The sequence below is a fragment of the Sporolactobacillus kofuensis genome (genome assembly GCF_024125425.1).
Taxonomy (GTDB): domain Bacteria; phylum Bacillota; class Bacilli; order Bacillales; family Sporolactobacillaceae; genus Sporolactobacillus; species Sporolactobacillus kofuensis.
Genome location: NZ_JAMXWN010000006.1, coordinates 115,343 through 163,630, shown reverse-complemented (window position 1 = coordinate 163,630; position 48,288 = coordinate 115,343). Strand labels below are relative to the sequence as shown.

General features: G+C 45.3%; 47 protein-coding genes (1 of these 47 running past the window's edge). 9 read left to right on the top strand and 38 right to left on the bottom strand.

What is annotated here, in order from left to right:
- The 26 genes from NIE32_RS06995 to NIE32_RS06870 form a co-directional block, all read right to left on the bottom strand.
- Positions 1 to 2,320 (bottom strand): YhgE/Pip family protein (locus tag NIE32_RS06995; RefSeq protein ID WP_253054257.1); only part of this gene is annotated, 2,320 nt, incomplete at its 3' end.
- 24 nt (positions 2,321 to 2,344) lie between these two features.
- A complete protein-coding gene (locus NIE32_RS06990; protein WP_253054255.1) occupies positions 2,345 to 2,821 on the bottom strand; it encodes an RrF2 family transcriptional regulator in 477 nt (158 codons plus the stop codon).
- 188 nt (positions 2,822 to 3,009) lie between these two features.
- The gene (allB, locus tag NIE32_RS06985) at positions 3,010 to 4,407 is read right to left on the bottom strand and encodes an allantoinase AllB (RefSeq protein WP_253054253.1); all 1,398 of its coding nucleotides are present in this window, start codon (positions 4,405 to 4,407) and stop codon (positions 3,010 to 3,012) included.
- A 137-nt stretch (positions 4,408 to 4,544) separates the two neighbouring features.
- Positions 4,545 to 5,078, bottom strand: a complete 534-nt coding sequence (locus NIE32_RS06980) for a chromate transporter (protein ID WP_253054251.1) — start codon at positions 5,076 to 5,078, stop codon at positions 4,545 to 4,547.
- Positions 5,075 to 5,659 (bottom strand): chromate transporter, encoded by a 585-nt coding sequence (locus NIE32_RS06975; protein WP_253054249.1) that lies wholly within the window; start codon positions 5,657 to 5,659, stop codon positions 5,075 to 5,077. Before NIE32_RS06975 ends, NIE32_RS06980 begins: the two co-directional genes overlap by 4 nt.
- An 87-nt stretch (positions 5,660 to 5,746) precedes the next feature.
- Positions 5,747 to 7,006 carry an MFS transporter gene (locus NIE32_RS06970; RefSeq protein ID WP_253054247.1) on the bottom strand — a complete coding sequence of 420 codons (1,260 nt, stop codon included), beginning with the start codon at positions 7,004 to 7,006 and terminating at the stop codon, positions 5,747 to 5,749.
- Between the two features lie 29 nt (positions 7,007 to 7,035).
- Positions 7,036 to 8,637, bottom strand: coding sequence for a gamma-glutamyltransferase family protein (locus tag NIE32_RS06965; protein WP_253054274.1), 1,602 nt, complete (start codon positions 8,635 to 8,637; stop codon positions 7,036 to 7,038).
- Between the two features lie 230 nt (positions 8,638 to 8,867).
- A complete protein-coding gene (locus NIE32_RS06960; RefSeq protein ID WP_253054245.1) occupies positions 8,868 to 9,560 on the bottom strand; it encodes a FadR/GntR family transcriptional regulator in 693 nt (230 codons plus the stop codon).
- 466 nt (positions 9,561 to 10,026) lie between these two features.
- Entirely contained in the window at positions 10,027 to 10,551 is a 525-nt protein-coding gene (locus NIE32_RS06955) for a thioredoxin domain-containing protein (RefSeq protein WP_253054243.1), read from the bottom strand.
- A gap of 206 nt (positions 10,552 to 10,757) precedes the next feature.
- Positions 10,758 to 11,999 (bottom strand): MFS transporter, encoded by a 1,242-nt coding sequence (locus NIE32_RS06950; RefSeq protein ID WP_253054241.1) that lies wholly within the window; start codon positions 11,997 to 11,999, stop codon positions 10,758 to 10,760.
- A 266-nt stretch (positions 12,000 to 12,265) separates the two neighbouring features.
- On the bottom strand, positions 12,266 to 12,697 hold the full coding sequence (gene fabZ, locus NIE32_RS06945; RefSeq protein WP_253054239.1) for a 3-hydroxyacyl-ACP dehydratase FabZ: 432 nt from the start codon (positions 12,695 to 12,697) through the stop codon (positions 12,266 to 12,268).
- A 37-nt stretch (positions 12,698 to 12,734) separates the two neighbouring features.
- Entirely contained in the window at positions 12,735 to 13,088 is a 354-nt protein-coding gene (locus NIE32_RS06940; RefSeq protein ID WP_253054237.1) for a DNA-directed RNA polymerase subunit beta, read from the bottom strand.
- A gap of 15 nt (positions 13,089 to 13,103) precedes the next feature.
- Positions 13,104 to 13,958: a flagellar hook-basal body protein gene (locus NIE32_RS06935; RefSeq protein ID WP_253054235.1), complete on the bottom strand. Its 855-nt coding sequence runs from the start codon at positions 13,956 to 13,958 to the stop codon at positions 13,104 to 13,106.
- A 36-nt stretch (positions 13,959 to 13,994) separates the two neighbouring features.
- The gene (locus NIE32_RS06930) at positions 13,995 to 14,810 is read right to left on the bottom strand and encodes a flagellar hook-basal body protein (RefSeq protein ID WP_253054233.1); all 816 of its coding nucleotides are present in this window, start codon (positions 14,808 to 14,810) and stop codon (positions 13,995 to 13,997) included.
- 79 nt (positions 14,811 to 14,889) lie between these two features.
- Positions 14,890 to 15,891, bottom strand: coding sequence for a rod shape-determining protein (locus tag NIE32_RS06925; protein ID WP_253054231.1), 1,002 nt, complete (start codon positions 15,889 to 15,891; stop codon positions 14,890 to 14,892).
- Positions 15,892 to 16,080: 189 nt separating this feature from the next.
- Positions 16,081 to 16,350 carry a sporulation transcriptional regulator SpoIIID gene (spoIIID, locus tag NIE32_RS06920; protein ID WP_253054229.1) on the bottom strand — a complete coding sequence of 90 codons (270 nt, stop codon included), beginning with the start codon at positions 16,348 to 16,350 and terminating at the stop codon, positions 16,081 to 16,083.
- A 1,575-nt stretch (positions 16,351 to 17,925) separates the two neighbouring features.
- Positions 17,926 to 18,921 carry a nuclease-related domain-containing protein gene (locus NIE32_RS06915; RefSeq protein ID WP_253054227.1) on the bottom strand — a complete coding sequence of 332 codons (996 nt, stop codon included), beginning with the start codon at positions 18,919 to 18,921 and terminating at the stop codon, positions 17,926 to 17,928.
- 51 nt (positions 18,922 to 18,972) lie between these two features.
- Positions 18,973 to 19,680 (bottom strand): YwaF family protein, encoded by a 708-nt coding sequence (locus NIE32_RS06910; protein ID WP_253054225.1) that lies wholly within the window; start codon positions 19,678 to 19,680, stop codon positions 18,973 to 18,975.
- 64 nt (positions 19,681 to 19,744) lie between these two features.
- Complete coding sequence (locus tag NIE32_RS06905; RefSeq protein WP_253054223.1) at positions 19,745 to 21,181, bottom strand: MDR family MFS transporter; 1,437 nt, start codon at positions 21,179 to 21,181, stop codon at positions 19,745 to 19,747.
- A 207-nt stretch (positions 21,182 to 21,388) separates the two neighbouring features.
- Positions 21,389 to 22,219: an aldo/keto reductase gene (locus NIE32_RS06900; protein ID WP_253054221.1), complete on the bottom strand. Its 831-nt coding sequence runs from the start codon at positions 22,217 to 22,219 to the stop codon at positions 21,389 to 21,391.
- Between the two features lie 230 nt (positions 22,220 to 22,449).
- The gene (locus NIE32_RS06895; protein ID WP_253054219.1) at positions 22,450 to 22,698 is read right to left on the bottom strand and encodes a hypothetical protein; all 249 of its coding nucleotides are present in this window, start codon (positions 22,696 to 22,698) and stop codon (positions 22,450 to 22,452) included.
- A gap of 106 nt (positions 22,699 to 22,804) precedes the next feature.
- Positions 22,805 to 23,173, bottom strand: a complete 369-nt coding sequence (locus NIE32_RS06890; protein WP_253054217.1) for a hypothetical protein — start codon at positions 23,171 to 23,173, stop codon at positions 22,805 to 22,807.
- Positions 23,170 to 23,688: an Rrf2 family transcriptional regulator gene (locus NIE32_RS06885; RefSeq protein ID WP_253054215.1), complete on the bottom strand. Its 519-nt coding sequence runs from the start codon at positions 23,686 to 23,688 to the stop codon at positions 23,170 to 23,172. The genes NIE32_RS06890 and NIE32_RS06885 overlap by 4 nt, the downstream gene beginning before the upstream one ends.
- A 366-nt stretch (positions 23,689 to 24,054) precedes the next feature.
- Positions 24,055 to 25,464: an MDR family MFS transporter gene (locus NIE32_RS06880; RefSeq protein ID WP_253054213.1), complete on the bottom strand. Its 1,410-nt coding sequence runs from the start codon at positions 25,462 to 25,464 to the stop codon at positions 24,055 to 24,057.
- A gap of 180 nt (positions 25,465 to 25,644) precedes the next feature.
- Positions 25,645 to 26,493 carry a DUF4097 family beta strand repeat-containing protein gene (locus tag NIE32_RS06875; RefSeq protein ID WP_253054211.1) on the bottom strand — a complete coding sequence of 283 codons (849 nt, stop codon included), beginning with the start codon at positions 26,491 to 26,493 and terminating at the stop codon, positions 25,645 to 25,647.
- Positions 26,494 to 26,660: 167 nt separating this feature from the next.
- Complete coding sequence (locus NIE32_RS06870; RefSeq protein WP_253054209.1) at positions 26,661 to 27,152, bottom strand: YbaK/EbsC family protein; 492 nt, start codon at positions 27,150 to 27,152, stop codon at positions 26,661 to 26,663.
- Between the two features lie 179 nt (positions 27,153 to 27,331).
- On the opposite strand from NIE32_RS06870, the gene NIE32_RS06865 reads away from it, so the two are divergent.
- The gene (locus NIE32_RS06865; RefSeq protein ID WP_253054207.1) at positions 27,332 to 27,706 is read left to right on the top strand and encodes a ParB/RepB/Spo0J family partition protein; all 375 of its coding nucleotides are present in this window, start codon (positions 27,332 to 27,334) and stop codon (positions 27,704 to 27,706) included.
- Between the two features lie 110 nt (positions 27,707 to 27,816).
- On the opposite strand, the gene NIE32_RS06860 is transcribed toward NIE32_RS06865, so the two are convergent.
- The gene (locus NIE32_RS06860) at positions 27,817 to 28,158 is read right to left on the bottom strand and encodes a hypothetical protein (protein ID WP_253054205.1); all 342 of its coding nucleotides are present in this window, start codon (positions 28,156 to 28,158) and stop codon (positions 27,817 to 27,819) included.
- 89 nt (positions 28,159 to 28,247) lie between these two features.
- Complete coding sequence (locus NIE32_RS06855) at positions 28,248 to 28,688, bottom strand: hypothetical protein (protein WP_253054203.1); 441 nt, start codon at positions 28,686 to 28,688, stop codon at positions 28,248 to 28,250.
- Between the two features lie 245 nt (positions 28,689 to 28,933).
- Between NIE32_RS06855 and NIE32_RS06850 the strand changes: the two genes are divergently transcribed.
- A complete protein-coding gene (locus NIE32_RS06850) occupies positions 28,934 to 29,911 on the top strand; it encodes an NERD domain-containing protein (RefSeq protein ID WP_253054201.1) in 978 nt (325 codons plus the stop codon).
- A 340-nt stretch (positions 29,912 to 30,251) separates the two neighbouring features.
- Complete coding sequence (locus NIE32_RS06845) at positions 30,252 to 30,974, top strand: EcsC family protein (protein ID WP_253054199.1); 723 nt, start codon at positions 30,252 to 30,254, stop codon at positions 30,972 to 30,974.
- A 61-nt stretch (positions 30,975 to 31,035) separates the two neighbouring features.
- Here NIE32_RS06845 and NIE32_RS06840 read toward each other — a convergent pair whose 3' ends face one another.
- The 8 genes from NIE32_RS06840 to NIE32_RS06805 form a co-directional block, all read right to left on the bottom strand.
- A complete protein-coding gene (locus NIE32_RS06840; protein WP_253054272.1) occupies positions 31,036 to 31,758 on the bottom strand; it encodes an amino acid ABC transporter ATP-binding protein in 723 nt (240 codons plus the stop codon).
- Positions 31,758 to 32,417 (bottom strand): amino acid ABC transporter permease, encoded by a 660-nt coding sequence (locus NIE32_RS06835; RefSeq protein WP_253054197.1) that lies wholly within the window; start codon positions 32,415 to 32,417, stop codon positions 31,758 to 31,760. The genes NIE32_RS06840 and NIE32_RS06835 overlap by 1 nt, the downstream gene beginning before the upstream one ends.
- A 71-nt stretch (positions 32,418 to 32,488) precedes the next feature.
- Positions 32,489 to 33,307, bottom strand: a complete 819-nt coding sequence (locus NIE32_RS06830) for a basic amino acid ABC transporter substrate-binding protein (RefSeq protein ID WP_253054195.1) — start codon at positions 33,305 to 33,307, stop codon at positions 32,489 to 32,491.
- 212 nt (positions 33,308 to 33,519) lie between these two features.
- Positions 33,520 to 34,131 carry a nitroreductase family protein gene (locus tag NIE32_RS06825; protein ID WP_253054193.1) on the bottom strand — a complete coding sequence of 204 codons (612 nt, stop codon included), beginning with the start codon at positions 34,129 to 34,131 and terminating at the stop codon, positions 33,520 to 33,522.
- A 72-nt stretch (positions 34,132 to 34,203) separates the two neighbouring features.
- Positions 34,204 to 34,551, bottom strand: coding sequence for a winged helix-turn-helix transcriptional regulator (locus NIE32_RS06820; RefSeq protein ID WP_253054191.1), 348 nt, complete (start codon positions 34,549 to 34,551; stop codon positions 34,204 to 34,206).
- 205 nt (positions 34,552 to 34,756) lie between these two features.
- Complete coding sequence (locus NIE32_RS06815; protein WP_253054189.1) at positions 34,757 to 36,013, bottom strand: MFS transporter; 1,257 nt, start codon at positions 36,011 to 36,013, stop codon at positions 34,757 to 34,759.
- A gap of 58 nt (positions 36,014 to 36,071) precedes the next feature.
- Positions 36,072 to 36,494 (bottom strand): MarR family winged helix-turn-helix transcriptional regulator, encoded by a 423-nt coding sequence (locus NIE32_RS06810; RefSeq protein ID WP_253054187.1) that lies wholly within the window; start codon positions 36,492 to 36,494, stop codon positions 36,072 to 36,074.
- Between the two features lie 466 nt (positions 36,495 to 36,960).
- Positions 36,961 to 38,145 (bottom strand): MFS transporter, encoded by a 1,185-nt coding sequence (locus tag NIE32_RS06805; protein ID WP_253054185.1) that lies wholly within the window; start codon positions 38,143 to 38,145, stop codon positions 36,961 to 36,963.
- Positions 38,146 to 38,455: 310 nt separating this feature from the next.
- On the opposite strand from NIE32_RS06805, the gene NIE32_RS06800 reads away from it, so the two are divergent.
- Entirely contained in the window at positions 38,456 to 39,271 is an 816-nt protein-coding gene (locus NIE32_RS06800; protein ID WP_253054183.1) for an alpha/beta fold hydrolase, read from the top strand.
- A 393-nt stretch (positions 39,272 to 39,664) separates the two neighbouring features.
- Here the strand turns inward: NIE32_RS06800 and NIE32_RS06795 are convergent, their stop codons facing one another.
- On the bottom strand, positions 39,665 to 40,459 hold the full coding sequence (locus tag NIE32_RS06795) for an aldo/keto reductase (protein WP_253054270.1): 795 nt from the start codon (positions 40,457 to 40,459) through the stop codon (positions 39,665 to 39,667).
- 185 nt (positions 40,460 to 40,644) lie between these two features.
- Entirely contained in the window at positions 40,645 to 41,067 is a 423-nt protein-coding gene (locus NIE32_RS06790) for a DUF1801 domain-containing protein (RefSeq protein WP_253054181.1), read from the bottom strand.
- Between the two features lie 393 nt (positions 41,068 to 41,460).
- Here NIE32_RS06790 and NIE32_RS06785 point away from each other — a divergent pair, with 393 nt between their 5' ends.
- From NIE32_RS06785 to NIE32_RS06765, 5 genes are all read left to right on the top strand, one after another.
- Positions 41,461 to 44,394 carry an insulinase family protein gene (locus NIE32_RS06785; protein ID WP_253054179.1) on the top strand — a complete coding sequence of 978 codons (2,934 nt, stop codon included), beginning with the start codon at positions 41,461 to 41,463 and terminating at the stop codon, positions 44,392 to 44,394.
- A 564-nt stretch (positions 44,395 to 44,958) separates the two neighbouring features.
- Positions 44,959 to 46,161 carry an amidohydrolase family protein gene (locus tag NIE32_RS06780; RefSeq protein WP_253054177.1) on the top strand — a complete coding sequence of 401 codons (1,203 nt, stop codon included), beginning with the start codon at positions 44,959 to 44,961 and terminating at the stop codon, positions 46,159 to 46,161.
- Positions 46,162 to 46,190: 29 nt separating this feature from the next.
- Entirely contained in the window at positions 46,191 to 46,937 is a 747-nt protein-coding gene (locus NIE32_RS06775; RefSeq protein WP_253054175.1) for an SDR family NAD(P)-dependent oxidoreductase, read from the top strand.
- Between the two features lie 59 nt (positions 46,938 to 46,996).
- Positions 46,997 to 48,187: an amidase gene (locus tag NIE32_RS06770; protein ID WP_253054173.1), complete on the top strand. Its 1,191-nt coding sequence runs from the start codon at positions 46,997 to 46,999 to the stop codon at positions 48,185 to 48,187.
- 38 nt (positions 48,188 to 48,225) lie between these two features.
- Positions 48,226 to 48,288, top strand: the beginning of a protein-coding gene (locus NIE32_RS06765; RefSeq protein WP_253054171.1) for a FadR/GntR family transcriptional regulator. Its footprint extends 645 nt past the window's final position; 63 of the gene's 708 nt are visible here — the first part of the coding sequence; its start codon is at positions 48,226 to 48,228; its stop codon lies beyond the right edge, outside the window.

Genomic DNA, 48,288 nt, shown 5'->3' with positions numbered 1-48,288 from the left:
TCGCTCTTTTCTTGATTTCGAAGTAGCCGATGATCAGTGCATTGAAGAGGACGATCATGGCTACAAGCAGGGTTACTTCAAATGAGATGCTATTCCCAAGCGAGATCGTTGATCGTAATGCATCAATGACGTAGGTCATCGGCAAGTACGGATGAATCGTCTCGAAGAATGCATTGGATAATTGGATCGGGTACGTACCTGCTGAACCGCCAAGCTGTAAGACGAGCAGGATCAGCATGAGGAACGTTCCGACTCGGTCAAGGAGCAAGGTGAACAAGGTGATCATGGCCATGAACGCGAGTGCGGTCAGAATTAGGACCATGAGTGTCTTGATTGGTGCGAGCGGCGTGAGCTTATTGACCGCGAGAATCAGAATGTACATGATGATCGATTGCAGGACGGCGATTGAGCTCATCACCGACATTTTACTTGCCCACCAAGATAGGCTGTTCTTCGGATATTTGCTTGGTTTGTAGCTCTCATAGAGCAAGTTCAGGACAAGCGCGCCGATGAACAGGCCGATCGCCATCATGTAAGGCGACATGCCGGTACCATTATTGGCAACCTTAGCCGTCTCAATTTGCTTGCCGTTTACCGGAGTGGCCATCATCCGATACGTGTTGGTATTCGGATGGATGCTCGTAATCTTGTTTCCACCATCTGCGAGTTTTGTTGCGAGTGTCTGGTTGCCGTCTGATAATTTCTTTAATCCGTCGGCGAGTTTTCCGGAACCGTCGGTCAGTTTCTGTGATCCTTGATGGATTTGGTTCGCACCGCTCTCAAGCTGATTTGAACCGTTAATTAGAGAAGAACCGTTTGTCGCTAATTGATGTGTTCCTGTCGTTAACTGCTCGCTACCGCTGGCGAGTTGCGCGACTCCGGAGCCTAGAGAAGGCAATTGACCATTTAATTGGTTTAAGCCTGAATTCAGTGCATTAGCGCCGCTATTCAACTTGTTATTCGATGCGGTTAATTGGTTTGCGCCTGATGATAGTTGCTGACTGGCACTCGCCAATTTCGAGACACCGTTTTCGAGTTGAGGAAGCTGTTGGTTTGCTGCTTGAACTTGTGTGCTCGTTTGGTGCAAGCCGTCATTCAATTGCTGAGAGCCTGCCTGCATTTTCGAAACGGCGGTTGCGACTTGGCCGTTCTGCTGCTGGAGTGTCTGCAGGTTAGCGCCCAACTTTGTGGCTGCTGATGCTAGGGCTGCCTTGGCCGCCGGATCACTGACTTGACCAATTGCCGTCTGAAGTGCCATCATATTGCTTTGCAGCTCTTGGACTTGTTGCGCACTCTCTTTACTATTCATTTGATTGTTTAATTGCGTTAGGCCGGTATTCAACTGATCGCTGCCATTCGTCAGCTGTTGAATTCCGTTACCCAATTTTTGAGAATTAGAGACAACACTAGGTATCTGTCCATTCAATTGTTGCAAGCCATTGTTCAATGCGGTTGCGCCGCTGCCTAGCTGTGCAACACCGCCAGTATAAGTCGATAAGCCGGAGCTTAGTTGTTTGGAGCCGTCACTCAGTTTGCCTACACCGGATTGAAGCGGTGCAACATTCTTTGCGAGCGACTGGATGCCGCTGTTCAGCTTCGTCGCACCTTGATCGACTTGGTGTGCGCCGCTGACATATTTACGGATTCCTTGGCTCATCGTATGCACACCGTTCGAGAAGGTCAACGAACTGTCCGTCAATTTTTTCAGGTTATCGGTAATCGTTTTATTGCCTTTTGCGACTTGATTTGTGCCTGTAACGAGCTTGTGATTGCCCTTTGCTGCTTGATTCATGCCCTTGCCCGCATCGCCTAGTTTGTCGAACACGGTCTTCGCATAGATCCGCGTTACGTCAGCGGATACCGTATCTTTCAGCTTGGACGCTGCTGTTGCTGAGAATTTCTCACCAATGAAGCTGTGCCCGGCGCTTGTTCTATAGACGAGCTGCATTTTCTTGGGTTGTTTATCAAGCAGTGTCGTTGCATTCTTTGAGAAATTCCTCGGAATCGTCACGATCATGTAGTAATCACCGTTCGTTAAGCCTTTTTCCGCTGTGGCTTGACTCACAAAGTGAAAATCGAGTGCATCGGATTTCTTCATGCCCTTGACCATTTCATTGCCAATTGCCAATGTCTTTCCCGAGTACTTTACACGCTGATCTTGATTCACCACGGCAACGGGCAATTTATCCATTTTGCCATAGGCGTCCCAAAGAGACGATAGGAAGATCAGACCGTACAGTGTCGGAATCACCATAATCCCACAAAGGATCACAAGGAGCTTCTTATTTTTAAAAATATTTTTCCATTCATTTCTAATCATGTTTCTGCCTTTTCCTTTCTAGAGTTATTGCCCGAGCTCACTCATGATGTTTTTCCAGTCGAACATTTTCTTCTCATAATCATGACTGGTCAGCACATCGGTTAACGAGAACTGGTTCAGTTTATCCTTAAAGAGCCGCTCTGCTTCATAAAAGATATTCAACACTTCATTTTCTTTCGTGATCACTGAATCATTCGCGAAAAAAACATGTTCTGCCAAATGGAGCGGTTGGATCGCGCTTTGCTTTCCCTCAATTGCCTCGAAAATATCCAGCATCGTTATTTCTGATGGTGACTTTGCCAGTGAAAATCCGCCTTCCTTACTTGCCGAGGACTCTACTAATCCCGCAACAACCAGTCTGCGGACAATTTTCTTCAGAAAAGAATCAGAGACTTTTAGACGTTCGCTTAATACGAAGCTTTTGATCGGATCTTGATTCACCTGCGTTGCGAGCATCGCCAAGATACAAATCGCCTGTTCGACCCCACTTTTCATTTTCATTGCTGTCGCCTCCTGTCCGTGGATTAAACTGTCTATAGATATAATAAATCCATGGATATAATTTGTCCATAGATATATTTTATCTGCGGGTAAAAATTTTATCTTTATTTTTAGATTGTGAAAAAAAGAGCAACAGCTTCGCGTGGTGGACACGAGAACTGGTGCTCTTTTTGTGTGATTCAATGCATTTAGCGGCTAGCCGGTTTGACGAGTTGTCCGGATGGCCCGTGGACGATCTCGCCGTTCTTCATCACGGTTTCCCCGCGTACGATCGTTTCCACCGGCACACCTTTAATTTTCCAGCCATCATAGGCTGTGACTTTACTTTTACTGTGAAGATCGGCCGCTTTGATCACTGTTTCTTTGTCCATATCGACAATCGTGATGTCGGCGTCGGTGCCAACGTCGAGCGAGCCTTTTTGCGGAAAGATGCCAAACCGTTTGGCAGGATTCTCGGCCATCAGTGCGGTCAGCTTTTGCAGAGTCAGCTTGCCTTCATTGACTGCATTCAGCATCAGTGGTGCTATGGTTTCCGTACCCGGCATGCCGGCGGGAATTTTCCAGAGGCTGCCCGACTTTTCTTCCGGCGTGTGCGGGGCATGATCAGACGATACAATCGTGATCGTGCCGTCGTTAATCGCCTGCCACAGCGCTTGTTTGTCTTTTTCATATTTCACCGGTGGATAGATCTTCATCACTGGGCCAACCTTCGGATAATCCTCGTTGCTGAGGAACAAGTAATGCGGACAGGTCTCGGCGCTGACCGGTGCACCCTGGGCTTGAGCATGGCGAATCGCCTCGGCGCCTTCTGCGGTCGTCACGTGAAGCACATGCAGACGCGCGCCCGACGCCCTGGAAAATGAGGTCCCCATTTGGACGGTCACTTCTTCGGCAAGGTTCGGCCGGCCTTCAAGCAGTGCCTCGTAATCGGTGCGGCCCGACTTTTTCACCTGTTCGGTCAATGTCTGAATCAGGCTGCTGTCCTCACCGTGGATGGCAAGCACATTGCCGGTCTTCGCGACGTTTTGGAAAATCTCGTAGACTTCGCCATCCGACAGCGGCGGCAGCACATCATCCATGCCAGGCTCATAATTGTAGGTCAGCTGAAATGTATTCTTGTTCACGGCATAGCCCCAGAAATACTTGAAGCCGATCACACCCGCCTCATGCAGTTCCGCAAGATTGGCGTTGTTCATCGGTCCGAGCGCAATCCCCCAGAGGCCGAAATCGACATGTGCTTTCGGCGTCAAGTTCTTGACCTGCGCATGAAAGCTGGCTGCGTCACGCGTCGGCGGTGTTGTGTTCGGCATATCGAAAATTGTCGTAATCCCGCCGGCAGCCGCCGCCTGAGTTGAGGTGAAAAAGTCTTCCTTGTATGTAGGCCCTGGATCACGTGAATGCACATGCACATCAATCAGTCCCGGCAATACGTATTGACCGGTGGCATCGGTTTCTTTCTTTGCGGTGCCTTCAAGCGGTTGATCCGAGATCGCCGCGATTTTTCCATTTTTGATGTAAATAGTGGCTTTATAAAATTCGTTTGGTGTGACGATCGTTCCATTTTTGATGACGTAATCCCAATTCATGTGTCCGCCTCCATCCGATTCACTTGCTAACTAAATTATACGGGATTTCAGAGCCGATGCCAAAAGCTCGGACCAAGATGTACTTTGATTCGGAAAATCTCTTGAAACGGCAAAATGGAGTGAGACTCCATTCAGTCTCACCCCATGAATGCGGCGCCGATGATTAGCGCACCGGCAACGACAAAGGCCGGATGAACTTTCAGGCGCTGCATCAGCACGAAGCTTGCGGCACCGATTAGGATCATCGGTAGCCAGCCGGATGCCTTGTTTGAGGCGGTGAAGAAGTTCCAGGCCATCACGCCAAGCATGACCACGATGATTGGACGAATCATTAGTGTCAATCGTTTGACTTTCGGTGAATCCTTGAAGCGATACAGAATCTGCAGCAGTACGATCAATAGAATCAGCGACGGGGCGATCGTTGCGAACAACGCCACGAGTGATCCGGCTATGCCGCCGACTTGGTAGCCGATGTACCCAGCCATTTTTGTCGCGATCGGGCCTGGCAGTGCGTTACCGAGTGCGAGCACGTTACTGAACTCGGTGACACTCATCCAATGGTAGTGGCCGACGACTTCATTCTCGATCAGCGGAATGGAGGCCGGGCCACCACCGTAACCGAGGATCCCAGGAATAAAGAATGCGAGAAACATATGTACTAAAAGCGTCATGATTTCTCACCTTCCTTTGTTCTTTTTTTATCCGGCATGATTAGGACAAAGATCAAAACAAGTGCGATCAGAATTGGCGCTTGCACATTGAGTACTTCCATTAAAACAAAACTGAGCCCAACCAGGACCAAGCTGATTGCCCAGCCAAGTCCCTTTTTGGCACTGGATAGGAAGCGCCAGGTCAGCTGAGCCATCATCACGCCGACAACCGGCAGCACAGCCTGGGTCATGCCATGTACCCATCGCTGATTCTGAAATGCTGCGAGGAAGCCAAGCAGAATAATCAGTAAAACCACGGTGGGCAGAACGGTTGCTACCAATGCGATCAGTAGACCGGGTAACCCTCTAACTTTCCAGCCGATATAACCGGACAGCTTCGTATTAATCGGACCCGGCAGCGCATTGGCAATCGCCACAACGTCACCGAACTCCTCAATCGTCATCCATTGATATTTTTTAACAACCTCCGCCTCGATCAAAGGAATACCTGATGGTCCTCCGCCAAAGCTGAGGATACCGGAACGGAAAAAAGCCATGAAAATATCGAGATAGCGCGGTTTTTCTTTTTCTTGAGCGTGCATCAAATCCAACCTTTCCGATGTTTTTCACGAAAAAAAGGGGCAAAAAACGCCCCTTTTTCAAAAGCATTTAGTTAATTGTATCATCAATTATCGATGATTGGGGATTACACCAGGACCAAAATGAGTATCTGCCGTTGCTGGAGCAGCGACAATGTTCGGTTCTTTATTGGTAAACATGAAGAGTAGTCCACCGATAAAGAGCAATGCGCCGGAAATATAGAAGCCGATTTCCAGATGACCGGTCAGATCGGCAAAGTACCCGGTAATGTACGGTGCGAAAATGGATGAGATCATACCGGCAAAGTTGAAGATGGAGTACGCTCTTGAGTACATCATTGTCGGTGTGTTTTCAGCCACATAGGAAACAAGGATCGGATCTAGTGCTAGTTTGCCAACCATTCCATAGATGACAAGTCCTGTAATCATCAACGAGTAATTCTGCGTGTATGGAATGACGATTTGGCAGATTGCCCCAAGCACCGCTAGGAACAAGATGAGCGGTTTCTTATTTTTAATATGATCCGAAAGATAGCCGAACAAGAGTGCACCTGGAATCGAGGCCCACGGTACCAGGGACGAAATGATCCCGGTTTGCGATCCGTCGACGCCGCGGACGGTCTGCAGGTAAAACGGCAGCCAGGTCAGCATCCCGAAAAAGCCGTACAACGAACAGAAAATGAGAATGTAGGTAAAAATATGATTGCGGCTGAACAAAATTTTCAAATTTGCTTTTTGCACCGGCGCTTTCTTAGTTGAGACCGAAGCCGGTTTTTTCGCATCATCCTTAACGAAGACACCGATCAATACGGCAACAATGGCTGTTAATACACCAAAGACGAAGAATGAGGTTTGCCAACTTTTATGAAGCGTAAACGTCAGGTAACTCGATGCAATGAAGCCTGCGGAAATGCCAAGTGCCATTCCGCTGTTAATGATCGCAGAGGATAAGCCGCGATACTTCTTCGGCAGCGTTGCCGAGGAAATCGCGTACTGAGGGCCATAATATGTCCCTTCGCCAAATCCGGTGATTGCCCGAACGATCAGGAATAGTCCAAGTCCGGAAACAATTCCACTGAAAAAAGTACCCACCGCGAACAGCAAATAGCCGCCAACTAGGACCTTAACCCGCCCAAACCGGTCAGCAAGAAATCCGGCTGGAATTTGCATCAATGCATAGGTTGTAAAAAATACCGTGGACATGAGTCCAAGTTCACTCTTTGAGAGGTTCCAATCTTCACCGATCACACTCATAATTGGTGAAAGAATGTTTCGGTCTGCGTACATAAACGCCCATCCCAGTGAAAATAGAACAGTGATGAGAATGTAGTTTTTCTTTGTATGGTTCATCTATGATCCCTCCACGAATTATAAGTTGGTTACCATGCGGCAACAATGCCGTCTGCCCGTGACTCCGTGCCTCCAACCAGTACCCCTGTTTCTTGATTGCGCCAGATGATCTGCCCTCGCCCGAAGGAGTTTAGATCAAGAGCAACTGTTATCTCATGCCCTCGTTCGGCCAGCTCATGGGCAATATTGATCGGAAAATCCGGCTCAACCATTACCTTTTTATCGCTGATCCATTGCCATCTCGGCGCGTCAAGCGCGGCCTGTGGATTCATATGAAAGTCAATCGAATTGGTGATGACCTGAAGCTGGCCCTGCGGCTGCATGTATTCGCCCATCACACCGAACGGTCCGACAGGCTGTCCGTTCTTCGTCAGGAATCCCGGGATAATCGTGTGATACGATTTTTTACCTGGATAGAGACAGTTGGCGTCCTCTTTGTTCAGTGAAAAATCAAATCCGCGATTCTGCAGTGAGATGCCTGTTCCGGGAATGACGATCCCCGAACCGAAGCCTTTAAAATTGCTTTGAATGTAGGAGACCATATTCCCTTCCTCGTCGGCGGTGGCCAGATAAACCGTTCCGCCCTTCGGCAAGGAGCCGGCGGTCGGTTGAATCGCCGTCTCGCCAATGAGTTGCGCACGATCAAGGCAGTGTGCTTCCGATAAAAGTTGCGCGACTTCATCATGCATGTAACTCGGATCCGTAATGTACTTTTTCCCATCAGTAAACGCGAGTTTCAATGATTCGATCAGTTTGTGATAGGTATCCGGCAATTCCTTATCGGGTAATTCCAATTGATTCAAAATTTTCAGAGCAATAAGGGTAACGAGACCCTGCCCATTCGGTGGCAGCTCCCAAACGTCATAGCCGCGATAATTGACCGAGATCGGTTCAACCCATTCTGCGTGATAGTTTTGTAGATCTTCCTTGCGGATAAAGCCATCAAACTTCCGTGAAAAATGGTCTATTTTTTCCGCCAGTTCTCCTCGGTAAAAGGCTTCGGCATTAGAATCGGCAATTTTTCTCAAGCTGTCTGCCATTTCTTCCGATTTCCAAAGCTCACCGGCTCGAGGCGCACTTCCTTTTGGCGCGAAGGTCTTGAACCAGTTCTCAAACTCCGGCCCATCCAATGCTGTATATGTTTCAAAGGCTGTTTTCCAGTTCTTTGCAACAACCTCGGAGACCGGATAACCGGATTGCGCATAGTCAATCGCCGGCTGCATCACTTCTTTTAGTGAAAGCTTTCCGAAACGCCTGATGCATTCCGCCCATGCAGCCGGAGCACCGGGTACCATCACCGGTTCCAAGCCGTATTTCGGCACCTTGCTCCTGCCACGTTTGTGCATGGCCTCAACGGACATCAGCTCGGGTGCATTACCGCTCGCATTCAAGCCATGCAGTTTGCCTTTGGTCCAGATGATGGCGAATGCATCGCTGCCGATTCCATTTGACGTCGGTTCGAGTACGGTCATACATGCTGCGGTTGCAATTGCAGCGTCAATGGCGTTACCGCCTTTTTTCAAAATCTCGAGGCCGGCTTGCGCACCGAGTGGCTGTGAGGTAGCAACCATCCCTCGTTTTCCATAGATCGGTACATGTTTTCCATCATCATAGCGATGGTTGAAATTCATCATATCTTTGCCTTCACCTCAACTGTTTTTGTCGGACTTACCGGTAAGACCAGTTAATGTGTCTAATTATAATCTTCTGAAATTTTTTTCGGTCTATTGTGTTAGATTATCTGACATATTTTTTTGAATTGATGGTTTATGGGTGGGTTCAAGTGGTTGTGTAAAATGAATGAGCTCCTCTACTCGCGGGGTGCGCGATCAAGGAGCCGTAGATTTTGAGAGGAAGTCGATTATTGCTCGATGCTGCTGATTTCTGAGAGCATCTTTTTATAATGGAGCAGAACATCTTCAATATGACGGCGCATCAGACTGCTGCTTTTCTCGCCGTCTTCTTTTTTGATTGCTTCAAGAATCTCGGAATGATAGTAGAGTGCGTGTTCGGTATCGTCATTGCTCGCCATCTCAATTCGGACCTTCTTGGACAAGTCGGTCAGTGAGTCATACACTTGAATCATGACCTTGTTCTGCGCAGCATGGGCGATGGTGTTATGGAATTTAAAATCCGGCACAATAATAGATTCCTTATTCTTGACACAGACAGCCAATTCTTCGACTGCACTTTGCAGGATTTCGATCGTCTCGGGCGTATGGCGCCGCGCTGCAAGATAGGCGTTCTCAGCTTCCAGCGATCTGCGAAATTCAAGCAGATCAAGGGACGACTTGGCATCGATAAACGGCAGCAATTGTCGCAAATCCAACTGAGTCACATCGATCGTGCGGTTCGTCAAATAATTTCCCTTGCCCGGCCTCTTCTCAATGATCCCGCGCTCGCACAAGGTTTGCAGCGCTTCGCGAACCGAGGAGCGGCCAACCTCAAGCATGCGCGCAATCTCGCGCTCAGATGGAAGTTTGTCCCCAGGCTTCACGCGCTTGCGGATGTAATCAAGGATAAATTTTTGTACCGTTTCACTGACACCAATCACATCGACGAACTCCTTTTTTTCGGGCATCCTACAAAAAATACGCTGGATTTCTATGTATTTCCATAGTATCAGAAAATGAGCACGGCCAAAAGACCTAAAGATTAGACCAATGGACATGAACAGCCGTTCATTCCAAGAGATGTCAGAGAAAAATTCGAAACGAACATAAGGAACATCGTAACAAATCCCAATAAACCCGAAACGAATGGAAAGAGGATTCTAATGAAAAGAGTAAACGACAAATTTAGTAACGATCCTCGATAAAACAGTAACGAACTGCTGGAAGTTGAAGAGGTGCTTCAAGTGGACTACAACTCGCCCGCGAGTTGTTCCAAATCAGAAAAAGTTGAAACCAAGTGGATGAAAACCGAACCCAACACAGCCTAAACCGAGCTTAAGATTAGAAATCGAACTTATAGAAATAAACAAGGCCGGACGTATTTGTCCGGCCTTGTTCTTCATTTGATTATTTTACTGGTATCGCGGCTTCGAGCTCTTTTTTTAACTCGTCTTTGGTGATTTTTTGTGGAGTTTGGCCATCTCGACTGAGCAGGACAGTTGGTACTGAGGTTGCGTCGAAGTGAATGGCTTCGCCGGCAATCGTCAGGCTGTAGTCGGTGTTGTCCGGCTGAATGGATAAGCCATAGTTTTCGGTCAAATAAGTTTTGATTTCGTTATCGGAAAGTTTCTTCCAGTCTGCTTGATCCTTGAACAGTTGCAAAATTACCTTATTCATCTTTTCCTGATCCTTGTAATTTAAGAATAGGTGTACGAGATTACCTTTGAGCAGGCCTTCTTTTGGCTTGTCAAAAGGTTTCAAAATCAGTTCAACCTGTTTCTTATCGATTGCTGCGAACAGATCGGTTTCATTTTCTGCGAAGAAGTTCGCACAATGCGGGCAAGCCAGGTTAGTAAACACGGTCAATTTTACCGGTGCGTCTTGGTCACCAAAATGAAAACCAACGTCCGACAAAGTCAATGTATCCGTCATCGTTATCCCTCCAAATCTGATGTTACTTCAACGCTAGCGCATTCTCGTCATGCAGGCAAGAAAAAAGCAACCTATTTACTTTCGTTCATTAGATAACTTGGCCTCGCCAAGTTTCTGAGGCGCCGTCTGTTTCTGTGAACTTCCGTCCATAAAAAAAAACTAGCCAGTCATTCGCAATGAATCCGCGGTTACCGGCTAGTTTTTGATTAGGCGAGCTCTTTGCCTTTGGTTTCAGGTACGAGGAACAGCATTGAGAGTGCGGCGAGCACATAAACGAATGAGATGGTGCCAAGTGCCGCGCTCAGTGAATGATTCAATGCCATGAAGCCGATGATCAGTGGACCAAAGCTTCCGATGAATCGACCGGTGTTGAAGATGATATTTTCTGCGGTTGAACGTGCTTGTGTTTGATAGTGTTCGGCGAGTAACGCACCGTAGCCGCCCATCATGCCGTTGACAAAGAATCCGAGAACGGAGCCAAGCGCAACAAGCAGTGTCGGGTTATCGATCTGGAAGTAGATCCAGACAATGATGGCTGCACAAATCTGGAAGGTCATAAATGCCGGTTTTCGGCCCCATTTATCCGCGAGCCATGCAAAGGTGATGATTCCGATCACCATGCCAAGAACCGTTGATATCGTCCAGAACACGGTTCCGTTAATTGTATAGTGATGCTGTGTCGCCAGCATCGTCGGCATCCAGTTCATGATGCCGAAGTAGCCGAAATTCTGCACACTGCAGATTAAAATGAGTCCGATGGTTGTTCCGGTAATTTTCCATGAACGGAACAGCTCGATAATTGAGATTTTCGTTTTATTTTCTTTTTTCGCGGCAAGCCATAATTCAGGTTCTTTTAGGTTTCTTCTTGACCACCAGGCAAGTAGAGCTGGAATTACACCAACGAGGAAGACACCTTGCCAACCAAAGTGTGGTGCGATAAATGCCGCGCACAATGTTGCGAGAATGGTTCCTGCTTGGTAGCCGAGCGCCACGTATGAGGTTGCCCGCGTCCGGTATTTTTTCGGCCAGGATTCAGTGACTAGAGTCATGCCGATGCCGAATTCACCGCCGAGACCTAACCCAGAAAGAAATCTGAAGAGGTTAAATACACCGAAATTCGGTGCAAAGGCACACAGTCCGGTAAACACTGAGAAAATGAGGATGGTCCACGTAAATACGCGCACACGTCCGTAAATGTCGGCCAGAACGCCGAAGATGTACCCACCGATGACTACACCGAGCATTGTAATCGTTGAAATACTGCCGGCTTGAGCCGGATTGATACTGTAGTAAGCAATAATTAATGGCAGGACAAAGGCGAGGATCATCATATCCAGCCCATCCATTGCGTATCCGATAATCGATGCCCACAATGTCTTGTGTTGATAAGGTCCTATCTGGTTCGTTTCGTTTGTGTTGCCCATCAGCTCTTGCTTTGACTCTGTCATTACTTTCCCTACCCTCTTTTTATTGATCTTGTTTTCATTGCCCATCGCATTGGCATAAATCGTTCATACCAATGAATAAGTTTAAGTGAAATCGACGGTTCAGAAACTATTTATGTCAGATTCTATGACAAACTAATCTCGAATTCAACAAAATTTGATAAAGCGGTCTGAATCCGCAAAAAAACAGGCGCCGATTTTCGATCGACGTCTGTTTAGAAAAGCAAACTCGCTTTTTCACTAAAACACAGTCCTATATTTGACCCTTATTATTCTGCTGCTTTCAGTGCGAACATCATTTCTGCTTCGCAGGCCACTTCGCCATCCACGGTTGCCACGCCTTTGGCTTTGGCAAACCCGCCACGGAATCGAAGAATTTCTGCTTCCAGACGTAATTGATCGCCCGGACGCACCTGGCGTTTGAACCGACATTTATCGATGCCGGCATAAAGCGTCAGCATATTCTCTTCTTTACCTTTGCTCAGCACGGCAATGCCGCTGACCTGGGCAAGTGCTTCAACAATCAGCACACCGGGCATGACCGGATAATCCGGAAAATGGCCTTGGAAAAATGGTTCATTAACTGAAACATTCTTGATCGCGACGGCTTTTTTTCCATCTTCAACCTCGAGCACACGGTCTACAAGTAAAAATGGATACCGATGCGGTAAAATCTTTTTAATCTCATCAATCGTTAACATAGGATTCGCGCAACGTGCGCGCGTTCGCTCCCTTCAATCAATTCGTTTTCAGAAAATCAAAGATATGCTGCCATGTTGCGGTTTGAAAAACCGCCCATGGACTGCGATGGCCCAACCCACCGTAACCAAACATTGCGCCGAGAACAAGGGCAATCGCGCATAAACTGATCAGCGCAATCAGACGCTGCCAGATGGGGAAACGCCTTTTTTTATACCCGAAAAATGGGTTGAAAAGCGGCTGGCTATCTTCTTCTGGCGCAGCTTTTTTCCGTTTCGCCGCTTTTTTCTCTGCGTTTTGTGCTTCGGTTCGAGCTGTGCGGACAGCTTGTCTCGTTTGCAGCTCTTCAGATGTTGCGCTGTTCTGCGTAAGTCGCTTATCGTTTTTTTCCATAAAAGGATTCCTCGCTTAACGTAGAAGTCCGTTGACCAGTCCCGCCATCTGATCACCGATCGTAATGGAACGCGCGTTCAACTGATAGTTATGCTGCAGATTTATCAGATCAGACATTTCCTTAGTCAAATCGACATTCGAGTTTTCCAATTTTCCCTGAGCCACGCTGCCGTTTGCGCCCGCCACCGGCTGAACGACTTGATTCAGACCAATGCCGAGTTGTGCAAGATTAGGCAGTGTGTAGAGATTGTTGCCTTGTTCATGTAAAAGCTGCGGACGACGAACGGTGACGATCCCGAGCTGTCCGGCGTTCACCTGAGCACCGTTTGCTAGATTAACAGTAATTTGACCAGAGTTGTTGATGTGGATCTCTCTGTAATGAGCCGGGATACGGATCGGCTGTCCGTTCGCACCAAGTACCGCGTAACCGGATTTCGTCATGAGCCGCAGTTCATTGGGATTCTGAGGATCAATCTGAGCGTTAAACGCGCCGTCGCGTGTATAAGCCGTCGTTGTTCCACCATTTGCACCGGTTAGTGCCACGGTAAAAAATTGATGCCCGTTGCTCAGTGCCAAGTCGAGCGGGTTGTCGGTCTGTTTGATTGTGCCTACAGCGAGATCCATTTGCGTATCGCCAATTCGGGAACCTGAGCCTGCGCGTATGCCAGACGGTGTCAAACGGTTGCTTTGATCGGTCTGATCGGCATTTACATTCATGTTATTGATTTGCTGGAAAAGCAGATCCATAAACTGTGCATCACGGCTTTTATAGCCGTTGGTTCCTACATTGGCAATATTGTTGGCGACCGTTGCCAGCTGTTGCTGAATTTGACCTAATGTTACTGCTGTATCCATCATTTGTCTTTGCATCGCTTGCACCTGCCCTTTTATAAAAACGGTTCACCTTTAGTTGATCCGTCCAACCTGATTGACTGCTTTATCCAACGTGCCATCGATAATTTGAAGGGTCTTTTGATTGGCTTCAAACGAGCGGTAGGCTTCCATCATATCCGTTATCGTCTGATCGGCTTGCACATTAGAGCCCTCGACAAAGCCTTGCTTCAGATTATAGCTAATGGTGCCATTCGCGTTTGCCTGAGGCAGGGCGCCACCGCCATTAAATCGGAACAGGCTGTTGCCTTCTTTGACGAGCTGATTGGTATTTGCCGCATAGCTGACGCCAATTTGGCCGTAGTTTGTCCCGTTTATCGAAATGGTGCCGTCCCCGGCGATCTGGAACTGATCCGATGGCAGTTGAATCGGCTGACCTGCCGAATTCAACACCTGATCTCCCGCATCATCGGTGAGATAGCCGGTCGGGCTCAATGTAAAATGGCCGTCGCGTGTATAACGCGTGTCGCCGGCAGGTGTTCGGACATTGAAGAGGAGCGCCCCTTCCTGGCTACCCGTTTGTGGGTTGATCGGAAGCTGTGAAGTAATCAAGGCAACATCCGTTGCCTTCCCCGTCTCCGTCACTGTCCCCTGCGTGAAGTCCGGAATGGTCTCGTCCATATAGACTCCGGTGGCAAGACCGCCGACTTGGCGATTGGCGGTCATATCGCCGCCCAACCGCTCAATCAGTTGTTCAGGAAAAGTGCGCAATTTGCTCTGATCACTTTTATACCCGGGTGTATCTACGTTGTTGAGATTGTTTGACAATGTTTCCTGCCGCCGCTGCTCGGCAATCATCCCTGATGCGGATGTATATAATCCTCTGATCATGTCCTTCACCTGCCTCGGTTAACTTTTATGATCATTTTATCATATTTAAAGGATAAGAAGCGCAAAAAGCGCAGAGCAATTAATTTGCTTTGCGCTTTGGTAGCTTTTCTAGGTGTTCAAGCATTTTACCTGCGCCTTCAACGACACAAGTCATTGGGTTGTCGGCAACAACGACCGGAACCTTCAGTTCGCTTGCGAGCAATTGATCGAGTCCGTGCAGTTGCGCACCACCACCGGTCAGAATGACGCCGCGGTCAATAATGTCGGCCGACAATTCAGGAGGCGTTTGTTCGAGCACATTCTTCGCTGCGCGTACCAGTGTGCTGACAGAATCCGCGAGTGCTTCTTCGATTTCATTGGAATGCACGGTCAATGTCTTCGGCAAACCAGTCACCATATCGCGACCGCGGATGTCCATACTTTCGTCGCGTGCATTTTTGAATACAGTACCCACCGTTATTTTAATCTGTTCTGCGGTGCGTTCACCAATCAGCAATTTGTATCTTTTCTTAATATAGTTCAGAATCTCTTGGTCGAACTTGTCGCCTGCCAGTTTGATCGACTGAGAGGTCACAATATCGCCCATAGAGAGGACGGCGATGTCGGTTGTACCGCCACCAATGTCAATCACCATGTTGCCGCTTGGTTGGAAGATATCCATCCCCGCACCTACTGCGGCTACTTTCGGTTCTTCTTCAAGGTAAACCTCTTTGCCACCGCTGCGTTCCGCTGCTTGGCGAATCGCTTTTTGCTCAACCGATGTGATATGTGTCGGGGTACAGATCAGAATTCTCGGTTTCTTTAAGAAGCCTTTGACATTAATTTTATTAATAAAGTGTGTCAGCATTAATTCCGTAATCTCAAAATCTGCAATAACGCCATCGCGAAGTGGACGGATCGCAACAATGTTGCCTGGTGTACGTCCCACCATCCGTCTAGCTTCTTCACCGACTGCCAGCATTTGTTTTGTATCCGTATCCAAAGCGATTACAGAAGGTTCATTCAGGACAACGCCCTGCCCTTTTACATAGATCAGTACGTTCGCCGTTCCAAGATCAATTCCGATGTCTCTAGAAAACACGCCAAATCCTCCCTGTCAAAACACCTAGACTGAATCCAGGATATTTATTAACCATTATTTCATTCTATCACAAAACAATGCAAACAGGGAATGTGTCGAAAAATAAAACAAGACGTCTGATCAAGTAAAAATGCCGTCTACCGGCATTTTCCCCTCATTATTTTTCTAAAAAAATAAATGTAGTTGACTTCAGTGCTGAACTGCTTGTTCCGTATCCTTCTGGTACTTTAGTCTCGTTGCTTCTCCTCCGCGCAGATGACGGATTGACTTATGATAATCGAGCACATTTTTTACTGCGTTTGCAAGTTCCGGATTGATGTTCGGAAGCCTCTCAGTTAAATCCTTATGAACGGTGCTCTTCGAGACTCCAAACTCCTTGGCAATCACCCGCACCGTCTTCCTTGTCTCCACGATATGCTTTCCAATCTTGATCGTACGCTCTTTGATGTAATCATGCACACCACTCGCCTCCTGTAATCTAAAGATGCGAAATGAGACAATCATTGGAGGAAACGGAACCCAAACAACGCATCATGCTCGTTCCAAGCCCGCCGCGCTCACCTCGAAACCCCGTATGTGAGTTTGTAACATCTTATTAAACGAGTTCCGGTTATATGCCAAAAAGTCAATGAGGACAAGGGTTCACCGTTCAAAAAAGAACTTTCCCCGTCAAGTGCTAGGGGAAAGTTCTAGTATAAGGGTGTCGGAATTTTCTGCGGGAAAATTCCTACTGAAATAAGGACATGGATTCCCCATTCAGAAAAGAACTTTCCCTGTCTAGCATTAAAGGAAAGTTCTTCATCTTGTATAAGAAGGACGGAATTTTCAGTGGGCAAACCCCAAATGAAATGAGGACACAGAAAAGAACTTTCCCTGTCTAGCATTAAGGGAAAGTTCTTCGTATTGTATAAGGAGGTCGGAATTTTCTGCGGGAAAATTCCTTCTGAAATAAGGACATGGATTCTCCCATTCAAAAAAGAACTTCCCCTGTCTAGCATTAAAGGAAAGTTCTTCATCTTGTATAAGAAGGACGGAATTTTCTGCGGGAAAATTCCTACTGATTGGAAGTAAATAAAACAAGATGAATGTTAAAGAGAGAACTTTTCCTTCGTGTTTGAGGAAAAGTTCTTCATGTATCACTAACTATATTATTTTCGGGTATTTTCTATGGGGTTCGTTACTGATTGGGTTGTTCGTTACTATTTCTATTGGATTGGTTACTGTTTTCACCTCGTTCGTTACTTTTTTATTGAGGTTCGTTACGATTTGAGTTGGTCGTTACTTTTTTCATTAGGTTGGTTACCGTTTTCTCTCCGTTCGTTACTTTTTTATTTAGGTTCGTTACTGTTTTCATTGTTCGTTACTGTTTTCATTAGGTTGGTTACCGTTTTCTCTCCGTTCGTTACTTTTTTATTGAGGTTCGTTACTGTTTTCATTGTTCGTTACTGTTTTCATTGGGTTGATTACCGTTTTCTCTCTGTTCGTTACTTTTTTATTGGAGTTCGTTACGATTTGAGTTGGTCGTTACGATTTTTACTAGGTTGGTTACTGTTTTATTGAGGTTCGTTACAATTTGAGTTGTTCGTTACTATTTCTATTGGATTGGTTACTGTTTTCACCTCGTTCGTTACTTTTTTATTGGAGTTCGTTACGATTTGAGTTGATCGTTACGATTTTTACTAGGTTGGTTACTGTTTTCACCTCGTTCGTTACTGTTTTATTGAGGTTCGTTACGATTTGAGTTGGTCGTTACGATTTTTACTAGGTTGGTTACTGTTTTCACCTCGTTCGTTACTGTTTTATTGAGGTTCGTTACGATTTGAGTTGGTCGTTACTTTTTTCATTAGGTTGGTTACCGTTTTCTCTCCGTTCGTTACTTTTTTATTGGAGTTCGTTACGATTTGAGTTGGTCGTTACGATTTTTACTAGGTTGGTTACTGTTTTCACCTCGCTCGTTACTGTTTTATTGAGGTTCGTTACGATTTAAAGTGGTCTTTACTATTTTCATTGAATTGGCTACTAATATCAGTTTTTCTATTTTCGTTTATTGTTTCGGAAATAACGATCGAATGTTTCGTGAGGAGGTGAGAGATAATACAATCCCTTGCCTGTGCCGGATCCTCCTCTTTGTAATTTCATTTTGTTTAATAAGTCGGTCACCGTTTTTGTTTTATCAAATTTCAAAAACTCCCGGCATTGTTTGTTGGTCATTGTGTTTCCGAACAGGAGAAAGTAGTGGAGGATCATGGGGATGTGGGCGGTTTTGGATTTGTGACCGCATTGGGGACAGAACCAGTTTGCGGAGATGCGTTGCATGTCGAAGGAGCGGCACTGATCGCAACGCACGCCGCGTCGCAATTCAGAGGGATGGATATTGAACTTTTCAAGAAGGCTAATGGGTTTGTCGATATGTTCTTTGAGGAGCATGCGTTCAATCTGAGGGATAAATTCGGGATAACTGCGCGTGTGTTTGTACTTTTCGGCATATTTTTCAAGTTTCGCTGGCGCTTGTTCTGCGTGGAAGACGTGTTCTTGGACGTGACGTAATTTCCCTTGATTCTCAATGATTGTTGTTGGGAAGGCAATCACCACATCGGCTTCGATTGGAAGTTGCGGCAGACCGTGATCGGCGAGCCATTTTCGTAACAATGCTCTGTGGCGGCGCACTTGTAAAAGGGGATTTGACGACCCAATATATTGATCTGCTGAGCGGCGCATGAATTGTTTTCCATCAGGATCGAATCGGACTGCGCCGGCAAAATTTTTTACTTCCAACAGCGCAATGAATGTGGGAGTAAGCAAGAGGGTATCCATTTGGCAATCTTCAAGTTGGAGGCTGTAAAAGATGCGATCATCCTGATGAAAAGTGTCAAGGAAGTAGGCAAGATTCTGCTCACCACGGAATCCGGCCTGATAATTAGCGAGATCGTGTTCAATCTGTGCGCGCGCTGGGTGGTCGTTCGCAAGATGTTCGAGCAACACTTGGTCAGCGAGCACCTGCCAGGAGAGGTAAAGTTTTTTCGAAATCAATAGGCATCATCCTTCTTTGTTGATGATTTTACATTTCGACAAAAATTTCTTTTATCCTCTGTTCCGCTTAAATGGCCAATAAAGAAAATGGAATTCCGCTACCATCAGCACTTCGATCCAGAGCAGATACCACGGCCATGGCCCCAGCCAGTTCAAGATGGAGAGATTAGGCTTGTGCATCAGATATAGATAATTCGCGCCGATCCACCAATCAAAGCAGAAAATGAGCGCGCCATACAGGTTAAGACACCCGGCCGCCCACCACAGCGAACGATAAGTCGGCCGATAGCGCTCAACCGCGATCATAAACAAGCAGGCGAGAACAGTCGCGCCATGTGTGGCAAAAAATTGAATGTACCGAATGTGTGGAAAACTGACTCCGCCGAGGTCCGGTGTTATGAGTGCTTGTACGGCACTTCCGATTCCGGCGAAGTACAAAATAGCGAACAACCACCACTTTTTCGATAGCAACATCACAATGGAAAGCAGTGCGGCAAGATCACTAACCTCAAGCGGAAGCGCATAATTCGCCGACCATTGTCCGGACCGGATCGTCACAATTTGATAAACGAGCTCACCAATCAGAAGTACTGCTGCTAAACCAAAACGTACCGATAAGCGTAGAAAAAGGGCCTGCCTTATGGGTTTCCGAAACAGAAACAGGCAGACCCCGAGTAGTGTAATCACGAGTAATGTCCAAAGATGTTGCGTTGAAAAAAGCACGAAGGATATCGTTTGAGGCCAAAGATAGACAGCCATTTTTTCACCCCGAATGATCTTAGATGCATTTAGTATGGCGTCAATCGCTGTTCCTCATGTATTTTTATTCTTCGGCTGGTTCTTCTTTGGGTGCAATGGTACGTTTTAAAAAGAGTGAAAGGATGAGCGAAAACACACCAATGATCATGGCGATGAAAAAGGCGTGGCTCATTCCGGCAACCAGTGCGTGCAATACCTGGGTCTGTGCCTCCGGATTGGACACATGACTCAGATAAGTTTTCTGACCGGTCACCATGATTCCAATGAATACGGCCGTGCCAATCCCTCCGGCGACTTGCTGAAGTGTATTCATAATCGCCGTTCCATGCGGATATAACCTTTTCGGGAGTTGATTCAATCCGGTCGTCGATACCGGCATCATCACCATTGCCAGTCCAATTAAAAGTGCACAATACAGAATGATGATGTACAGCATGCTCTCAGATACGGTTAGCCTGCTGAACAGCCAAACCACTACGCACACAATCAGCAACCCTGGCGTTACGAGCCAGCGCGGGCCAAATTTATCAAATAATTTTCCCATCAGTGGAGACAGCATCCCATTGATGAGTCCGCCTGGGAGGAGCACAATACCCGCTGCGAATGATGAGAGCAGCAATGCGCGCTGCAGATACAGCGGCAGCAGGATCATTGTGGCAAACAGTGTGACCATAATCAGGATCAAGATCACTGTTGACAAGGTGTACATCGGATAGTTAAATGCTCGAAAATCGAGAATCGGATCTTTGATTACGAGTTGACGCCACACAAACAGTACGAGACTGATTGCGCCAATAATCATAAAAGTTGGCCCTACCCAGCCGCCCTCTGCACTGGACCCCATGCCGTAGACGAGGCCTCCAAAGCCGACCGTAGAAAGAATAATTGATGGGATTTCCACTTTAGGACGTGTAACTTCCGACACATTCGTCAAATACCGAGCAGCAAACAAAATCGAGAAAGCCGCGAGCGGAATCACGAGATAAAACAGCCAGCGCCACGACAATGATGCAATGATTAAGCCGGATAGTGTTGGACCGAGTGCTGGCGCGAACATGATCACTAGCCCAATAAGTCCCATCGCCCCGCCTCTTTTTTCAGGTGGATAGATGAAGAGAATCGTATTCATCATGACCGGAAGAATCAGTCCGGAGCCGGCAGCCTGAATGATGCGCCCGGTTAGCAAAAATGCAAAGCTTGGTGCGAATCCGCAAATCACGGATCCAATCAGGAAAATAGTCATCGCACCGAGAAACATTTGGCGCGTGGTGAACCAGCCGGTGAGCAGTGCGGTCACCGGCATCAGGATCCCGATCACAAGTAAATAGGCTGTCGTCAACCATTGAACAGTCGTCGGTGTGACATGAAAATAATGAATTAAGTCTGATAAAGCAATATTAAGTAATGTTTCATTCAAAATTGCGACAAACGCTCCAATGATTAAGGCAACCGTAATCGGTCCGCGTTTGATCTCTTGCTTGATTGTGTTGCTCGTCGTCATCAATGAAAAACTCCTTATCTTATGTTTGAAATTGAGCGGCAGTGCTCGTGATGGTTGAGCTTTTAAAAAAAGTCTAGGGAAGTCCGGGCCGAACCCTCATCGGTAAAAAGAGCTTGGCGAGCATACGAAATTCGCCAAGCCTTTCTTATTTGCTGTTCAACTTTTTCAAAAGTCGCATTGATTCGGCTGATTGCCTGTCCCATTTGATTAAAAGTTAAAGTTGTCGGGATCTGCATTAAAACGTTTATCTTCATTTAATTCATCAATATGATCGATATCTTCCGGCGACAGCTCAAAGTCAAAGATATCGGCATTGCTGATGATATGTGCTTCACTCGTTGAACGTGGAATGGTGATAATGTCATTCTGCACATCCCAGCGCAACATGACTTGAGCCGCACTCTTGCCATATTTTTCTCCAATAGCTTTCAGCACAGGGTGATTGACCAGTCCGCCACTACCCAGTGGTGAATAGGCTTCAACCGCAATCCCTTTTTTGTAACAATAATTGCGGAGCGGAACTTGAGACAGTAACGGATGGAGTTCAACTTGGTTTACTGCCGGCACCACTTCTGCATCCTGAAGTAGATCTTCGAGATGATGTTCATGGAAATTGCAAACACCAATTGCACGCGCTCTGCCCTCTTTATATAGTCTTTCCATAGCTCTCCATGTTTCTTTGTATTTGCCTGCGGTCGGCCAGTGAATCAGATACAGATCGACGTACTCAATACCGAGTTTCTTCATGCTGGTATCGAACGCAGCTAATGTTGCATCATAGCCTTGATCCGCATTCCACACTTTGGTGGTGACAAACACGTCGTCTCGCTTCACTCCGGATTGGCGTAGCGCTTCACCGACTCCGGCCTCGTTGCGATATCTCGCAGCCGTGTCGATCATCTTATACCCGGCCTTCAATGCAGAAAGTACAGAATTAATGACTTCATCACCGTCTTTAAGCTTCCATACGCCGAAACCAATGCCCGGCATCGTGATTCCATTATTCAATTTCACTGTATCATTCAATCCATTAATCATGCGTTCGACCTCCTCATTATTATTATTTTCTCATAGAATTACTGTTGAGAAAAGAATTTTACTCATCACGTGCAGCTCCTGCGTATAGGCATGGCTATAGCTATAGTTGTAACCGATTCCAAGGGCCAATTTTCGGATAAATGTTCCTTTGACCGGATAAAATTTGAGCTCTGTCCCGAGGATAAAATTTGAGCTCGATCCAGATTTAGTACGTCCGCTTGATTTTCCTCTCATTCTGCTCTATGCTCATTCACTAACCCTGATCCATTTTTCATATTCTCTTGGATGGCTGATAAAAAACTAGTATTCCACTTTTCCAGCGTTCTACTCTCGACTTCTTTCAAATTCCACTTCGCGATGGACACCTGTGCTTTTGCTTTTGCTTTTGCTTTTGCTTTTGCTTTTGCTTTTGCTTTTGCTTTTGCTTTTGCTTTTGCTTTTGCTTTTGCTTTTGCTTTTGGTTTCCTTTTCCGCCGCACGATGCCTTGGGCTACCGCTTAGCCGTCTTCCACATGCTGGGCGCGCAAAAAACACGCACATCCTCTGATATGCGTGCTTCTTAGATCTATTGTTTATCCTGATTTTTTAATGTTGCGCGGACCAATACCATGAACTCATTTGTTTCTGGGTGTTGTCCGGTGTTTCGTTGTTCATCCCCGACAATTGGGTGGAGAGGTCCATGAACCAATCACGGTCGGATGTAATCAGGGCAATATCTGTCATGCTGCGTAGTTGCTGGCCGGTTAACGGCATCACTGGGAATGGTTTGATCAGGTAACCAAGGGTCTCGATCACTTTTCCAACTGTTGTCTCTCGGTCGCAGGCAACAACTTGTATCTTGACGGTGCCTTCTTCATGGTTGTAGTCAACCACAAAACCGTGCATCAATTCGCCGTTTACCGTTCTTCCTTTAACCCAATCTCCCTTTTTCCATCTGGATTCTTGCTGCATCATCCTTCACCACCGATCTTATTTATGTGTCTATCCATTTCTTTTTCTTTCTTTATGCATGACGTTGGCAACTTGTGCTTGGTTAAAATCTCAGGCCAATTCTCAGCCTTCGTGTCCATTCGCTGTAAAAGCGAGTCGATCGACCATTGCTCGAGGTAGTCCTCAAGACCTCGCTCAGCTCCTGTAAAAGCGAAATCCATGATGGACTGAATCTTGTCATATTCAAGATCTTGGTCACATCCGGATGAACACCAGCTGAGCTTAAGAGGATTACAAGAAATAGATTGATAGATACGCGCCAATGTACACTTGTGTGGATCGCAGCCCATTCGGTATCCGCCGCCCAGACCTTCCTTCGTTTCGACAAGACCACTCTTGCGCAGAATGCTCATAATCTTGCGAATTCTAGCGGGATGCGTATGCACCTTCTGAGATAGCGATTCACTGTTCCACACTTGTTCGGGCGCCTTAGCGAGCACAATCAAACAATGCACCGCGATTGTAAACTGACTGTTCATTCTATGATTCCCCTTCTCGGAGATTAATGTAATTATAATAGATACAGTTTCTAAAATCAATTGGAGAATACAAGAAAAGTGTCGATGGAAGTAATTTACACGGAAAAATCTAGTTATTTTGTCATAGTAAGTGGATCAAGCCAAGAGAACGCCAATTTGTGTCCGGACCCGACCCATCTGAGATCGAACCTAAGTTTAGAAAAATCGATCCTAACCACCCCGAAATCGAACCTAAGAATAGAAAAATCGATCCCAACTGGCCCAAAACAGAACCTATGAGATTGATTCGAACTTAAGAGGAGAGATTTTATTTTTTCTTTTCTATTAACAAAAGATCTTCCCGGCATTCCGGAAAGATCTTTTGTTTCATACGTGTTTTGGTTTTTTCACAAAGAATGTAAGGACCAGCGCTACGATCAATAGGAACGAAGCGACGAAGAAGGCGACGTCGACGCCATGGATCAAGCCTTCCATTCCGTATGTCTTCGGGTTGCGTGCTGTCGATGCCATGACTGTGAACAGAATGGCCGTGCCAATCGAGGCGGCTACCTGACGCATGGTGTTGTTCATCGCCGTTCCGTGTGGAATCAAATGTGGTGGCAATTGATTCAAGCCGGCAGTTGTCGTCGGCATCAGCACCATCGATAAACCAAACATACGCACGGCATTGATGACGGCCAGATAGGTGAATGAGGTATGGGCGTCTAGTCTGCTCATCAGCAGTGTCATCGCCAGCAAGATGGTGATTCCGGTAATAGACAATCCGCGTGCGCCAACTCTATCAAAAATTCGTCCGGTAATCGGAGACATGATCCCCATGACAAGTGCGCCGGGAAGCAGCATGAGGCCTGACTCCAACGGTGAGAATCTAAGCATCGTCTGCATGTAGATCGGCAGCATGGTTGCACCGGCGATAAATACGGTAAAAGACAGCATTCCAATTGCGGTCGTTAATGTAAAAATCGGGTAGCGGAATACCCTGAATTCCAAGATCGGTTGTTCCAGCTTGAACTGTCTCATAATGAAGAGCGTGAGTGCAGCAGCACCGATCAGTATGGTGATCAGCACTTCAGGATCGCCCCAGCCGTGACTGCCGGCGATACTCGATCCGTATAACAATCCACCGAATCCAACCGTCGACAGAATAATCGATAGGATATCTAGCTTCGGATATGTTCGCTTGGTCACATTTTTCAATATAAAAATGGCGAGAATCAAATCAAGCAATGCAACAGGAAGTACCACATAAAAGAGAATTCGCCAAGGATAATGGTTAACGAGCCAGCCCGACAAGGTTGGTCCGATCGCCGGTGCGAATCCAATTACCAAGCCAAAAATCCCCATGACCGACCCACGTTTTTCGATTGGAAAAATGATAAACATTACGGTCATCATTAGCGGCATCATAATTCCGGCACCCAGTGCTTGAACAATTCTTCCGATGATTAAAAAGAAAAAACTTTCCGAGGCAATACAGATAAGCGTGCCAAGGACGAATGACCCCATCGCGAACAAAAATAAGCCGCGCGTTGTAAACCTTTCCTCCAGGAAGGCAGTAATTGGAATCATAATTCCATTGACAAGCAAAAATACGGTCTGGAGCCACTGCACCATGACCGCAGATAAATGTAAGTCATGCATGATGCTCGGCAGCGCGGTGACGAGCAGTGTCTGGTTCAGGAGCGTCACAAAACCGCCTGCGAGCAGTACGAGAACGATCGGCACAACATTCAAATTTTCATGTACCTGAAACCGTTTTTCTTCAATGGCACTCATTCCATCACTTCTTTCTTTTCCTTGATGATTGACAATGCTGATTAAAAAGAGCAACGATCATCAGCACCGGGCAACTCTTTCATCTTATCACGAAAATTTTTCAAGTGATAGAAATAAGCATAGTTGTCCTTTTACTCGTTTTTTATTACAAATTCTACTAGATCTTGATTTTACAGGCAATTAATCAATGCGCAAGATCCCGCTGTTCACTTGTGCCTTGAGGATGTATTCCCCACTGCCGCGCACACCGCTCAGTCCATGGTCCTCTGACTTTTCCTTTTTCAAACGTAATTTACTTTGAATGATACCGCTCGATTTCTTGGCCGTTAAGCGAAAATCTGCCTGGTTTGGCATATCCAGTTGCGCATTACCGGAATTGACTGAAATGCTGGATGCGCCATGCAAAGCGGCAACACCTATTTTCATGTTCCCAGAATTCACTTGAGCAGAAAATGCTCCTGACAAACGATCGACACGTGCATTTCCTGAACGAACAACAAGATGTGCAGACGGCGCCCGAAGATTCCTGATCCGCAAAGTACCCGAATGCACACTTGCATCAACTGTTTCCGAAGCTACCCCGCTCAGTTGGATCGATCCTGAAGATACATTGACCGACAGTTTCTGATATATTTGGCTTGTTTCTCCATGAAAATCCAATGTAGCCGATCCGACTGCCAATTTAAGCTGATGCTGATACGATTTCGGTATCGTGATGGTTAATTTTGGAGCGTTCCACCAAAACATAAACGGTTGTCTATGCTGCGTCCTCACCTGGATCGTGTCGCCTATTTTTCGAACATCTACCAATCCTCTTCCCGTCAATCGCGCAGTCACTTGATCTCCGCTCCCCAGCACAACTTTTGTTCGCATCGACGATGTCTGGATATCGATTTGTTCCACTTGCTCGGTGACCTGTGCCGAAGTTTGCTGTTTCCCGAATGGCAGCCACCGCGCGTGGATCGGGTTAAAAAAAATGAAATAGGCAGCTGCGACGATCGCCAGTACCACTGCAAAACGTTTCATCATGCATACTCCTCTGCAAATTTTTTCACAGGTGGTTTTTCAATTTCTTCCTATTAAAAGGTGGCTTTCTTTTCTTACACGTGAAGAGACCACCGTCTACAGTATAAAAAAACGTCGGCGATTTGATAACCGTCCGACGTTCTATGTATGACTAAGACTAAAGCTCTAACTTATGCTTCTGGTTCATCCTGCCAGCCCTTGCACACATCAACCCATGATTTGCCATTTCCAAAGCTGTACAAATCATCAATCGTCAGCTCGATTGCTGAATTTGTGCTGCCGCATGCGGGGAACACGGTTTTAAATCGTTTCAGCGACTCATCCATGAATACCGGCCAATCTTGATTCAAAGCGAAGGGACAAACACCGCCAACCGCGTGCCCCACAAGTTCCAGCGTTTCTTCAGGTGAGAGCATATGCGCTTTGAAGCCGAATTCATGGCGGAACTTTTTGTTATCAATCTTCGCGTCCCCAGCCATGACCACCAGCATCGCGCCTTCCTTATTCTCTCCTCTGAAGGCCAGCGTCTTTGCAATCCGCTCTGGCTCCACATGCAGATGCTCCGCGGCCAGCTGCACCGTCGCACTGGAAAGTTCCAATTCAATCACATCTTTTTCCCGACCTACCGTTTGAAAATAAGCCTTCACATTCTCTACCGACATGTTCATCCCTCCGTCTTGCTTACATTATCGTCCAGTTTAGCAAAAAATAATAATCTGTCAATTCACAATCTGGCTTAAATTTACTTTGCAAAATCTGTCGAACTATAATACATTAAGACTATTGTCGCATCCGCGTAATCTTCGGATGTGTTGGGAAAATAATAAAGAAGGGGTTGCGCATGGCAGACATTTTGACGGGGAAAGAGATTTGCAGCCAGTACAGCGATCTTGCAAACGACGCGTTTGGGAGCGAGGACCATCGTTTTATCCTTACCAAGGTAGAAAAAGAGGCGCTTTACGACGCGGCTTGCTCGTTCAGCAGCAACGGGAAGAACTTGGTCACCTACAAGGAATGGAAGAACGATCCAGAAAATTACGATGATTATCATACCGATAACATTAAACAAATGGTTGACTCTATACATGAAGGTGGCGCACTGCCACCGATGATCGTAAATAAGGACCTCGGTCTCTATGATGGTCAACATCGACTGACCGCCTACAGCCTTATTCCCGAGATCAAAGAAGTAGCGATTTATAAGGAAGTTGATTAATGCGCGTGTGCTCACGCGCTTTTTTCATACACTAAGAAAGCATAAAAGATTAGCGGAAGTTAGCATAAGTGCAACCGCGCCTTCGCCAGAGGCTTGGAAAACCAAATTTTCTAATGTTTCAAAATATTAACGATGAGCCATTCAAAAACAAACCGACTGACGACAACACCGAGGAGAATCAAATGGCGCATGTTATCCCACCGCTCCGCACTCGGGAGATTAAGATAGGCTGCAAAAATCATGCCGAATACCGCCACCTGCAGGATCACAAAATTTGCGGTACGATCTAGTGCTTGCGGCGTCGATTTCTCAGATTGAAGCAAAGCAATTGCTTTTTCATTAAAGATAAAATTGAGGAAGAAACTCTTGTAGTCACGGCGCAAGAACGTGATGAATCCAATCAACATGCACAACAGCACAATAATGAAGAGGACTAATCCTATGTAAAACACTATTTATCGACCCCCACTGAAGGCTTTGCAATCATTGTATCAGATGATTGAAAAAAGATGGCTCCGATTTTTCACGGAACCATCTTTTCTTATCTACATGACGGATGCCAAGGAAATTGTGGGCACCACCACGGTCTTGGCGGACGCGGCGGATGTGGTGGTGGCGGCCACGGAACACCCGGAGGCGGCGTTGGGCCAAGATACGTCAGCCCGGACATATCCGTGTAATGTTCTTGATGCTGCACCCATCGCCGTTGTTGCGGCAAGTAAACATTCATGCTCACCATGCCGGTATTTGGGTTGATGCCGAGCAGCTGAATGGTCATCATTCGGCCGTAGCTGGCAAGTCGCGTTTGGTAAAAATGTCCGCGCCGGCCACGGTTGAGTTCCTGTTGGATTGCACTTGGCGGAACAAGAAACGTTGTCGGTTGTTCACGATCATCGTCGTAATAGACGACCGGATCCTCTTCAATCGGTAACTGATAGGGATTGTAAAACGTGTACCCATCTTCACGTGGATCATCATACATTCATTACACACCTACCTATCTGGTTTGTAATACTATATGCCGGGCATTTTCATTAGGTTGGGCTGCGGCCCATACAGATCATTTTTATAAACGATAATTTAGCTGATGTAACCGGTTTAACTATCTTATTCGGCCATGATTTTGTCTGGTTAAGACGCTAAAACCACAATTTTTCATCAAATCGCGGTTTCGTTTTTTTTCTTCATTTTTGTTACTCTGAATTAAAAATTGAAGGAGTTATTTCATTGATCAAATTTGAGCGAACAATCCCTCTTATCATCAGGCAGCTCCGTTCAGTACGGAGTCGCCTCCCGCAAAGTCATCCACACTATCAAATCATTTGTCAGGATGAAAAAAAGCGAACCCTTGGCCATAAAGGCGAATCCGCTATCGATTTCTATCTCACCGATTTTGCTGATGGGGATTTTTACATTTATCACGGCTTGCGACTGCCCCTGAACCAAGCCTTCTTCCAAATCGATACACTGATTTTGTCTGACTCCGCGTGCTTCATCATCGAAGTGAAAAATCTGATCGGAACCATTTATTTTGATCCGACATTCAACCAAATGATTCGCACATTTAATGGAAAAGAGGAAGGATTCCGCGATCCAATCGGGCAAGTTACCCGCCAAAAACAGCTCTTAAGCAGGTGGCTTGCGGCACAACATTTTCCACCAATCCCAATTGATGACATGGTGACCATCAGCAATCCGGAAACCATACTTAAAACGCAACCCGGTAACAGTGCCATTTCTCGAAAAATTTGCCACATGCACCAAATCCCCGATCGCATCCAAGCTTGGAAACGTGCCTCCGTTAAGAAAAGATTGTCAGCCGGAGAGCGCGAACGATTAAACGCTCAACTCATCCACGCCCACTGTCCCCTGCACCAAAACGTGCTCGAACTCTATCATATTGACGCTAAAGAACTGATCACCGGCGTCCAATGCCCGAACTGCGGTGCAATTCCCATGACCCGGGTTCACGCAACTTGGCTGTGCCCAAGTTGTGGTCATCGTTCCAAAACCGCGCACTACGCCCTACTCGAAGACTACTTTTTGCTTATTGATGAGACCATCTCAATCACACAATTTTGCGAATGGACATGCATTTCTTCAAGAAAAATAGCAGCGAGACTATTAAAATTGCTAAATCTTCCACATTCAGGCAACAACAGAAACAGACGATATCATTTATTAGAAAAATTTAACCAAGAGTAAGACCGCTTGAGACTCAATGTCCTATTTGTTTGGTTTTTGGGCCGGTTCCGCTTTAGTTTTGTCCCATTCTTTTATAATTTTGTCTCATTCGACGATGGATTGGGCTCGTTTCTCAATTTGTGTCCCGTTCTCTTTGGTTTTTGTCCGGTTTCGCTTTAGTTTTGTCCCATTCTTTTTTACTTTTGTCTCATTCGACGATGGATTGGGCTCGTTTCTCAATTTGTGTTTGGCTCTCTCCAGTCTATGTCCGACCGTCTCATTTCTAGGGAGATGATCTGTATTTTCTCATGTATTGAACCTCCTCCTTGCTGATCTCGTACATTGATCAAGGAGGTTTCCGATGAACACTTATGAGTTAAAGGCTTATGATGAAGTCATGGCGTGGAAGCGTAGGTTGCTCAGGCCCTCGAATCTGCTCAGCCGGATGTCGAAAAAGGTTCAGACGCGAATCAATCACTATTATCCGGAAAAGGTGCAGCAAGCTATCACGGTCGCGATTAAAAATATGGTAAAAGCAACGTTGACCGGATCTCATTTCACTACAAAAAAGAATCAGGCAACCGGCCTCACTCTCGAAGAAAAAGATCAACGAGTGCGCGAAAAACTGTCCAATTATCGGAAAACGGCAGTACTGGAAGGTGCCGGAACTGGAGCGGGCGGTCTTCTGCTTGGTCTGGCTGACTTTCCACTGCTTCTGTCGATTAAGATGAAATTTCTTTTTGATGCGGCTTCCATCTACGGTTTTGACACAAAAGAAATGGAAGAGCGGATCTTTATCCTGCAAGTCTTCAAGCTTGCGTTCTCCAGTGATGACGTGCGCCGTGAAACCTTATCGATTATTGAAAACTGGGCGACACGAAAACAGGCCTTTCAGGATATGGACTGGCAAGAGTTCCAGCAAGAATATCGGGACTATCTTGATTTTGCGAAAATGTTGCAATTGATGCCGGGCATCGGCGCTGCGGTTGGAGCCGTGGTCAATTACAATTTACTTGATCGCCTCGGTGAAGTGACCATCAATTGCTACCGATTGCGCCTGCTCACTACGCCACCAATATCTTGAAATCCGCCTTATAAAAAAGAGATCACAGCCCGAAGGCCGTGATCTCTTCTATTCGATAAAATTACAATACTTTACTTAAAAATGCTTTGGTTCTTTCTTCTTGTGGGTGTTCGAACAATTGGTGCGGTTCATTTTCTTCTACTATATAGCCGCCGTCCATGAAGATGACGCGGTCGCCAACTTCTCGTGCAAAGCCCATTTCGTGGGTAACCACAACCATCGTCATGCCATCCTTGGCGAGCTGCTTCATGACATCAAGTACTTCGCCGACCATTTCCGGGTCGAGTGCTGAAGTCGGTTCATCGAAGAGCATCATCTTCGGTTCCATGGCCAAAGCTCGGGCAATCGCGATTCGCTGCTTCTGTCCACCGGATAGCGAATCCGGATAGGCATTTGCTTTGTCTGCGAGCCCAACCTTACCCAGCAGTTCCATCGCTTTTTCTTTTGCCTGCTCCTTGCCCACTTTCTTGACTTTGACCGGTGCAAGCATAATGTTATCCAGCACGGTCATGTGCGGGAACAGGTTGAATTGTTGGAACACCATGCCGACATCCTGACGAATTTTATTGATATTAGCCTTTTTGCCGGAAATGTCCGTGCCCTCGATATACACATGGCCGGATGTAATGGATTCCAGTAAATTAATGCACCGCAGCAGTGTCGACTTTCCTGAACCAGACGGCCCGATAACGACTACCACTTCCTGCTTGTTCACATCGAGATTAATTTTCTTTAAGACTTCGTTGTCGCCAAACGACTTCTTCAAGTCTTCAACTTTGATCATCATTTCGTAGCCATTCTCCTTTCTAGCCGATTAACAATGAAACTCATGCCCAAGGTGAGAATCAGATAGATGACAGAAATGGTCAGATATGGTGTCCAAACAATGGCGTATTGCGCGCCCATCGCCTGAGCCCAATAGGTCAGCTCCGGTGCCGCAATCGCTGCAAGCAATGAACTGTCCTTAATCAAACTGATAAATTCATTACCCATTGGTGGCAACACGCGGCGGACGGCTTGCGGCAATATGATATAACGCATCGCCTGACGCTTGTCCATTCCTAACGAACGTGCAGCTTCGGTTTGCCCTTCATCGATTGATTGAATACCCGCCCGGAACACTTCGGCAATATATGCCGCTTCATTCAACGACAAAGCAATAATTCCGGAAAGAATACCATTTGACTGATGAAAAATTGCCGGTACAACACCAAAGTGAATGATTAAAATCTGAACAAATAGCGGTGTCCCGCGGAAAAAAGTAATGTAGCAGACAAACGGAGCCGCCAGCGCTTTGTTATCAATCATTTTCCCGAAACAAACAAATAAACCAAGGATTGTGCCGAAAACGATACCGGCAAAAGAAAATAAAATCGTGAATAATGTGCCACTCGCAAAGAAGGGTAAATATTCTTTAATAAGTTCTAAAGGGTTCACACCCAATCCTCCCCTAACTTAAAAAGTTGCTTAACAAGACGTTAAGCAACCTTAAACATTGATTCTAAATTAACCAATTAATTTTGTGCTTGCAGCTTTTCAAGATCCGGTTTCTTATCAAACCATTTCTGATAGATCTTTGTATAGGTACCATCGTCAATAATCTTCTTGATCGCCTTATCAAACACTGGTTTTAGCTTGCTTCCTTTTGGAAACATCATACCATAGAATTCGCCATCGAATGTCTTTTCATCACCGACGGTTTTCAAATTCTTGCCTGGGTTGTTCTTCACATAATAATCCATAACACCATTGTCTGCAACGACGGCATCTGCTCCGTGGTTAAGCAATTCCATAATCGCCAAGTTCACTGTTTTGAATTTCTTGATCTTTGGATTGTTCTTTCCGAGCACTTTTTCAACTGCGAACTGTCCGGTTGTTCCTTGTTGAACAGCGACAGTCTTGCCTTTCAGATCTGCTGCAGTCTTAATTTTACTATTCTTAGGTACCATAATTTCGTTAATCGAACGGAAGTAAGGATTTGAGAAATCATATGTTTTCTCGCGGTCGCTTGTAATTGAAATTGCCGATATACTCATATCTGCTGTCTTTGATTTCAGTTCAGCAAACACAGGATCCCAACCAACGTTAACCAGCTTATATTTATAGCCGGATGCTTCCCCAAGAGCCTTCATAATATCAACGTCGAAGCCCTCCATTTTACCCTTGTTCAACGTTTCGAACGGCGGATAACTTGCATCATTAACGACACGTAGAACCTTCTTTGTGCTCGTTTTCTTTGCAGAACTTGAACTGCTTCCGGCTCCTGATGAGCACGCGGTAAAAATCATTACCAATGCGAGTAAAAGTGAAAGCACCGACAATTTCTTCATCATCTAAAACTGCCCCCAATATTTTTCTGATTATTTCATGCAATTAATTAAAGTTAATTATACCCTGTCTCTAAAAGTAATGGCAAGTTGTTTGTTGAATTTTAGAAAAATTTACTGTTTAATGTCGGCAAACAATTTACACTTTGAATAAAAATAAACCGAAACGAGTATGCTTACCCGTCTCGGTTTATCGATTATTAATGATTGATCGTGAATCAGCCGAATACTTTTACACGAGATTCAATCGGTGCAAATTCTTTTTCGCCGGCTGGTGCAACGATGTTACCGAATGGCATTTGTGCGCGCAGTTTCCAGCTCTTCGGCAGTTCAAAAGTTGCCTGAACTGCTTCATCAATAAGCGGATTATAGTGTTGCAGCGAAGCGCCAATTCCGATTTCAGAAAGAGCAGTCCATACAGAGAATTGTGCAATACCTGTGCTGTGTTCCGACCATACAGGGAAATTATCTGCATACAAAGCAAATTTTTCTTGCAGGCCTTTGACAACGGCTTGATCTTCAAAGAAGAGAATCGTACCAACACCGGCGTTAAACGATGCAAGCTTTTGAGCAGTTGGTTCAAAAGATTGGCCTTCAGGAATTACTTTACGCAATTCTTGTTCTGCGATCCCGCCTTCGCCCCAAATTTTGCTGCTTTCTTCACCAAACAGAACAACAGCGTGTGCAGTTTGAGAGTTGAATGCTGAAGGAGCATATTTAATAGCATCTTGAATCGTTTTCACGATTTCTTCTTTGCTAACCTTGACGTTTTTATCTAGTGCATAAATGGATCTACGATTTTTAATTGCTTCAATAAAAGATGTTGCCATTCAAAAACACTCCTAAGCTAATTAATTTTTGTTTACTTACATAAGTATAGTTTACGACGAAAAAAAAGTAAATCACTTTGTTTCTTTTTTTTCAGGCGAATGTTCTGCATACCATCTGTTCGCCCAGTTATGCACTTCTTCAAGAATTGGTTTCGATTCCGACCCCATTTCAGTAAGACGATAAGTGACCTGAACCGGATACCCGGTGTCAACAATGCGCTCAATAATCCCCATTTCTTCAAGTTCTCTCAACCGAGCAGACAACATACGGTCACTGAGTTCAGGTATTGCTGAGGAGATGGTACTAAAATGAGTTTCCCCACCTAGGAGCACTTCTATAATCAAACCGTTCCATTTTTTGCCGAGAATTTGAAAAGCTTTTTCGAATTTAGGACAGACAGAAATTGATCGTTTCATCATGATCACCTCTCCCTATATTGTACTACACCCACAACAAATTACCTACTAACAAATGTTAATTAAGTACCTTTTTATACGTAACTTTATTCAAATACTATAGTAAATCGAATGCACTCTACCCTTTTCGGAAAAATGGCCCACACCTTAATAAATTGCGCTCTTTTCAACCTTTTTACACCACGGCTGTTTTCATTCGCATTCAAAGTCAGACCTTTACCTGATTTCTCGGGATAGACAATGACATGAAAGCAGCAAGCAGGCAAACTGCGCCTGCAGCCATAAATGGAACGGTATAACTTCCGAGTACGTCGCGCAGGATACCTGCACCCAATGCGGCTACAGAAGCGCCGAGTTGATGTGAAACTGAAATCCAGCCGAAGATCATACCTGTCCGAGCGTTTCCAAATGCTTTCGTCGCGAGTTTTACAGTTGGTGGAACAGTCGCGATCCAATCAAGGCCGTAAAAGACCGTGAAAATCATCAGCATCGGATTGGCTTCATCGAATGCATAGGGTAAGATAAGCAGAGAAAGGCCACGCAAACCATAGTACCAAAAGAGCAATTTACGACTATCTATTCGATCTGAGAGCCAACCTGAAAATGTCGTACCTACGAGATCAAACACCCCCATCAAAGCCAGCAGACTTGCACTTGTCACTTCCGATATTCCATGATCATGACCTGCAGGGATAAAATGCGTGCCGATCAAACCATTTGTTGAAAAGCCGCAGAAGAAAAAGGTGCCTGCAAGCAGCCAAAATGAGCGGTTTGTCAGTGCCGAGCGAAGGGCTAGAAGTGGCGCCACAAATGCATTTTCATTAATCGTTGCTGGTCGGACAAGCTCTGTGGAACCATATGGAGCAAGGCCAAGATCAAAAGGATGATTGCGCATCCAGATCGCGACAATCACGATGACCAGAACAATGACCCCGACTACTGTATACATTGCCGAACGCCAGCCCGCTTCAACCGTGATCTTCGCCAGCATTGGCAAAAACAGAAGCTGTCCCGTCGCACTGCTTGCGGTCAGCAAGCCAATAACAAGACCTTTTCGTTTAACAAACCAATTGCCACTGACTGTTACACCAAGTACATTGGCCATCATCCCTGTTGCAAGTCCGGAAATCAGCCCCCAAAGAAGTTCAAATTGCCATAAAGTGGTCATCATTGGTGTTATCGCAAGACTGATCGCGAGGACTGCCAGCGAAGTGACCACCATTCTCCGAATACCAAACTTTTGCAACAATGCCGCGGAAAAAGGCCCGACTAATCCATATAATAAAATTCCGATTGAAAGAACCCCGGAAATACTTCCCCTGCTCCACCCAAATTCTTCTTGAAAAGGAACAATCAGCGTACTTGGCATAGAACGAACACCGGCTGACACCAACAGCGTTAGAAACGTAACCAGCACAACAATCCAGCCATAATGTAGTTTTACAGATTTTTGACGTGTCTCCACCGGATGTTCACTCCAATTATCATCGTTTTGTTGTACATACAACTGTATGCTAAATCTATTATTCTGCTTCAAGCTGATCTGTTGATCGCACAAGTTCCTTTGATAAAAGATCTGCGGTCTCTTTTCCGAGAATCTTCTCATACCTGACATGCAATCGATTTGATGCCCTGCGTATTTCGTCTTCCAGTGTCTTTCCATTCTCTGTTGGATAAACGCGTACGGATTTTCCTTGGGCTGTCCTGATTACAAGCCTCTTCCTTTCAAGCTTCTCAATAAATCGAGTGAGCGTAGACGGTGCGATGTCCAGTTGATCCGCCAATTGTTTCTGCGTACTTCCAGGATCCCTGATCACTAATAGCAGTAGGTAACCGTACATTGGGCTAAATCCGGTCGGTGCAAATTCCTCATCCGCCATTTTTGTGATCGCCCGACTCAGACGGTTTGTCGTAAAATAGAGACAATCTTTCAGGAAGTCCCCCATGATCTGTAGCTCCTTTCATTAGCTGAATTATTCGTTTGTATGTACAACTAAATATAATTGGCTCAAACACTCCTGTCAAATAAGTAACACTTTGGGGTTCGGACAAACTTTTCATGTTTGGTTTGACTCTGGTTGTTCGTTTCTATTTTCTATCGGTTCGTTACAAATTTTCCGGGATTGGTTACTACTTTCTCCTCATTCGTTACTATTCTAAATGTTCGTTACGAATTTTCTATCAGTTTGTTACGAATTTTCCGGGATTGGTTACTACTTTTTTCTCGTTCTTTTCTATTCTAAATGTTCGTTACGAATTTTCTATCAGTTCGTTACGAATTTTCTGGGATTGGTTACTACCTTTCCCTCATTCGTTTCTATTCTAAATGTTCGTTACTCCATTTCAACCCATGCTCGTCCCGCTTATTCATGCTGAAAGAGAACCAGGCGCATGCCTGGTTCTCTCATTCACTTATTCATTTATCGGTCGGATTGGAAGGAGCACACCAAGCAAAGCAATTGCAGCGGCCCCTAGAAAAATCCACTGCATCGAGTTCCCGACTGCAACAAACGACAGCGTGAGGAAGACAGCCAGATCACAGCATGAGTCAACAATCGACAGCAGCGAGATCGTTGTTGCTCGAACCTGCGATGGAATGTAATCATTACTGATCTGCGAATAGATCGGATAACGGATCACCTGAACGATACGCAGCAAAATGAATACGCCAATCGCCAGCCAAAAAGTCGTTCCTGTAAAAGCCGCCAGAAGCAATCCCAATACCGATAGTGCACCGGTCGTATACATCAGAGCAATACGCGACCATTTTCCAGTCATCCAACCGATCGAGCGTGAAGCAAAATAGCCGAGTACAGCAGCTCCGGCATAAAATAGACCGATCAAACCGACTGGAACGCCCGCATGAGCCAGAAATGGCTGATCAAAATTTTTAAAGACCGCTCCTACCGGAATAAATACTAGGGTGACATTCAGGAACATCACAAGTAAGAGCGGCTTCCGACGAATGACAAGAAACCCTTCCTTGATTTGGCGGAGCGGATTCTCAAAGGGTTCCGCGAACTTTTTTGGTTTCCTCAAAAACAGTGTCAGTGCCAGTTCAGCCAATTGAAACAGAATTGTTAATAGGATCAGCAAATGAAATTGCGCATTGGTTAAATCTTTTGCGGCATAGGCTCCGAACAAGACCGAAAGGATCATTGCGATAAAACCGCCGGACTGAATTTTCCCCATTGCTTGATCCATTTTATTTTCTTGACGGCTTTCTTTCAGAGATTCATAGATAAATGCCTCATCGGCTCCTGAATAAAAGGTGACTGAAAACCCATTGATAAAGCTGTAAAGGAAAAACATCCATGGCTCTGTAGCAAACATTAATAGAATGATGCTACCTATACGGAATAGTGAGCCCGTAACGAACGCGCATTTTGCACCGAAGCGGTCAGCATAGACGCCGGTCGGAATTTCGCCCACCAGTACTGCTGCACTCCAGCAAAATAAGATGATAAATATATCTTGAGCATTCAAGCCGCGTTGCATGTAAAACAGCGTCAGCACAGGTTGCATAAAATTCATTGTTGCAAAACATTCGATCCAAAATAATAAGCGAATATTATAGGTAGCAGTTGTCGCTTTCAAGTGCTCTATTCCCACTTTCTTATCAAAATTAATGGTGCTCATTAAGAAAAGCAGGAGAACCTACACGCATCACCTTTTAATTCATGTATTCTCCTGCCTGATTTGAGAAGAAGAGTTGTACGTTTGCCATTTGTGATTCCTCCTAGAATTTATTGACTTCATTGTATCAGAGACGGTGCCAATGCCCCAGTGCTTATTGTCATTTTTTCACGGGGCCCTGGCCAATATTAAATCCTTTAAACTTGCATAATCACCTTCCTGCACTCATATATCGAAAAAGTGATGGATTTAGGAACAGGGGGACTTGCACGTGTATGTTGAAGTAGAAAAAGGTGTCCGGATTTTCGTACAGGATATTAATCCAGGTCAGAATGCCAGACCGATTGTATTCGTACATGGTTGGCCATTAAATCATAAAATGTTCGAGTATCAATTCAATGTATTGCCGGCGCACGGGTTTCGCTGTATCGGCATTGACCTGCGCGGCTTTGGAAAGTCCGACAAGCCTTGGGGAAGCTATGCTTATGACCGGCTGGCTGATGATCTCTTTGCAGTTCTACAGGCGCTTCATCTTGAAAACGTGACACTGCTCGGTTTCTCTGTTGGTGGTGCCACCGCGATTCGCTATATGGCACGCTACAACGGACAGTTTATCTCAAAACTCATCTTAGCTGATGCGGCAGCCCCGGCATTTGCCGAACAACCGAACGTCCCATCCGGCGTGCCGCTTGAACAGGCAAATGCAATGATCAACCAGATTTATGTGAATCGGCCTAAGTTTCTTCAAGACTTGTCCCTGATGTTTTTCAACCGTAATCTTGGTCCCGCGATGCTCGACTGGTTCATCTCACTCTCTCTTGAAGCATCCTCTTATGCCACGATCAAAATCTTGCAGGAACTGGTGCGAGAAGATCTCACCAAGGATCTAAGCAAGATCACTGTGCCAACGCTTGTCCTACATGGGGTTCATGATCAGGTCGTCCCGTTTGCGAGCGGTCAACTGACGCAGCGTCAAATTCCCGGTTCCGTACTTTTTCCTCTATATAATAGTGGACATGGCTCACCCGTCGATCAATCCGAAGCATTCAATAAGGCGCTGCTCCAATTTTTAAGCAGTAATCCTTAAGAAAAAACTGGGCTAAGCCCAGTCCTTAGCTGTCACCCTTTATACGGCTTATATCTCTAAACTTGTGCCTAGATGACACTTCAGTTGCTCGCTTGCCGCGGGCGCACCGTGAGCCTCGAACAGGCAGTCTCGCTGGCACGCGATTATCAGGAACGGTCCAACAGGCGTCCCACCTTCCGTGTTTGAATCGGAACGGTTTTCAGTGTTACACCGCTGATATGAACACAAACTAGGCCGGTCATTAATCCCCGATCATATGCCATCGGTTTGTATTTATGATGCTGAATTCACCTCCGGCTACTCCTGATCCCGCAAGATTCTCGCACCCCTGATTGTAAAAAAAACAAACATGCCGACTCCATTCTCAGGAGCCGGCATGTTTTCATACCAAAATTAGAAATCAAAATTATCCGGATCAGGACCTGTGCGATGATCCTGATTGAGCGCGTCAATTGCTGCCATCTCTTCTTTTGAAAGATCAAAGTCAAATAGGTCGCCATTTTCAATGATACGTGGTTCCTTCGTTGACTTTGGAATCACAATCACGCCTTCTTGAAGATGCCAACGAAGAATGACTTGTGCAGGCGACTTCTGATGGTTTTCCGCAATTGTGGTAATCGTTTCATTATCAAACAGCCCACCGACCATCAGCGGCGCCCATGCTTCGAGCAATATTTTATGATGCTCGCTGAATGCTTTTAACGGTTCTTGCGTCAGACGTGGATGACGTTCCACTTGATTGACCACCGGCACGACTTCAGCATCCTTCAGCAAGTCTTCGAGATGGTGAATCTGAAAATTGCTGACCCCGATCGCACGCACTTTTCCTTCCTTATATAATTGCTCCATTGCCCGCCAAGTATCCTTATACTTTCCGGCGACCGGCCAATGAATCAAGTACAAGTCTAAGTAATCTAAGCCAAGCTTGTCGAGCGATTCTTGATACGCCTTCAAGGTCGATTCATAACCTTGATCTGCGTTCCAGACCTTCGATGTGATGAACAGATCCTCGCGTTTCAGGCCCGTTTCCTTAAGCGCTGCTTTGATCCCTTCACCGGTGCCTTGCTCATTTTGATAAATCGCTGCCGTATCAATCAGACGGTATCCGTTCCGAATCGCCGACTGAACAGATGAAGCGGCAATCGCCTGATCCTCAACTCTGAACACACCTAACCCAACAGTCGGCATTTCAACGCCGTTATTTAAAACCACTGTCTTTGCTACCAATGGTCATCCTCCTTTATTCAACCGTAATTCGTTCCTTTTCAGTGTAAATGGTATTGATCATTTCAGGTAGTACGCACCTTAAAGTGATATAGGTACATAAAAGTTACCATTGCGCGTGCATTCCCACGTGATCACCAATAGCACACTCACTGTGTCTCTTGCTTTTTCAGAAACTGAACCGATTCTACAATCAATTTTTTCAGCACATCTTGATTAATATCTGCCAGTTTATTGATATAGGTGCATGATTTTCCGCGCGTATGTTTTCCTAGATCCTTGGCATATATGTCATAAGTATCCTCACTCATTGTCAGATATAAACTGATTTTCGCTTTGCGCGGTGAGAATCCGGTGAGTGGCGCGTCTCCCTCATGTCCGGAGGCATAGTTGTAATGATAAGCGCCAAAACCGATAATGCTTGGCCCCCACATTTTTGCCGGATGTCCGGTAACCTCAGTAAACAAATCGAGCAAACGGTACGCATCTGCTTTCTTCTGTACACTCTCCACCTTTTCAATAAATGCCGTGACGCTATTCTCGTTTTCCTTCATTTTTAGCTCATAACCCATCTTGGTTCACCCCACTTTTCTCTCCCTTGGTATGAAATAACCCTTTGCGGTACATTTTAAACAAAGGCACAAGATCAGGAAAGCGCAGGGGTGATCTGTGTAAAAAGTTTCTCGGAGGAATGAGTTTAGGAAGGCGTGGTGCGAGACGCCTGCGGGATCGTTCCTGATGATCGCGAACCAAGTGAGACCCCGCAGATCAACATGCATGTACGAGGAGGCCCACGGATCGCCCGCGGCAAGCGAGCACCGAAAGCCTTATTCCGAGAAAAGTTAGACACATACCACGCGAGTTTGTCAAAGGCATTTTTTTCTAAATAATACTGTATAATAAAAGTATTGCAATTTTCCGATGTTCATCGGAATGAACGCATAAGCCAATTAGGAGGTTACGACATGGAAACACTCACTCAAAACAAGGTATGCCATGGTTTTCGGCTGCTCCATACCGATACAATTCAAGACATTCACTCAGACGCGTACGTGTTCGAGCATGAGAAAAGCGGCGCGAAACTATTGTTTTTGAAAAACGATGATGACAATAAAGTCTTCTCGATCAGTTTCCGCACCCCTCCGGAAAATAATACCGGCGTTTTTCACATTCTTGAACATTCGGTGCTTTGCGGCTCTGACAAATACCCGGTTAAAGAACCGTTTGTTGAACTGCTCAAGGGTTCACTGAATACGTTCCTTAACGCATTCACATTCAGCGATAAGACCATGTATCCGGTCGCCAGCAAAAATAACAAAGATTTTCAGAATCTGATGGACGTCTATCTCGATGCTGTCTTCCATCCGAACATTTACAAATATAAGGAAATCCTTCAACAAGAGGGCTGGCACTACGAGCTAGAAAATGCTGAGGATCCGATCAATTACAAAGGCGTTGTCTATAATGAAATGAAAGGCGCCTTTTCCTCCCCGGAAGGCTTGTTGATGCGCGCCAACCAAAACTCACTATTCCCTGATACAAGCTACGGCTATGAATCAGGCGGTGATCCAATCAATATTCCTGATCTGACCTATGACTATTTCATTAATTGCCATAAAAAATATTACAGTCCATCCAACAGCTATATTTTTCTGTACGGAAATATGGATATAGAGGAAAAATTGGCGTATTTGGATCAAGCCTATTTGAGCGACTATGACCGCATTGAGGTCGATTCCGCTCTTGCGCTCCAGAAACCGATCGGAAAACTTAATGAAACGATCAAAGAATATCCAGTACTCCCAGATGCAGACCTCAAGGATAAAACATACTTAAGCATGAACTTTGCAGTAGCCACATCAACCGATCCGGAACCATACCTCGCTTTTGATATTCTTGATTATCTGCTTCTTGACAGCCCGGCGGCTCCGCTGAAAAAGGCAATTCTCGATGCCGGAATTGGTCAGGATGTGTTCGGCGCCTATGACAACAGCATCCTTCAACCCTTTTTCTCCATTAATGTGAAGAATGCCAACGAAAGTCAAAAAGCAGATTTTAAGAAAGTCGTTTTCGATACCTTGAAACAACTCGTGAAAGATGGTCTGGATAAGAAACAAATTGAGGCAGCGCTCACCGTCAAAGAATTCCAATTGCGTGAGGCAGACTATGGCTCGATGCCTACGGGTCTCATTTACAGCATTATGACGATGGACAGCTGGCTTCATGATGCAGACCCTCTGATGCACTTGAAATTTGAAGCGACTTTGGCGAAGATCAAACAGGCGCTAACCACCAACTACTTCGAAACGTTAATTGAAAACTATTTGCTGAACAGTAATCATCAGACCTTTGTCACGATCGCACCTTCCAAAACGATTGCGGACAAAGAAGCCAAATTCGTGGAATCGAAATTAGCCGATGTTAAGAAGAATCTGAATGCTGAAGGTTTGCAGCAAATTATTGAAGAAACAAAGAAACTGAAAGAGCGTCAATCGAGTAGCGACAAGCCTGAAGACCTGCGCAAAATTCCAATGCTCACTCTGAGTGATGTTCAGAAAAAGGCAGAGGATATCCCACTTGAGGAAACCACTGTTGATGGTGTAAAAACGCTCTATCATGATCTTGAAACCAATAAAATCGCTTATCTAAGCATGTATTTTGATGCGACTGATGTATCTGCTGACCAGATTGCTGCCCTCTCCCTTTTACAGGAAATTCTTGGCAAGGTGGATACGGAAAAGTACCCTTATGCAGAACTCGTGAGTGAAATCAATATCCAAACCGGCAGCATTGATTTCGACAACCAGACCTTTAGTGATATGTCTGATGATGATGCCTATGCGCCGAAATTTTCTGTGCGCACAAAGGTTTTGGCCGATAAACTGCCACAGGCTTTCGCACTCATTCATGAGATCCTTTACCACAGCAAATTCGACAACGCATCCCGCATTCGAGAAATCATTAAGGAAATCAAGTCTCGCGTTGAGATGGCCTTTAATCAAAATGGTCAATCCGTTGTCGTTCGACGTCTTGGTTCTTATTTTTCTCAAGCAGCTGCCTATAGCGAAAAATTACGTGGGCTCGATTTTTACCAATTCATCTCGGATCTTGATAAAAATTGGGATACCCGCTTTGAGCAGTTCAAAGAAACCTTGTCCGCGTTGTCCAAACAATTGTTCAGTAAGGATCGGCTAATTTTCAGTGTGACCGGAAATACAGAGTTGTTCCAAGCCGTAAAAGATCACTTCAGCACGTTGGAACTCCAAGCGAAGTCGGTAACCGATGCTGCGCATGCGGACCGATTGGCGAAACCTGCCGCCAAAAACGAAGGTTTGATGACTTCGAGTAAAGTTCAATATGCCGCTAAAGGCGCGAACTTCAAATCACTGGGTTTCTCCTATACCGGAAAGCTTCAGGTGCTTAAGAAAATCCTGACCCTCGATTATCTGTGGAATCAGGTGCGCGTCATGGGCGGCGCCTATGGATGTGGGCTGTCCCTTGAATCAGCGGGCAACATGATCTTCTGGTCCTATCGCGACCCGAACCTGCAAGAAACCTTGTCCATTTACGACAAAGCGGCTGAATTCGCCGAATCCTTCGATGCCGATGACTTCGAAATGACGAAGTACATTATCGGAACATTATCCGATCTCGAAACGCCACTCACTCCGCGTAGTAAAGGCGGCATGGCCGATGCCCAATATTTCAAGCACATCACACAAGCTGACGTGCAGCAAACACGCGATGATGTACTGGCGACAAAATTATCCGATATCAAAGACTTCGGCAAACTGTTAAAAGCCGTAACCGACGAAGGCTTCGTGTGCGTACTCGGAAACGAAACCAAAATTCAGCAAAATAAAAATCTGTTCAAAGACTGCATCAATGTGTTTGACTAATTGAAGAGATGCGAAGAGCTGTGGGGCAATGCTCCCACAGCTCTTTTTTTTTACGTGGGGATAACCCGAACACTCTTTTCCCAGATTCGGCTAACTTTTTGCCGGATTAAGACGCTCTACTTTTTTCCGGATTAAGACGCTCTTTTCCCAGATTCAGCTAACTTTTCCCCGAATTAAGACACTCTTTTCCCGGATTCGGCTAACTTTTTTCCGGATTAAGACGCTCTTTTCCCGGATTCGGACAACTTTTTCCGGATTAAGACGCTTTTTTTCCGGATGCTTACATGCCTCGAGGATTGATCGGAACTCTTTGAACCCAATATTTTTCAATGTGCTTTTTTCATAAACTCATTCTTTTTATGTTAGAAAATCCGACATACTCAGAACATCTTTAACGTTATCGTGATAAACTATGAATCATAAACTGGTATGACCGGTATTGCCAGTTTGGAATTTAACCTTCCCTTACTTCTTTCAGTGAGTGAAAGATGAAGAACGCCGCAATTGGTTAAATCGTTCAAAACACGTGCTTATACGTGAAAAAAATAGAGTGGAGGATTGATTATGCTGGATCTACTTTTTCATAATGCAAAAAGTCTGCATTACCTTACGAATATCGATATAGGAATAGAAAATGGGACCATTACGTACATAAATGAAACTGGTGCTTCCATTCCTCCGGTAAAACAAATTATTGAAGCCGGAGGGCATGTTGTACTGCCTGGATTCAATGAATCACATATTCATCTGGAAAAAGCCTATCTACTCGAAAAAATGGATACAGATGCCCATTCATTACAAGAAGCAATCCAAATGACAGCTGCTTTAAAAAAATCGTTTACAAAGGAAGATATGACAGAGCGAGCTACTCGTGTCATTGAAAAAAGCATCCAAAGTGGCGTAACTAACTTACGGGCTCAGGTAGAAGTCGATGATCTATTAAATTTAAGCGCCATGGAAACCATTATGGCGTTGAAAGAAAAATATAAAAGTAAAATCACGATTCAGATTGTTGTCTTCCCTCAAGAGGGTATCTTCATTCAAAAAAATGGAGCAGCGCTAATGGAAGAATCATTAAAAATGGGTGCAGATGTTGTTGGGGGCATCCCTTATAATGATCGAGATCAAACAGAACACCTCGATTTTATCTTCAATCTTGCAGAAAAATATGGAAAACCCATGGATATTCATATTGATGATTCTGATAATCCTGAAGATCTTTCAATTTTAGATATCATCAAACGCACCAAGGACAATCACTTTGAAAACAACGTAACGGTTGCGCATATGACTTCCTTAGGTTCGGTCGATCATAATCAAGCACGCGATATAGCTAAACAGATAGCCGATGCTGGCATTCATGTCGTTGCTCTTCCAGCAACTGATCTCTATATTAACGGGCGCCAGGATAAGGAAAAAATCAGACGAGGCCTAACACCCGTAAAAACTTTGCTGAATGAGCAGGCCAATGTTATTTTTGCAACAAATAATATTCAAAATCCATTTACGCCTTTTGGCACAGGGAACATCCTTGATATTGCTTATTTATTTGCTGAAGTGACACAGATGGGGACTTCCCAGGATGCAGAGACAATTCTAGACATGATGACCTATCAATCTGCTAAAGCGCTGGGCTTAGAACACTATGGCATATATGAAGGTGGACTCGCTGACCTAGTGCTCTTGGACGCGAATAACCTCCGTAATGTTTTATTAGACCGGCCACGCGTCATTTGTTCCTACAAAAATGGGCATAAGATCATTTGACCAATCAGCAGTAACTAGGAGATGAGCGAATGAATCAGGGTAGATTCAAGAATAAACAGGTTGTGATCACAGGTGGCGGTTCGGGGATTGGGCTCGCAACAGTCAAATCATTTTTATCTGAAGGTGCACGTGTTTCTGTGTTGGATTATCAAATTACTGATGAACTTGTTCGGACCACATGTGATGTCTATCAAGTGGATGTTCGTAAGTCTGAAAGCATCAAAGAAGCAGTTGCGGAGATCATTAAAAAAAATCATAAAATCGATGTACTGATAAATAATGCAGGAATTGAATTTGTTTCGTCACTTGAAGAGATGGAAGAAGAAGAATGGGATCGCGTCCTCGATACAAATTTGAAAGGCATGTTTCTGACAACCCGAACCGTATTGCCCTTTTTAAAAGAATCTCATGGCGTGATCGTCAATACCGCTTCTCAACTTGCTTTAGTAGGCTCTGCTCTATTCACAGCCTACACCGCATCCAAAGCGGCAATTGTGAATTTCACGCGAAGTCTGGCCATTGAAGGAGCAAAAGATGGCATTCGTGTTAATTCGGTTTGCCCTGGAGCAATTCATACGCCTCTACTGAGCAGGCAATTTGAAAATGGGAAAAAAGGACCACAAGGATCCATTCAAGATTTGATCAGGATGCACCCATTAGGACGGCTGGGGGAACCAGAAGAAATTGCCAAGCCCATTCTATTTCTTTGTAGCGAAGACGCGTCATTTATAACTGGGAGCGCATTATTCATTGATGGAGGATACACAAGCTGGTAATTTAACTTAACATTCATTCTAACCTCGAACGAAACGAATAAAAGAATTGGAGATTTAATATGATCAATCACAACGATTACGGTGCTTTCATTAACCCGAGCATGACTCTCTCTCTTAACACGAGCGGCCCCCTTTCCGGACTCAAATTTGCATTGAAAGACGTTTTTGCCGTTAAAGGCTATAAGAATAGTGCCGGCAATCCAACTTGGCTTACCTATGCCGATGAGGCAACCGAACATGCTGATGTGGTCAATCAGCTGCTTCATCACGGAGCTACTTTAGTTGGCACTACGGTTACAGATGAATTGATGTATAGCTTGAAAGGAGACAATAAACATTATCCTCCGACAATTAACCCTAAAGCCCCGGATTCATTTACCGGAGGATCATCAAGTGGATCAGCAGTATCTGTTGCTTCTCATCAAACTGATTTTTCCATTGGAACGGATACCGGGGGATCTGTCCGAATCCCTTCCTCCTACTGTGGACTATTCGGAATGCGACCATCGCATGGATTAATTTCCATGAATGGTGTGATACCGCTCGCACCCAGTTTTGATACTGTCGGCTGGATGGCCAATCATGCGGATATTTTAGCCAAAGTGGGCGATGTTTTACTCCCAGATCAAACCGTGCACGCCTATAAAACGATCTATGTATTTCAGAAAGCTTTCGATCTATTACAGGACTCAGACGATATCGCTTATTATCACAAGCTTTTGCAACTACTAAATGATCGCTACACGCTAAAATCTGTCGACCTCTTAGACAACCATTCCTTTCATGAACTAACGGAGTGTTTCCGTATCCTTCAGGGTAAGGAAGCCTGGCAATCGCATGGTCAATGGATTAATCAGTATCACCCAGATTTCAGTAAAGATATCTCCGGCCGATTCGAAATGGCATCTAAAATTAAGGAGGATGTCCACTATCATCTAATGCTTCAAACCAAACAAAATTTCACAACTGAGATGCACCAACTTTTGGGTAGTGATTCCCTAGTAATCATACCCACAACGGTCGGATCCGCTCCAAGTAGAGAAAGTAGTTTTTCGTCTATTGAATCGCTTAGAGCGCAAACGATGAAATTGACCTGTCTTGCTGGATTATCTGGTCTGCCTCAAATAACACGACCGCTTCTTCATACAAAGAAGCCGCTCGGTCTTTCCTTCATTTCAGGATATAATACAGACAAGCAATTGTTACAATTTGTCAGAAACGTTGACTTATCCGGATTGAAAGGAATTTGAAACCAGTCCTAATAATTTAAGTGAGGTCATCCTTTTTTATGATTGTCAGTGAAACTGTCCAGAAATTTTTATTAGATTATATTCGAACACGGGTGAAGGTA

Excerpts from the sequence above, each read along its gene's own strand:
- NIE32_RS06980 (WP_253054251.1), bottom strand. The coding sequence starts at position 5,078 with ATGACGCTTTTAGTACATATGTTTCTCGCATTCTTTATTCCTGGGATC.
- NIE32_RS06810 (WP_253054187.1), bottom strand. The coding sequence starts at position 36,494 with ATGGGGGACTTCCTGAAAGATTGTCTCTATTTTACGACAAACCGTCTG.
- NIE32_RS06990 (WP_253054255.1), bottom strand. The coding sequence starts at position 2,821 with ATGAAAATGAAAAGTGGGGTCGAACAGGCGATTTGTATCTTGGCGATG.
- NIE32_RS06930 (WP_253054233.1), bottom strand. The coding sequence starts at position 14,810 with ATGATCAGAGGATTATATACATCCGCATCAGGGATGATTGCCGAGCAG.
- NIE32_RS06870 (WP_253054209.1), bottom strand. The coding sequence starts at position 27,152 with ATGTCGGTAGAGAATGTGAAGGCTTATTTTCAAACGGTAGGTCGGGAA.
- NIE32_RS06770 (WP_253054173.1), top strand. The coding sequence starts at position 46,997 with ATGATCAATCACAACGATTACGGTGCTTTCATTAACCCGAGCATGACT.
- NIE32_RS06965 (WP_253054274.1), bottom strand. The coding sequence starts at position 8,637 with ATGAATTTCAACCATCGCTATGATGATGGAAAACATGTACCGATCTAT.
- NIE32_RS06905 (WP_253054223.1), bottom strand. The coding sequence starts at position 21,181 with ATGACGACGAGCAACACAATCAAGCAAGAGATCAAACGCGGACCGATT.
- NIE32_RS06955 (WP_253054243.1), bottom strand. The coding sequence starts at position 10,551 with ATGACGGATACATTGACTTTGTCGGACGTTGGTTTTCATTTTGGTGAC.
- NIE32_RS06865 (WP_253054207.1), top strand. The coding sequence starts at position 27,332 with ATGGCAGACATTTTGACGGGGAAAGAGATTTGCAGCCAGTACAGCGAT.
- NIE32_RS06950 (WP_253054241.1), bottom strand. The coding sequence starts at position 11,999 with ATGACAGAGTCAAAGCAAGAGCTGATGGGCAACACAAACGAAACGAAC.
- NIE32_RS06975 (WP_253054249.1), bottom strand. The coding sequence starts at position 5,659 with ATGCACGCTCAAGAAAAAGAAAAACCGCGCTATCTCGATATTTTCATG.
- NIE32_RS06940 (WP_253054237.1), bottom strand. The coding sequence starts at position 13,088 with ATGGAAAAAAACGATAAGCGACTTACGCAGAACAGCGCAACATCTGAA.
- NIE32_RS06970 (WP_253054247.1), bottom strand. The coding sequence starts at position 7,006 with ATGAACCATACAAAGAAAAACTACATTCTCATCACTGTTCTATTTTCA.
- NIE32_RS06885 (WP_253054215.1), bottom strand. The coding sequence starts at position 23,688 with ATGAACAGTCAGTTTACAATCGCGGTGCATTGTTTGATTGTGCTCGCT.
- fabZ (WP_253054239.1), bottom strand. The coding sequence starts at position 12,697 with ATGTTAACGATTGATGAGATTAAAAAGATTTTACCGCATCGGTATCCA.
- NIE32_RS06875 (WP_253054211.1), bottom strand. The coding sequence starts at position 26,493 with ATGATGAAACGTTTTGCAGTGGTACTGGCGATCGTCGCAGCTGCCTAT.
- NIE32_RS06855 (WP_253054203.1), bottom strand. The coding sequence starts at position 28,688 with ATGTATGATGATCCACGTGAAGATGGGTACACGTTTTACAATCCCTAT.
- NIE32_RS06840 (WP_253054272.1), bottom strand. The coding sequence starts at position 31,758 with ATGATCAAAGTTGAAGACTTGAAGAAGTCGTTTGGCGACAACGAAGTC.
- NIE32_RS06890 (WP_253054217.1), bottom strand. The coding sequence starts at position 23,173 with ATGATGCAGCAAGAATCCAGATGGAAAAAGGGAGATTGGGTTAAAGGA.
- NIE32_RS06775 (WP_253054175.1), top strand. The coding sequence starts at position 46,191 with ATGAATCAGGGTAGATTCAAGAATAAACAGGTTGTGATCACAGGTGGC.
- allB (WP_253054253.1), bottom strand. The coding sequence starts at position 4,407 with ATGAATTGGGATTACGTCATCAAAAATGGAACGATCGTCACACCAAAC.
- NIE32_RS06820 (WP_253054191.1), bottom strand. The coding sequence starts at position 34,551 with ATGATGAAACGATCAATTTCTGTCTGTCCTAAATTCGAAAAAGCTTTT.
- NIE32_RS06790 (WP_253054181.1), bottom strand. The coding sequence starts at position 41,067 with ATGGGTTATGAGCTAAAAATGAAGGAAAACGAGAATAGCGTCACGGCA.
- NIE32_RS06795 (WP_253054270.1), bottom strand. The coding sequence starts at position 40,459 with ATGCCGACTGTTGGGTTAGGTGTGTTCAGAGTTGAGGATCAGGCGATT.
- NIE32_RS06780 (WP_253054177.1), top strand. The coding sequence starts at position 44,959 with ATGCTGGATCTACTTTTTCATAATGCAAAAAGTCTGCATTACCTTACG.
- NIE32_RS06825 (WP_253054193.1), bottom strand. The coding sequence starts at position 34,131 with ATGGCAACATCTTTTATTGAAGCAATTAAAAATCGTAGATCCATTTAT.
- NIE32_RS06910 (WP_253054225.1), bottom strand. The coding sequence starts at position 19,680 with ATGGCTGTCTATCTTTGGCCTCAAACGATATCCTTCGTGCTTTTTTCA.
- NIE32_RS06900 (WP_253054221.1), bottom strand. The coding sequence starts at position 22,219 with ATGATTAATGGATTGAATGATACAGTGAAATTGAATAATGGAATCACG.
- NIE32_RS06785 (WP_253054179.1), top strand. The coding sequence starts at position 41,461 with ATGGAAACACTCACTCAAAACAAGGTATGCCATGGTTTTCGGCTGCTC.
- NIE32_RS06845 (WP_253054199.1), top strand. The coding sequence starts at position 30,252 with ATGAACACTTATGAGTTAAAGGCTTATGATGAAGTCATGGCGTGGAAG.
- NIE32_RS06880 (WP_253054213.1), bottom strand. The coding sequence starts at position 25,464 with ATGAGTGCCATTGAAGAAAAACGGTTTCAGGTACATGAAAATTTGAAT.
- NIE32_RS06830 (WP_253054195.1), bottom strand. The coding sequence starts at position 33,307 with ATGATGAAGAAATTGTCGGTGCTTTCACTTTTACTCGCATTGGTAATG.
- NIE32_RS06935 (WP_253054235.1), bottom strand. The coding sequence starts at position 13,958 with ATGCAAAGACAAATGATGGATACAGCAGTAACATTAGGTCAAATTCAG.